This is a genomic window from Fructobacillus apis (genome assembly GCF_023893635.1).
Taxonomy (GTDB): domain Bacteria; phylum Bacillota; class Bacilli; order Lactobacillales; family Lactobacillaceae; genus Fructobacillus; species Fructobacillus apis.
The window spans coordinates 113312-168711 of record NZ_JAMWYK010000002.1 but is presented as its reverse complement, the minus strand read 5'-3'; the positions used below and the strand labels follow the sequence as shown (position 1 = coordinate 168711).

The 55400-nt window shown below is 46.1% G+C and carries 67 protein-coding genes and 4 tRNA genes (2 of these 71 running past the window's edge); 55 read left to right on the top strand and 16 right to left on the bottom strand.

Features of this window, described 5'->3' with window-relative positions:
* The 7 genes from dltD to NFX39_RS02635 all read left to right on the top strand — a co-directional run.
* Positions 1-1217, top strand: the 3' portion of a protein-coding gene (gene dltD / locus NFX39_RS02665; protein ID WP_252442751.1) for a D-alanyl-lipoteichoic acid biosynthesis protein DltD. It extends 79 nt beyond the left edge of the window; only the last 1217 of its 1296 coding nucleotides appear in the window; its start codon lies beyond the left edge, outside the window; its stop codon occupies positions 1215-1217.
* Positions 1218-1285: 68 nt separating this feature from the next.
* A complete protein-coding gene (acpS, locus tag NFX39_RS02660; protein ID WP_252442749.1) occupies positions 1286-1690 on the top strand; it encodes a holo-ACP synthase in 405 nt (134 codons plus the stop codon).
* Entirely contained in the window at positions 1687-2832 is a 1146-nt protein-coding gene (gene alr, locus NFX39_RS02655) for an alanine racemase (RefSeq protein ID WP_252442747.1), read from the top strand. The genes acpS and alr overlap by 4 nt, the downstream gene beginning before the upstream one ends.
* Before the next feature lie 35 nt (positions 2833-2867).
* Positions 2868-3233 carry a type II toxin-antitoxin system PemK/MazF family toxin gene (locus NFX39_RS02650; protein WP_252442745.1) on the top strand — a complete coding sequence of 122 codons (366 nt, stop codon included), beginning with the start codon at positions 2868-2870 and terminating at the stop codon, positions 3231-3233.
* A gap of 98 nt (positions 3234-3331) precedes the next feature.
* Positions 3332-4030 carry a response regulator transcription factor gene (locus NFX39_RS02645; RefSeq protein WP_252442743.1) on the top strand — a complete coding sequence of 233 codons (699 nt, stop codon included), beginning with the start codon at positions 3332-3334 and terminating at the stop codon, positions 4028-4030.
* Positions 4014-5318 carry a sensor histidine kinase gene (locus NFX39_RS02640; protein ID WP_252442742.1) on the top strand — a complete coding sequence of 435 codons (1305 nt, stop codon included), beginning with the start codon at positions 4014-4016 and terminating at the stop codon, positions 5316-5318. The genes NFX39_RS02645 and NFX39_RS02640 overlap by 17 nt, the downstream gene beginning before the upstream one ends.
* A 27-nt stretch (positions 5319-5345) precedes the next feature.
* Complete coding sequence (locus NFX39_RS02635) at positions 5346-6239, top strand: S1C family serine protease (protein ID WP_252442740.1); 894 nt, start codon at positions 5346-5348, stop codon at positions 6237-6239.
* 69 nt (positions 6240-6308) lie between these two features.
* Here NFX39_RS02635 and NFX39_RS02630 read toward each other — a convergent pair whose 3' ends face one another.
* Positions 6309-6638 (bottom strand): thioredoxin family protein, encoded by a 330-nt coding sequence (locus NFX39_RS02630; RefSeq protein ID WP_252443024.1) that lies wholly within the window; start codon positions 6636-6638, stop codon positions 6309-6311.
* Between the two features lie 86 nt (positions 6639-6724).
* Here NFX39_RS02630 and NFX39_RS02625 point away from each other — a divergent pair, with 86 nt between their 5' ends.
* The gene (locus NFX39_RS02625) at positions 6725-7477 is read left to right on the top strand and encodes a methylenetetrahydrofolate reductase (protein ID WP_252442739.1); all 753 of its coding nucleotides are present in this window, start codon (positions 6725-6727) and stop codon (positions 7475-7477) included.
* A gap of 119 nt (positions 7478-7596) precedes the next feature.
* Positions 7597-9447 (top strand): APC family permease, encoded by a 1851-nt coding sequence (locus tag NFX39_RS02620; RefSeq protein ID WP_252442738.1) that lies wholly within the window; start codon positions 7597-7599, stop codon positions 9445-9447.
* Between the two features lie 302 nt (positions 9448-9749).
* Here NFX39_RS02620 and NFX39_RS02615 read toward each other — a convergent pair whose 3' ends face one another.
* Together NFX39_RS02615 and NFX39_RS02610 are read right to left on the bottom strand one after the other, a co-directional pair.
* On the bottom strand, positions 9750-10481 hold the full coding sequence (locus NFX39_RS02615) for a type 1 glutamine amidotransferase (RefSeq protein ID WP_252442737.1): 732 nt from the start codon (positions 10479-10481) through the stop codon (positions 9750-9752).
* The gene (locus tag NFX39_RS02610) at positions 10481-11839 is read right to left on the bottom strand and encodes a Mur ligase family protein (RefSeq protein WP_252442736.1); all 1359 of its coding nucleotides are present in this window, start codon (positions 11837-11839) and stop codon (positions 10481-10483) included. Before NFX39_RS02610 ends, NFX39_RS02615 begins: the two co-directional genes overlap by 1 nt.
* A gap of 136 nt (positions 11840-11975) precedes the next feature.
* Here NFX39_RS02610 and NFX39_RS02605 point away from each other — a divergent pair, with 136 nt between their 5' ends.
* The 14 genes from NFX39_RS02605 to NFX39_RS02540 all read left to right on the top strand — a co-directional run bounded on the left by NFX39_RS02605 (position 11976) and on the right by NFX39_RS02540 (position 23061).
* Positions 11976-12575 carry a thymidine kinase gene (locus tag NFX39_RS02605; protein WP_252443022.1) on the top strand — a complete coding sequence of 200 codons (600 nt, stop codon included), beginning with the start codon at positions 11976-11978 and terminating at the stop codon, positions 12573-12575.
* Between the two features lie 3 nt (positions 12576-12578).
* The gene (prfA, locus tag NFX39_RS02600; RefSeq protein WP_252442734.1) at positions 12579-13658 is read left to right on the top strand and encodes a peptide chain release factor 1; all 1080 of its coding nucleotides are present in this window, start codon (positions 12579-12581) and stop codon (positions 13656-13658) included.
* Between the two features lies 1 nt (position 13659).
* The gene (gene prmC, locus NFX39_RS02595) at positions 13660-14652 is read left to right on the top strand and encodes a peptide chain release factor N(5)-glutamine methyltransferase (RefSeq protein ID WP_252442732.1); all 993 of its coding nucleotides are present in this window, start codon (positions 13660-13662) and stop codon (positions 14650-14652) included.
* Entirely contained in the window at positions 14633-15658 is a 1026-nt protein-coding gene (locus NFX39_RS02590) for an L-threonylcarbamoyladenylate synthase (RefSeq protein WP_252442730.1), read from the top strand. Before prmC ends, NFX39_RS02590 begins: the two co-directional genes overlap by 20 nt.
* A gap of 71 nt (positions 15659-15729) precedes the next feature.
* Entirely contained in the window at positions 15730-15999 is a 270-nt protein-coding gene (locus tag NFX39_RS02585) for a phosphocarrier protein HPr (RefSeq protein ID WP_252442728.1), read from the top strand.
* 110 nt (positions 16000-16109) lie between these two features.
* Positions 16110-16892, top strand: coding sequence for a tRNA (adenosine(37)-N6)-threonylcarbamoyltransferase complex dimerization subunit type 1 TsaB (gene tsaB / locus NFX39_RS02580; protein ID WP_252442726.1), 783 nt, complete (start codon positions 16110-16112; stop codon positions 16890-16892).
* Entirely contained in the window at positions 16876-17445 is a 570-nt protein-coding gene (gene rimI, locus NFX39_RS02575) for a ribosomal protein S18-alanine N-acetyltransferase (protein WP_252442724.1), read from the top strand. Before tsaB ends, rimI begins: the two co-directional genes overlap by 17 nt.
* Complete coding sequence (locus NFX39_RS02570; protein ID WP_252442722.1) at positions 17435-17851, top strand: GNAT family N-acetyltransferase; 417 nt, start codon at positions 17435-17437, stop codon at positions 17849-17851. The genes rimI and NFX39_RS02570 overlap by 11 nt, the downstream gene beginning before the upstream one ends.
* Positions 17848-18867, top strand: coding sequence for a tRNA (adenosine(37)-N6)-threonylcarbamoyltransferase complex transferase subunit TsaD (gene tsaD / locus NFX39_RS02565; RefSeq protein ID WP_252442720.1), 1020 nt, complete (start codon positions 17848-17850; stop codon positions 18865-18867). The genes NFX39_RS02570 and tsaD overlap by 4 nt, the downstream gene beginning before the upstream one ends.
* Before the next feature lie 187 nt (positions 18868-19054).
* Entirely contained in the window at positions 19055-19702 is a 648-nt protein-coding gene (locus tag NFX39_RS02560; RefSeq protein ID WP_252442718.1) for a redox-sensing transcriptional repressor Rex, read from the top strand.
* A 3-nt stretch (positions 19703-19705) separates the two neighbouring features.
* A complete protein-coding gene (locus tag NFX39_RS02555; protein ID WP_252442716.1) occupies positions 19706-20746 on the top strand; it encodes a lipid II:glycine glycyltransferase FemX in 1041 nt (346 codons plus the stop codon).
* Between the two features lie 51 nt (positions 20747-20797).
* A complete protein-coding gene (locus tag NFX39_RS02550; RefSeq protein WP_252442715.1) occupies positions 20798-21622 on the top strand; it encodes a Cof-type HAD-IIB family hydrolase in 825 nt (274 codons plus the stop codon).
* Between the two features lie 101 nt (positions 21623-21723).
* Positions 21724-22212 carry a DUF805 domain-containing protein gene (locus tag NFX39_RS02545; protein WP_252442713.1) on the top strand — a complete coding sequence of 163 codons (489 nt, stop codon included), beginning with the start codon at positions 21724-21726 and terminating at the stop codon, positions 22210-22212.
* 183 nt (positions 22213-22395) lie between these two features.
* Complete coding sequence (locus NFX39_RS02540) at positions 22396-23061, top strand: CPBP family intramembrane glutamic endopeptidase (RefSeq protein ID WP_252442712.1); 666 nt, start codon at positions 22396-22398, stop codon at positions 23059-23061.
* Between the two features lie 38 nt (positions 23062-23099).
* Here NFX39_RS02540 and NFX39_RS02535 read toward each other — a convergent pair whose 3' ends face one another.
* On the bottom strand, positions 23100-23609 hold the full coding sequence (locus NFX39_RS02535) for a TetR/AcrR family transcriptional regulator (protein WP_252442711.1): 510 nt from the start codon (positions 23607-23609) through the stop codon (positions 23100-23102).
* Between the two features lie 124 nt (positions 23610-23733).
* Between NFX39_RS02535 and NFX39_RS02530 the strand changes: the two genes are divergently transcribed.
* From NFX39_RS02530 to NFX39_RS02520, 3 genes are all read left to right on the top strand, one after another.
* Positions 23734-26001 carry an MMPL family transporter gene (locus tag NFX39_RS02530; RefSeq protein WP_252442710.1) on the top strand — a complete coding sequence of 756 codons (2268 nt, stop codon included), beginning with the start codon at positions 23734-23736 and terminating at the stop codon, positions 25999-26001.
* A 133-nt stretch (positions 26002-26134) separates the two neighbouring features.
* A tRNA-Tyr gene (locus NFX39_RS02525) sits at positions 26135-26217 on the top strand.
* Positions 26218-26247: 30 nt separating this feature from the next.
* Positions 26248-26319: transfer RNA gene (locus NFX39_RS02520), tRNA-Gln, on the top strand.
* Positions 26320-26467: 148 nt separating this feature from the next.
* Here the strand turns inward: NFX39_RS02520 and hflX are convergent.
* Positions 26468-27769: a GTPase HflX gene (gene hflX / locus NFX39_RS02515; RefSeq protein WP_252442709.1), complete on the bottom strand. Its 1302-nt coding sequence runs from the start codon at positions 27767-27769 to the stop codon at positions 26468-26470.
* A gap of 64 nt (positions 27770-27833) precedes the next feature.
* Positions 27834-28505 carry a histidine phosphatase family protein gene (locus NFX39_RS02510; RefSeq protein ID WP_252442707.1) on the bottom strand — a complete coding sequence of 224 codons (672 nt, stop codon included), beginning with the start codon at positions 28503-28505 and terminating at the stop codon, positions 27834-27836.
* A gap of 185 nt (positions 28506-28690) precedes the next feature.
* Between NFX39_RS02510 and NFX39_RS02505 the strand changes: the two genes are divergently transcribed.
* Positions 28691-31252, top strand: coding sequence for an ATP-binding cassette domain-containing protein (locus NFX39_RS02505; protein ID WP_252442705.1), 2562 nt, complete (start codon positions 28691-28693; stop codon positions 31250-31252).
* A gap of 53 nt (positions 31253-31305) precedes the next feature.
* Here NFX39_RS02505 and NFX39_RS02500 read toward each other — a convergent pair whose 3' ends face one another.
* Positions 31306-32745: a hemolysin family protein gene (locus NFX39_RS02500; protein ID WP_252442703.1), complete on the bottom strand. Its 1440-nt coding sequence runs from the start codon at positions 32743-32745 to the stop codon at positions 31306-31308.
* A 425-nt stretch (positions 32746-33170) separates the two neighbouring features.
* On the opposite strand from NFX39_RS02500, the gene nrdH reads away from it, so the two are divergent.
* The 4 genes from nrdH (at position 33171) to nrdF (ending at position 37317) form a co-directional block, all read left to right on the top strand.
* Positions 33171-33401 (top strand): glutaredoxin-like protein NrdH, encoded by a 231-nt coding sequence (nrdH, locus tag NFX39_RS02495; protein ID WP_252442701.1) that lies wholly within the window; start codon positions 33171-33173, stop codon positions 33399-33401.
* A gap of 80 nt (positions 33402-33481) precedes the next feature.
* On the top strand, positions 33482-35653 hold the full coding sequence (gene nrdE, locus NFX39_RS02490; protein ID WP_252442699.1) for a class 1b ribonucleoside-diphosphate reductase subunit alpha: 2172 nt from the start codon (positions 33482-33484) through the stop codon (positions 35651-35653).
* Positions 35654-35905: 252 nt separating this feature from the next.
* On the top strand, positions 35906-36349 hold the full coding sequence (locus tag NFX39_RS02485) for a class Ib ribonucleoside-diphosphate reductase assembly flavoprotein NrdI (protein ID WP_252442697.1): 444 nt from the start codon (positions 35906-35908) through the stop codon (positions 36347-36349).
* Positions 36349-37317, top strand: a complete 969-nt coding sequence (gene nrdF / locus NFX39_RS02480; protein ID WP_252442695.1) for a class 1b ribonucleoside-diphosphate reductase subunit beta — start codon at positions 36349-36351, stop codon at positions 37315-37317. The genes NFX39_RS02485 and nrdF overlap by 1 nt, the downstream gene beginning before the upstream one ends.
* Before the next feature lie 97 nt (positions 37318-37414).
* Here nrdF and NFX39_RS02475 read toward each other — a convergent pair whose 3' ends face one another.
* Complete coding sequence (locus NFX39_RS02475) at positions 37415-38083, bottom strand: phosphatase PAP2 family protein (RefSeq protein ID WP_252442693.1); 669 nt, start codon at positions 38081-38083, stop codon at positions 37415-37417.
* 125 nt (positions 38084-38208) lie between these two features.
* Positions 38209-38352 (bottom strand): hypothetical protein, encoded by a 144-nt coding sequence (locus NFX39_RS02470; protein WP_252442691.1) that lies wholly within the window; start codon positions 38350-38352, stop codon positions 38209-38211.
* Between the two features lie 93 nt (positions 38353-38445).
* On the opposite strand from NFX39_RS02470, the gene mutY reads away from it, so the two are divergent.
* The 4 genes from mutY (at position 38446) to NFX39_RS02450 (ending at position 40992) form a co-directional block, all read left to right on the top strand.
* On the top strand, positions 38446-39474 hold the full coding sequence (gene mutY, locus NFX39_RS02465) for an A/G-specific adenine glycosylase (RefSeq protein ID WP_252442690.1): 1029 nt from the start codon (positions 38446-38448) through the stop codon (positions 39472-39474).
* Positions 39475-40629: an AI-2E family transporter gene (locus tag NFX39_RS02460; protein WP_252442688.1), complete on the top strand. Its 1155-nt coding sequence runs from the start codon at positions 39475-39477 to the stop codon at positions 40627-40629. It begins immediately after the preceding gene.
* Between the two features lie 137 nt (positions 40630-40766).
* Positions 40767-40849, top strand: a tRNA-Leu gene (locus NFX39_RS02455).
* A gap of 70 nt (positions 40850-40919) precedes the next feature.
* A tRNA-Thr gene (locus NFX39_RS02450) sits at positions 40920-40992 on the top strand.
* A 149-nt stretch (positions 40993-41141) separates the two neighbouring features.
* Here NFX39_RS02450 and NFX39_RS02445 read toward each other — a convergent pair.
* The 5 genes from NFX39_RS02445 to NFX39_RS02425 all read right to left on the bottom strand — a co-directional run bounded on the left by NFX39_RS02445 (position 41142) and on the right by NFX39_RS02425 (position 45909).
* Positions 41142-42188: a tyrosine-type recombinase/integrase gene (locus NFX39_RS02445; RefSeq protein WP_252442687.1), complete on the bottom strand. Its 1047-nt coding sequence runs from the start codon at positions 42186-42188 to the stop codon at positions 41142-41144.
* A 48-nt stretch (positions 42189-42236) separates the two neighbouring features.
* Positions 42237-43211: an Abi family protein gene (locus NFX39_RS02440; RefSeq protein ID WP_252442685.1), complete on the bottom strand. Its 975-nt coding sequence runs from the start codon at positions 43209-43211 to the stop codon at positions 42237-42239.
* Between the two features lie 188 nt (positions 43212-43399).
* Complete coding sequence (locus tag NFX39_RS02435; protein WP_252442683.1) at positions 43400-43948, bottom strand: OB-fold putative lipoprotein; 549 nt, start codon at positions 43946-43948, stop codon at positions 43400-43402.
* A 53-nt stretch (positions 43949-44001) separates the two neighbouring features.
* Complete coding sequence (locus NFX39_RS02430; RefSeq protein ID WP_252442682.1) at positions 44002-45204, bottom strand: SNIPE associated domain-containing protein; 1203 nt, start codon at positions 45202-45204, stop codon at positions 44002-44004.
* 21 nt (positions 45205-45225) lie between these two features.
* On the bottom strand, positions 45226-45909 hold the full coding sequence (locus NFX39_RS02425; protein WP_248648591.1) for a LexA family protein: 684 nt from the start codon (positions 45907-45909) through the stop codon (positions 45226-45228).
* Positions 45910-46045: 136 nt separating this feature from the next.
* Between NFX39_RS02425 and NFX39_RS02420 the strand changes: the two genes are divergently transcribed.
* The 4 genes from NFX39_RS02420 to NFX39_RS02405 are packed head-to-tail and all read left to right on the top strand — an operon-like array spanning position 46046 to position 47321.
* Positions 46046-46252 (top strand): helix-turn-helix domain-containing protein, encoded by a 207-nt coding sequence (locus NFX39_RS02420; RefSeq protein ID WP_248648592.1) that lies wholly within the window; start codon positions 46046-46048, stop codon positions 46250-46252.
* Positions 46253-46284: 32 nt separating this feature from the next.
* Positions 46285-46980, top strand: a complete 696-nt coding sequence (locus tag NFX39_RS02415; protein ID WP_252442681.1) for an ORF6C domain-containing protein — start codon at positions 46285-46287, stop codon at positions 46978-46980.
* A 10-nt stretch (positions 46981-46990) separates the two neighbouring features.
* Positions 46991-47152, top strand: coding sequence for a hypothetical protein (locus NFX39_RS02410; RefSeq protein WP_252442680.1), 162 nt, complete (start codon positions 46991-46993; stop codon positions 47150-47152).
* A gap of 1 nt (position 47153) precedes the next feature.
* Complete coding sequence (locus tag NFX39_RS02405) at positions 47154-47321, top strand: hypothetical protein (protein ID WP_252442679.1); 168 nt, start codon at positions 47154-47156, stop codon at positions 47319-47321.
* 115 nt (positions 47322-47436) lie between these two features.
* Here the strand turns inward: NFX39_RS02405 and NFX39_RS02400 are convergent, their stop codons facing one another.
* Positions 47437-47916 carry a hypothetical protein gene (locus tag NFX39_RS02400; protein WP_252442677.1) on the bottom strand — a complete coding sequence of 160 codons (480 nt, stop codon included), beginning with the start codon at positions 47914-47916 and terminating at the stop codon, positions 47437-47439.
* A 138-nt stretch (positions 47917-48054) separates the two neighbouring features.
* The gene (locus tag NFX39_RS02395; RefSeq protein WP_252442675.1) at positions 48055-48423 is read right to left on the bottom strand and encodes a hypothetical protein; all 369 of its coding nucleotides are present in this window, start codon (positions 48421-48423) and stop codon (positions 48055-48057) included.
* A gap of 68 nt (positions 48424-48491) precedes the next feature.
* Here NFX39_RS02395 and NFX39_RS02390 point away from each other — a divergent pair, with 68 nt between their 5' ends.
* The 16 genes in view from NFX39_RS02390 to NFX39_RS02315 are tightly spaced (at most 49 nt apart) and all read left to right on the top strand, a layout consistent with a single transcriptional unit that may run on beyond the window.
* Positions 48492-48722 carry a hypothetical protein gene (locus NFX39_RS02390; RefSeq protein ID WP_241587405.1) on the top strand — a complete coding sequence of 77 codons (231 nt, stop codon included), beginning with the start codon at positions 48492-48494 and terminating at the stop codon, positions 48720-48722.
* Positions 48723-48737: 15 nt separating this feature from the next.
* Positions 48738-48962: a hypothetical protein gene (locus NFX39_RS02385; RefSeq protein WP_252442673.1), complete on the top strand. Its 225-nt coding sequence runs from the start codon at positions 48738-48740 to the stop codon at positions 48960-48962.
* 49 nt (positions 48963-49011) lie between these two features.
* Entirely contained in the window at positions 49012-49209 is a 198-nt protein-coding gene (locus NFX39_RS02380) for a hypothetical protein (RefSeq protein ID WP_252442671.1), read from the top strand.
* On the top strand, positions 49206-50093 hold the full coding sequence (locus NFX39_RS02375) for a DUF1351 domain-containing protein (protein ID WP_252442669.1): 888 nt from the start codon (positions 49206-49208) through the stop codon (positions 50091-50093). The genes NFX39_RS02380 and NFX39_RS02375 overlap by 4 nt, the downstream gene beginning before the upstream one ends.
* An 11-nt stretch (positions 50094-50104) precedes the next feature.
* Entirely contained in the window at positions 50105-50728 is a 624-nt protein-coding gene (locus NFX39_RS02370; RefSeq protein WP_252442667.1) for a Sak single strand annealing protein, read from the top strand.
* Positions 50725-51171, top strand: coding sequence for a single-stranded DNA-binding protein (ssb, locus tag NFX39_RS02365; protein ID WP_252442665.1), 447 nt, complete (start codon positions 50725-50727; stop codon positions 51169-51171). Before NFX39_RS02370 ends, ssb begins: the two co-directional genes overlap by 4 nt.
* Positions 51172-51186: 15 nt before the next feature.
* The gene (locus NFX39_RS02360) at positions 51187-51540 is read left to right on the top strand and encodes an HNH endonuclease (protein WP_248648604.1); all 354 of its coding nucleotides are present in this window, start codon (positions 51187-51189) and stop codon (positions 51538-51540) included.
* On the top strand, positions 51541-52473 hold the full coding sequence (locus NFX39_RS02355; RefSeq protein WP_252442664.1) for a hypothetical protein: 933 nt from the start codon (positions 51541-51543) through the stop codon (positions 52471-52473). It begins immediately after the preceding gene.
* 13 nt (positions 52474-52486) lie between these two features.
* Positions 52487-52774, top strand: a complete 288-nt coding sequence (locus NFX39_RS02350) for a hypothetical protein (protein ID WP_252442662.1) — start codon at positions 52487-52489, stop codon at positions 52772-52774.
* The gene (locus NFX39_RS02345) at positions 52771-52929 is read left to right on the top strand and encodes a hypothetical protein (RefSeq protein WP_252442660.1); all 159 of its coding nucleotides are present in this window, start codon (positions 52771-52773) and stop codon (positions 52927-52929) included. The genes NFX39_RS02350 and NFX39_RS02345 overlap by 4 nt, the downstream gene beginning before the upstream one ends.
* Position 52930: 1 nt before the next feature.
* Complete coding sequence (locus tag NFX39_RS02340; RefSeq protein ID WP_252442658.1) at positions 52931-53608, top strand: putative HNHc nuclease; 678 nt, start codon at positions 52931-52933, stop codon at positions 53606-53608.
* Between the two features lie 39 nt (positions 53609-53647).
* Positions 53648-53803: a hypothetical protein gene (locus NFX39_RS02335; RefSeq protein WP_252442656.1), complete on the top strand. Its 156-nt coding sequence runs from the start codon at positions 53648-53650 to the stop codon at positions 53801-53803.
* Between the two features lie 2 nt (positions 53804-53805).
* Positions 53806-54204, top strand: a complete 399-nt coding sequence (locus NFX39_RS02330; protein ID WP_252442655.1) for a hypothetical protein — start codon at positions 53806-53808, stop codon at positions 54202-54204.
* Between the two features lie 3 nt (positions 54205-54207).
* Positions 54208-54354, top strand: a complete 147-nt coding sequence (locus tag NFX39_RS02325; RefSeq protein WP_252442654.1) for a hypothetical protein — start codon at positions 54208-54210, stop codon at positions 54352-54354.
* A gap of 25 nt (positions 54355-54379) precedes the next feature.
* Complete coding sequence (locus NFX39_RS02320; RefSeq protein WP_252442653.1) at positions 54380-55060, top strand: N-6 DNA methylase; 681 nt, start codon at positions 54380-54382, stop codon at positions 55058-55060.
* A 14-nt stretch (positions 55061-55074) separates the two neighbouring features.
* On the top strand, positions 55075-55400 hold the 5' portion of the coding sequence (locus tag NFX39_RS02315; RefSeq protein ID WP_252442652.1) for a RusA family crossover junction endodeoxyribonuclease. The gene runs 145 nt beyond the window's last position; the window shows 326 of its 471 coding nt (coding positions 1-326); it begins with the start codon at positions 55075-55077; the stop codon falls past the right edge of the window.

Genomic DNA, 55400 nt, shown 5'->3' with positions numbered 1-55400 from the left:
TACCACTCTCTTTGACAAATTACAGTCAAAAAGACTTACAAGAAGCTTCGGTTTCTTTCTCAGCAAAACTCGTGAAGGGTGAAGCGGTTAAGAACGCTGCCTTCCGTAATAAGCAAGTGAACTACGTACCGTTCTTTGGTTCTTCCGAACTGTCACGTTTTGATTCCCTCCACCCATCGGTTTTGGCGGAAAAGTACAACCGTAACTACCGCCCATTCATGTTGGGAAAGGCGGGTTCAGAATCAATGGTGCACTTCTTGAACATGCAAGAAATGCCTGATGGTTTGAAGAAAAAGAAGGCCGTCTTCATCGTTTCCCCACAGTGGTTTACGAAGACGGGAACGGACGCCGCCTTTGACCTCTTCTACTCACCACTTCAAGTGGTGGACTGGTTGCTCGGTATGGATGGTAACACGCCATCTCAGACGGATCAGTTCATGGCCCAACAAGTCAAGAAGCAAAACGTGGTTAAAAACAGCGCTTACTACAACCGCTTGTTGACCAAGGTAGCTGAAGGTAAGGCCTTGAACCACACGGACCGCTCAACCTTGAAGGTCAAGCGTCAAGTCTTGGCTCGCCAGGACGCCTTGTTCACGCAATTGGATTCCTCTTCTTCAAACTACAAGAAGCAAGTGAAGAAGGATGACCGTCCGTTGCCAAAGGTTTACTCAAAGAATGCCTTGGACCGTATCGGTTACGATGAAGGTCAAAAGAACACGACTAACAACGATTTCCGTATCAAGAATTCGTTCTACAGTACGCGAATCATGCCTGAAAAGGGTGCGTTGAAGGGTGTTCAAAAGAGCTACGATTACACGCAATCCGTCGAGTATGCTTACTTCCAAGCTGTATTGGAAACCTTTGCGAAGAACAACACGGAAGTGGAATTCGTCATCACGCCTGTTAACAAGCGTTGGATGGATTACACTGGCTTGAATAACGACATGTACCAAGAATCTGTTTCAAAGATTAAGTACCAGTTGCGCAGCCAAGGCTTCAACAACATTGCGGACTTGTCCCGTCGTGGTGGCGAAGACTTCTTCATGCAAGACACCATTCACATCGGATGGCGTGGTTGGTTAGCGTTGGATCAATTCTTGAACCCATTCTTGTCTGGTGACTACCAAGCACCTAACTATCAAATGAACAATCGATTCTTGTCAACTGACTGGCAGAACTTGAAGCCGTCAGAAACAAGCGTCGCTGACTTTCAATAATTAATGAAAAGAGCACTGACGAGGGCATTTATTTCGCCCAGTCAGTGCTTTTTTGTTAAAATAAGAATATGATTATAGGCATTGGAAACGACATGGAGTCCATCAGTCGGATTGAAGCGGTTTTGAACCGACGCCCGAACTTTTTGTCGACAATTTTAACACCAGAAGAAATGGCTGCCGCTAACAAACGTTCCGGAAAACACTACCTCGAATTCGTGGCTGGTCGCTTTTCGGCGAAGGAAGCGTATTCGAAGGCACTGGGAACCGGTATCGGAAAGGCTGTGTCCTGGCACGACATGTGCATCTTAAACGACGACATGGGCCGTCCGGTCATCACGGTTTCGGGTCAGAAGAACGAATTGTCCGTTGCCATTACACATTCGGGGGACTACGTCTCAACGATTGTCACGATTGAGAAGCTGTCGTGCTTTCAGAAATGGTCAAAGAAACGCTGGGAGAAAAGAGAGAAATGACAAGAACAAGTGCAGCCTTTAAGCGCCGTGGGCTGGCATTTTTCCGTTCAAAAAAAGCGCTGGTTCATAATGCGAAGGCGATTATGGAACTGGCTTCTGCGAAGCGTCTGATTGCCGTGGTGAAGGCGAATGCTTACGGGTACGGTGACACTTGGGCCGCAACGGTCCTCCACGACGAACTCGGGGTGAAGGATTTTGCCGTGGCAACCTTGGATGAAGGGGAGACGGTCCGCGCGGCAGTGCCTGCTGAAGATTGCTCCGTGATTTTGCTCGGCGTTCAGCCGGCATTCTTGGCCGATGAGATGGCCGAGAAGCGCCTGGCACCGGTGGCTGGGTCCTTTGACTGGCTGCTGGCCGCAAAGAAGGCAATCGACGAGTCGGATAAGGAGTTGCCGCCACTGGCGATTCACTTGGCCGTGGATACGGGGATGGGTCGTTTAGGTGCAAAAACGCGAGCAGAGCTCGCTTCGATGTACAACTTTGTTTGTGCAGAGGATTGCTTCGAATTAGCAGGCGTTATGACGCACTTTGCCACGGCGGATGAAGATAACCAGCCATACTACGATCAACAGTTGGCCGACTTCATGGCCAGGGTGAAGGGGCTCTCCATTCCAGAAAAGTATTGGCACGTCGCCAACTCTGGTTCAGCCCTCTACCACCACGACGAGGTTCCAACGGATACCATTCGTGTGGGGTCCGTTCTCTACGGCTATAACCCGGCCTTGCCGGACCGGACAACGCCAATCGACATCCAACCCGTTGGGTCTTTGGTTGGTCAAATCTGGGGTGTCCACCGCTTGCTGAAGGGGGAATCCCTTTCGTACGGTGCGACCTACACGGCGGATGAAGACCAGTGGGTGGCAACGATTCCTGTCGGCTACGCCGATGGTTTAAAACGCACCCTGTCCGGGATGACTGTTTTAGTTAACGGGCAAGAAGAAAAGATTCTCGGCCGAATCACGATGGACCAGATTATCATTTCTTTGAACGAGCCGGTTGCGGTTGGTTCGGAAGTGACTTTTATAGGGACTAACGGCGAAAAAGAAATCAAAATCGAAGACGTCGCAGACTACGGCAACACCATTCCGCACGAATTGCTCACGGGCATATCACAGCGGGTGCCGCGAGTTGACGTTGATTAATTAAGGGCTTTGCCCGTACATAAAAAGAGGATAACATGGCTGCAGATTATGAAAACGTGCAAAGAGGCGATGTCTTCTTTGCTGATTTGAAACAGGGCATCGGCTCGGAACAAGGGGGCGTGCGCCCCGTCTTGGTTGTCCAAAACAACCGGGGAAACCAAAACGCACCGACGACCATCGTATTGGCCATCACATCAAAGTTGATGAAGGCGAAGTTGCCCACCCACGTGAAGTTACCGGCTGAAATGGGCATCATGAAGAAGGATTCCATCATTTTAGGTGAACAGGTTCGAACGATCGACAAGCTTCGCCTGCGAGACCGAATTGGTCATTTGGCGGCCGATAGTGCTACTATGAAGGCAGTGGAAAAAGCGCTCAAAATTTCATTGGCCGTTAATTAAAAAACGACGAAAGGTGAGTGCTTTAATTTAGCCTTAATCTAATCCTGCTAATTTTAATAGAATCAAAGAAAAAGACGCTTTAAAAAGGGGTGTTACACATGGCAAAAGCAATTAAAATCTTACTCATTGAAGATGATGTGAACCTGGCGGACAACGTGGTGGATTCACTAAAGGATTTTGCTGACGTTACGTCTGTTCAAGACGGACTAGACGGTGAATTCGAAGCGAAGGAATCACCATTTGACCTCATCATCTGTGACCTCATGCTGCCAGGCCAATCAGGGCTCGACATCATCAAAAAGGTCCGCGATGCGAAGGTGGTAACCCCCGTCTTGATTTTGACGGCCAAGGCTTCCCTCGACGATAAAATCGAAGGGTTCAACGTTGGAGCCGACGACTATTTGACGAAGCCATTCCACCGCGAAGAATTGCTCGTGCGTGTAAAGGCCTTGCTCCGCCGTACCGGTGTCTACTCAGAAGACAACACGATGACGGTTGGTGAACTCAGCATCAACTTGGAAAACCGCGGTGTCTCCGTACATGGTCAGGCCGTCAAGTTAGTTGGAAAAGAATTCGATATTCTGACTTACTTAGGACAAAATAAAAACATCATCGTCACGCGTGATCAAATCTTCGACCGCGTTTGGGGTGTTGATTCCGATACCACGATTAACGTGGTGAACATTTATTTGAACAACTTGCGTCGTAAGCTTGAATCCGTCGGCCAAGGCGGGTTGATTAAAACGCTTCGTAACATCGGCTTTATCTTAGAGGTGCCAGATGAGCAGGCTGATTAATCGAAAACAGCAAATTGATAACTTCGCCACGCTGGCATTGGGATTAATGATTATCTTTACCTTCCTGGCCGGCATTATCTTTTGGATTTATACTTCCACGATTTATGACAACTCGGACCGTGTCATCAATCAGTACGTGTCCTACTACCAGCAGGTAACCGACTCACCAAATAACAGCTACAGCAAGGACAAGGACCTTGGTTTCGGCCACGACCCAGAGGTCTTCCGTGGAAACATGCTCTACTTCGATGCGGCTGGAAAGCAAATCGAAAACCAGGTGAACACGGGAACACGGAACGTTTTGACTCGTAAGTTCTCCTTGAACTTCAACCAAAACGACCTGGGTGATGGGCCACAGACGATTCGTCGAAACAACACCTACCTGCGAATCCAGGCCGTGAAGTTTAAGAAGGGGACCGTCCTGGTACCAGGAAGTAACGGGCTTCAATCCGCTACCTACGGTTACGTCTTTGTCGATGTTACCGATACGGTGGTCAACTTGAAGAAGTTCCAGGACGTGATGATTTGGTCCTTCCTGGCCGCCTTTATTTTCGCCTTGCTCTTTGCCTTTTACATTGCCCGTCAGTCAATGAAACCCATCTTACGGGCCTGGCAGCAACAACAGGACTTCGTTAACAACGCCGCCCACGAACTACGGACGCCCATGTCTGTTATTCAAGGGAAGTTGGAGAACATGTTGACGCGGCCAACGTCGACGATTCGAGAAGAATCCGACTCCGTTATCTTGTCACTGTCTGAAATCAGACGGTTGAACTCATTGACGAATAACATGTTGACCCTGGCGAAGACCGGATCGAACATGACCAAGATTGAAAAGGAAAAGACCAACGTCAAGAACTTCTTGGCAACGGCCTTGTCACCTTACATCGAGATGGGTGAAATTTCCGGTAAGGAAGTAACCGTCGACGTGAACGTGAACCAAAAGATTTCCATCGATAAGAAGCGGATTCACCAGTTGCTCGTTCTGTTGATGGATAACGCTCTCAAGTATTCAGAAGAGGGCGACAAGATTAACGTTTCGGCCAGTGTGAACAAAAAGTGGCTTCAGATTTCCGTGGCCGACACGGGACGTGGTATCTCGGATGAAGCAAAGAAGCACATCTTCGATCGTTTCTACAGGGAAGACAAAACAGGAAATCGAAAGACCGGTGGAACCGGTCTGGGACTGTCCATTGCCGAATGGATAGTTCACGCGCACAATGGTAAAATTACCGTTAGTGATAACCAACCAAAGGGGACGGTCTTCAAAGTAAACCTGCCCCTCTGATTGGAATACGGAAGAAAGGGATGAATCATGAAGGGTGAAGAACTGATTAAGAACGAAATTTCAACGTTGCGCCATCACATTCGCATCGTTTTAGCTGTCTTCTTGGCCTTTCTTGTCGGTGCTGCAGTCGTCATGGCCAGCACGTTGCCAAACTCTTGGTACCAAAACCGTTTGGCGAAAGCGACGCACACGAACGCCGCGGGGATGGCAACCGTTTCGCCGATTGGCTATGTCTCAAACGAGAAGGCCAAGAAGGCCTTTGATGACATGAAAGATTCTGTGGTGACGGTCCAGAACCTGCAGAAGTCCGCTTCTTTGTCTGAAGGGGCCGACGCCTTTGACAACCAGAACAAGAAGTCCGAAGCAAATGATTACGAAACGGCTTCCGAAGGTTCTGGTGTCGTGGTCGACATCAACAAGGACTCCGTTGATATCGTGACAAACGCCCACGTGATTCAAAATTCCGCTTCCATTCAGGTGATTGATGCAAACGGGGACAAGGTAACCGCCAAAGTGATCCGCGCCGATCAAAGCCAGGACTTGGCCTTGATTCGTGTTCAGTCGACGGCCTTTAAGAAAGCGGCGACCTTTGCAAACTCCGATAACGTGAAAACGGGACAGTCCGTCATGGCACTGGGTTCACCACTGGGTGCGGCCTACCAGTCAACGATGACCAAGGGAATCGTTTCATCTGCCAAAAGAAGCCTCACGGCAGCTGAGACCAATAACCGAAAGGTGACGGTCATTCAGACCGATGCCGCTATCAACCAGGGAAACTCTGGTGGTGCTTTGATTAACGAATCCGGCCAAGTGGTTGGAATTGCCTCATCGAAGATCACGGCTTCGGCTCAAAACACAAACGTCGAGGGGATGGGCTTTGCCATTCCATCAAACCAAGTGCTGGCTTTCATCGGTCGGTAACGAATACTAAAAAAGCGGCTGCTTCAATTCGAAGCAACCGCTTTTTAGTATTTGTTAAAATAGATGTTATTAAGAAAGTGTACCTTGGTACCATTCTTCAATTTGCTTTGGTGTGATTCGTTCACCGTGACCGATTTGGTCAACCTTTTTACCGTCTTCGAACAAGACGAAGGTTGGAATACCCTTCAAACCATGATCGGCGGCCCAGTCGAGGTTTTCATCACGATCGGCGTCCATCCAGTTGGATGACTTGGTGATTTCTTCCTTCAATCCTTCAACGAAAGGCTTGATGATCTTGCAATCGCCACACCATTCCGTGGACATGAAGACCAAGTTACGGCCGGGTTGTTTGATGAATTCGGCCAATTGTTCGTTTGTGTGTGATTCCGGTTTGTACATCATAGCACCTCCAATTGACTTCAATTTTAACACAGAAGTGAAAATTGGTCGAGTTGCTTTACGTTTAATAAGAAAGGAAAGTGTCAATGGCTGACTATCGAATAAAAAGTAGTGACATCAAGGATTTAGACGGTTATTCTTTGGAACTGACACTTGCCAAAGTCCAAAACGTCCTTGAAAATGGTCTGGACCATAAGCAAGAAAAGGCGGCCTTTTTGTCCTTGGTGAACCAAGGAGAGTCGCGCGCGGATTTTGATGAACTGTTAGAAGCAGCCTCGAAGCTGCAACTCCATTACCAAAAGCCGGTGCTCGTTCACTTACGGGCGGGAGACGTTGCCCGCGATGCGCTGGATTCTTTTGTAAAACGGGCAAGGCAGCTTGGACTCGTCAATTTCCTTGTTATTAGCGGGGATAAACAACGCTTAGCAAACGGTTTTTCCACCGCCGTGGAACTGATGGCTGCCCTGCGTGAAGAGGCGGGGGATGACTTGGTCTTAGCCTCGACGATCGACGTTAACCCTGGCGCTTCAAAAACAGTTCTGACGAGTATCGAAAAGCTGAACGAAAAGGCCCAGGCGGGTGCTGATTGGTTCATTACTCAGATTTTCTTTGATGACGAACTACTGATGGAAATTGAAAAAGAGTCTGCGGGACGCTTTGTTCTTGTTCCAGGGGTGGTTGATTCCTTGAGTGACAAGACGATGAATTGGATTGAAAAAAGGCTTGCCATCAACGTACCGGAAGAATGTAAAGTCGATCAAAAGGTCTTTCTTGACCAACAGGTAAAGGTTCTAGAAGAAAAAGGTTTCACTTTCTTCCACCACTTTGGAATGAATTAAATAAAAAAGAAAAAGCGACTCCTTTGAGGCTGGTATAAAAGCCTTTCTAGGGTCTTTTTTTATTCAAATAAAAGGCGTACAATAGGGACTTATCAAGATAAAAAAACGGGAGAGAAACCATGTTTCGTAACCTTAAACGTGTCATTATCGGAAAACCATTGAAGAGTTCGGAAGCCGCTGGACAGTCTTTGACTAAGTCAAAGGCCCTTGCCCTGCTTTCTTCCGACGCCCTGTCATCAGTGGCCTATGGAACCGAATCAATCACCTCTGTATTGATTGCGGCTGGGGCTGTCGCCTTGTGGTTGCAGTTACCAATCGCCCTCATCATTATGGTCTTGTTGGCGGCCATCGTTTTGTCGTACCGTCAAATCATCAAAGCTTATCCAAACGGTGGTGGAGCCTACACGGTTGCCAGCCAAAACTGGGGTGCCAAGGCCGGCTTGGTTGCTGGTGGATCGCTGCTCGTCGATTACATGTTGACGGTTGCCGTTTCCGCGTCAGCCGCCGCCGATGCCATCACGGCTGCCATTCCAGCGCTCTACAGCTTTGCGGTACCGTTGTCACTGGTGACCATCCTGGTTTTGACGGCCCTGAACCTCCGCGGTTTGCGTGAATCCGCCAACTTCTTGATGGTGCCGATTTACTTCTTTATCGTGGTCATGTTCATCACGATTGCCTTTGGACTTTTCCAGGCCGCAACGGGTGCCATCCCTGCGCACCAAGCTGCTAAGATTGGAACGGACTTCTCAGGTCTTTCCATCATCTTCTTCCTGCGCGCCCTGTCATCCGGTTCATCTTCATTGACCGGTGTCGAGGCCATCTCAAACGCGGTGCCAAACTTCAAGGAGCCAAAGGAGAAGCATGCGGCTACGACTTTGACGATGATGGCTGGAATCCTGGCCTTCTTCTTCCTGGGTATCACGTTCCTTTCATACTGGTACGGCATCCAACCAAACGCTCACTCAACGGTGCTTTCCCAAGTCGCCGCCGTGACCTTTGGTGGACACAACATCTTCTTCTACCTCGTGCAATTGGCCACGGCCTTGATTTTGGCCGTCGCTGCCAACACGGGATTCTCAGCCTTCCCAGTCTTGGCCGTTAACTTGGCCAAGGACAAGTACCTGCCACACCTTTACTTGGACCGTGGTGACCGCTTGGGTTACTCCAACGGTATTTTGTCTTTGTCTATCGGTGCCATGATTTTGACGGTGGTCTTCCACGGTTCAACGGACAACTTGATTCCGTTGTACGCCGTCGGTGTTTTCGTGCCATTCACACTTTCACAGTCCGGTATGATCATCCACTGGTTCCGCAACCGTCACGATGAACGCGCTTGGTGGTTTAAGTCCATCATCAACTTCATCGGTGCTGCGATGTCAGCCGCCCTCGTGGTCGTCTTGTTCATCACGCGTTTGACGCACGTATGGCCTTACTTGATCATCATGCCTTTGGTTCTGGCGCTCTTCTTCAAGATTCACCGCCACTACGAAGCCATCGCCCGTCAACTGCGCTTGCAGTACGTGAACAACGTCGAATCCGTTCGTCACGAATACGATGGTTCAACGGCGATCGTCTTGGTTTCCAACCTGACTCGTGTGACGTCTGAAGCTGTCGATTACGCTCAATCAATCGCTACCAAAGTCGTCGCCATGCACGTCTCATTCGATGAGAACCCTGGCCGCGAAGCGAAGATCCAGGCGCAGTTCAAGGAAGACTTTGGCGACGTTCGCTACGTGGACGTGCACACGTCTTACCGTTCGATTGTGAAGCCGGTTGTCGGCTTCGTAAAGAAGGTTTCCAAGCAATCTGAGAAGGTCAACCACTCTGTCACGGTCATCATTCCTCAGTTCGTGCCAAAGAAGCCTTGGCAAAACATTTTACACAACCAATCATCCTTCCGTTTGCGCGCCGCGCTTTCCGGAATGGATAACATTTCAATCTCCACTTACTACTACCACTTGTCAGAGTAAGCAAGGAATCAAAAAGACCGCAGCGTTGGCTGCGGTCTTTTTATGTTTTTAAGAAGTTGCTGTCGCTCTGCGACAATAACAAGGAAAACTAAAAAACGGGCAACCATCTCGCTTTAGCAGGCCGATGATGGTTATCCGTTGACATTATCACTTGCCACCGTTAACGCGGCGTTGTCCGATTAGAGATTTTCGCGAATCTCTTTTCGTACATAGTTTAGCACGGCTGGCAATTTTTGCAAAAAATTCTGGTCGTTTAGGACAAGCAAAAAGCCCGCACCCTCGGTGCGGACTTTTTCAGTTGATTAAAATGTTTCGGCTTGAATTGGTTCGAGCTTCTTGAACCAGTCCACTTCCGGATACTTACGTTCCAAAGCCGTGGCGAGCACGCGCTTGGCCAAGTTTCCGTTACGGGTAAAGATTGGGCCGTGGAAGTAAGAACCGTACACGTTGTGGTAGATCACCCCTTCGCTCTGGTCCATTCCGTTGTTACCCTGACCCTGCGTCACCGTTCCGAGGGCCTTTTCGCCCTTTCCTAAGAACGTGCGACCCTGGTGGTTTTCGAAGCCGTGGTAGGTCTCGCCGGTTTCGTTGTTATTGATGACGATGTCACCGGTCAAACGCTTACCCTTTTCGGCCTGCACTTCTTCGTTTGTCATGTTGGTGGTGTAGTGGTCCATGACCCCAATCCCATCAACACGCTGACCGTCGGCCATTTCCATGTAGTGACCGAGCAGCTGGAAGCCACCACAGACGGCCAAGAGGGGACCGTCGTTTTCGATGTACTTCTTCAGGCTGTCCTTCTTTTGAACAAGGTCTTTTGCCACGATGGTTTCTTCGTAATCCTGACCACCACCGAAGAGGACAAAGTCGAACGCGTCCGCGTCGAAGTCGTCATTCAAGGAAATCAACTGATCGTCGATTTCAACGCCGATTTGCTTGGCGTAGTAGCGCAGTGCGATGATGTTACCATAATCGCCGTAGGTGTTCATTAAGTCACCGTAGAGGTGTGCTAAATTCAACTTGTATTCCGTCATTAGAACTCCTCCTTGATGTAACCCTTGTCCATCAAAACGGCACGCACTTGAAGCATGGCCGTGTAGGTAGCGGCAAGGTAAACCTTCTTGGTTGGGGCTTCTTCGATGGCATCGATGATCTGTTCCGTCTTTGGGAAGGTCTCATTGATGTCGTAGCCGGCCATCTTCAAACGCACCGTGATGTCCTTGTAGCGTTCACCACCGGTCATCACCGCTTGCATGTTGGAATCGTGCAGGCGTTCAAACTCGGCGTCCCAGATCCAGGACGTGTCGATTCCGTCGGCGTAGTTGGCGTTTAGCATGGCCAGGAAGGTGAACGGATCCTTTTCCGTTTCCATCATGTCGATGACCGTGTTCGTACCAACCGGGTTTTTGATCAACAGAATCGTGAGTTCCTTGTCGCCAATCTTTAGTGATTCCTGGCGACCGAAGATTTGCTTGTTTTCTTCGAAGGCCGTCTTGATTTGTTCCGGCGTCACCGCGAAGGCCTTACCAACCGTGTAGGCGGCGAGGGCGTTGTAGATGTTGTACAAACCACCGATGGCGATTTCGTACGGGTTGCCGTCGATTGAGAAAGCGGATGACTTTGGCGTGAGTTCGGCCAAATCCGTCACCGCGACGTCCAAAGCTGGGCGGGCGAAGTCGTCCGTCGTTGAGAAGTACTTTCCAAGGTTGGCATAGGTGATGAAGTTATAGTGCAACACGGAGTTGTCCGTTGGGCTCAGGATGCCATCCGTGTTGTTGGGCGCCTTCATGTCCTTGTAGTCGGCTTCCTTCACGTGGTCGAATCCAAAGTAGAGTCGCTTGTTTTTAAAAGTCCCACGCGCGAGAATTGGCGAATCGGCGTTCATAATCACAGTCGCGTCGGGCGCCTCGTTAATACCGTTAATGATTTTGTCGTAGGTCGTGTAGATTTCACCGTAGCGATCCATCTGATCGCGGAACAGGTTGGACAACACGAAGTACTTTGGCTTGATGGCCTTTGTTAGTGACAAGACGTTTGCTTCGTCCACTTCCAAGACGGCGATGGGCTTCTTACCGTTTGGTGACGGTTCGACCTTCGTTGTCAAAAGCGTACCGGCAACTCCCTGCACCATGTTTGAACCGGAAGGGTTCGTGATGACGGAGTAGCCCCCGGCCTTCAAAATACGTGTGATGAGGGCGGTTGTCAGCGTCTTCCCGTTCGTTCCAGTGACGACAACGAGGTCGAAGTCGGCTTGGACGGATGACAAGACGTCGGGGTCAATGGTAACGGCCAGTTTACCTGGCAATGATGTACCGCCTCGCTTCAAAATATCGTGCAAGACGAAGTGAGATGATTGGGCCGTGAACTTGGCCAACTGGCTTTTCAATGACATGAAACGCCCTCCTTTTCTAATCACTTATTTTAACACGACTCTAAGCAATTTTGACAAATTGGTCTGGCCCATCGTAAAGGCCTCTAAAAATTGCTATAATAGATTGGTATATTAAGGAAGAGTGGGGTGGACTTTTTTGGCACAGTTGTACTTTGAATACGGAGCAATGGGCTCCGGTAAATCAATCGAAATTTTAAAAGTCGCCCATAATTATGAATCTCAAGGAAAGCACGTCTTATTGTTGACGCCCTTGATTAACGACCGTGACGGCGAAGGCATGATTGCTTCTCGCATCGGTTTGAAACGTCCGGCCCGTGTCATCGAACCGGACACTGATTTGTTTTCAATGATCAAAAAGGAAGTGGAACACTTCGACTTGGCGGCCGTCTTGGTTGATGAGGCCCAGTTCTTGTCAAAGGACCAGGTGGACCAGTTGGCCTACGTGGTGGATTTTCTCAACAAGCCGGTTATGACTTTTGGCCTGAAACAAGACGCCTTCAACGAATTGTTTGAAGGGTCAAAGCGCCTCTTTGAAATGGCTGACAAGTTGGTCGAAATGAAGACCATCTGTTCATTCTGTGGACGCAAAGCCACGACGCAGTTGCGTTTTGCTGACGGAAAGCCCCAGTACGAAGGGGCACAAATCCAAATTGGTGGGGACGAAGCTTACAAGCCAACCTGTCGCTACCACTGGTTCCACCCTGACATGAACATGGTGGATAACGAGAAGGAGTAAGAAATGGATCCAATTTTTGCACAAATTCAATCCGTTGTAGACCGCTACGACGAATTAAACCAAATGCTTGCGGACCCCGAAGTGATGGGGGATTCCCAAAACTATATGAAGCTCTCAAAGGAAGCCGGTTCCATCCGTGAAACGGTGGAAACGTACCTCCACTACAAGGACGTGGTTTCTGGCATCGAAGACGCCGAAGAAATGCTTTCAGACGACGAAATGGGTGAATTGGCCAAGGAAGACTTGGCCAACTTGAAGCCAGAACGTGAAGAACTGGAAGAAAAGTTGAAGGTCATGATGCTTCCAAAGGATGAAAACGATGATAAGAACATCATCATGGAAATCCGTGGAGCGGCCGGTGGGGATGAATCTTCCCTCTTTGCGGCTGACCTTTTGGGCATGTACCGTCGCTACGCCGAAAACCAGGGCTGGACCCTTCAAATCATCGATGAAACAACGACGGAAGTCGGTGGTTACAAGGAAGTCGCTGCCATGATTACTGGTGACAAGGTCTACTCTAAGTTGAAGTTCGAATCCGGTGCTCACCGTGTGCAACGAGTGCCTGCCACTGAAACGCAGGGCCGTGTTCACACGTCAACGGCGACGGTTGGAATCATGCCTGAATTCGAAGAAGTCGACGAAAACGGTTTGATCGATCCAAAGGACGTTCGTGAAGACGTTTACCGTGCCTCTGGTGCCGGTGGACAGCACGTTAACAAGACGTCATCTGCCATTCGTTTGACCCACGAACCAACGGGGATCACGGTGGCCATGCAGGACGAACGTTCCCAGCAGCAAAACCGTGCGAAGGCATGGAAGGTCTTGAACGCCCGTGTTTACGACCACTTCGCCCAAGAAAACGAAGCGGAATACGCCGAAGCGCGTAAGACGGCTGTCGGTTCCGGTGCCCGTTCCGAACGTATCCGTACCTACAACTACCCACAAAACCGTGTAACGGACCACCGCATCGGGTTGACGTTAAACAAGTTGGACCGCATTATCGGTGGTGACCTTGGTGAAATCATCGACGCCTTGGTTCTTGAAGAACAGACAGCGAAGTTGGCTGCCTTGAACGAGCAATAGCATGGCAGACGAAGACGAAAAGCGTTCGCTTGCCGCCTTAAACGAGAACGGCAAGGGCCGATTCCAACGTCAAGTTGGTCGTTCAAGTCGGGCTTCTGCGAAGAATCCGTCAATTTCACTTTTGGAAGCGCGTAAGTGGGCCTTGGCCGAACTGGTCGCGGCCGGTAAGGATGAAGGCGAAGCCCTCGATAACTTGGATTTCTTGTTAACGGGTGCCTTAAAAGTCAACTACGGCATGCTTCGCGCCAACTTAACGCGTGTAATGCCGGACTGGCTTTCCGCCCGCTGGCCTAGTTGGGTTGCGGCCTTGGTCAAGGACCGACCCGCTCAGTACATCATCGGTGAAGCACCCTTTTATGGGCGCGACTTTCTCGTTGACGAACGCGTGTTGATTCCGCGTCCCGAAACCGAGCTCCTGGTCGACTGGGTCTTAAACGATTTGAAGAAGCAACCGGTCTTGGCTGAAAAACCAACGCTTTTGGACGTTGGGACCGGTTCTGGGGCCATCGCCTTGACTTTGGCTGCTGAACGGCCAGAATTAAAGGTGACGGCGGCTGACATTTCACGTCCGGCCCTCGCCATTGCCTTTGAAAACCGAAAGAAGTTTGGTTTGGCTGAACGCGTGACCTTGGAAGAGTCCGATTTGTTTGCGACTTTTTCAGGGCAACGCTTTGACGTGATTGTCTCCAACCCGCCTTACATCCGCGAGGATGCTCAAGACGAGATGGACGACTCAGTGGTGGCCTACGAACCCGATTTGGCGCTGTATGCCAAAAACGAGGGGCTCGCGCTATACGAAAAGATGGCCGTGCAGCTCGCCGACCACTTGACCGAAAACGGCCGGGCCTACTTTGAGATTGGCTACGACCAGGGCGACAAGCTCAAAAAGATTTTTAAAGAGGCATTACCAACTGCTGAGGTGGATGTGAAACAGGACCTGGCAGGTTTAGATCGAATGATTCGGGTAAAAGTTCATGGAAACGAAACACTTTAACAATCAAAATACGGATATCGAAGCAGCGGCTAAGTTACTTCAGCAAGGCGAAGTTGTCGGCTTTCCAACCGAAACCGTTTACGGTTTAGGGGCGGATGCGACAAACGACGAAGCGGTGAAGAAGGTCTTTGCCGCCAAGGGGCGTCCGGCGGACAACCCGTTGATTATGACGGTCGGCAATATCGTCCAGCTTACGCCCTACGTCGAAATTTCAGACAAGGCCAAGTCCTTGATGACGGCCTTCTGGCCCGGTTCTTTGACCATCATTCTTCCGATTAAGGAAGGCCAAGTCTCAATGCTTGTGACCGGTGGTTTGCAAACCGCAGCCGTTCGAATGCCGGCAAACGAAGTGACGCGGACGCTGATTAAGGAAGCGGGATTCCCAATTGTTGGCCCTTCCGCCAACCTGTCTGGTAAGCCGTCACCGACGACCGCTGCGCACGTGCAACACGATATGGATGGCAAAGTCGCCGGCATCATCGACGACGGGCCGACCCAGGTTGGTGTGGAATCAACCGTCATCGATATGACGGCGAAAACGCCGACGATTCTTCGAACGGGAGCGGTCAGTCAGGAAGACTTGGCTAAGGTTCTCGGCGAAGAAGTGGTGGACGGAACCAGCAAGAAGGCCTTGGCCGCCGATCAAACGCCAAAGGCACCGGGAATGAAGTACCGTCATTACGCACCGGACAAGGACGTCTTCGTCTTTGACCCGTTGGATTGGTTCGATCTCCAAGAAGTTTTGACGGAACATGACGCGGTCATGGCAGACGAAGACTTGTTGAAGAATTTGAAGGATAAAAAGCAGCCTTCCTGGTCGCTGGGACACAACTTGAACCAAGCCTCCGAGAATTTGTTTGCCGGCTTGCGCTACTTTGATGACGAGCAAAAGATTGATAGAATTTACGTGCAATCGATGCCCGACATGGGCTTGGGAAAAGCGTACAATAACAGACTTGCAAAAGCGTCCGGCGGGCGATTGTTTCAAGGGTTAGACCGCGATTAGGTCTTGCTATTTTGTAAGCGCTTTGATAAACTAAAGTCGTTGGTAAGACTTTTCCAAAAAGGAGAAAAAACATGGCAGAAACAAAAGAGTTTAACATCATTTCAGAAACGGGTATTCACGCCCGCCCAGCAACTTTGCTTGTCCAAGCAGCATCAAAGTTTAACGCTGAAGTCACGCTTTCATACCAAGGTAAGGAAGTTAACTTGAAGTCAATCATGGGTGTGATGTCACTCGGTGTTGGTCATGGTGCCGACGTTACGATTAAGGCAGACGGCGACGACGCCAAGGATGCCATCCACGCTGTTTCAACAGTGATGCGTAACGAAGGTTTGGCTAAGTAATCAAAGTGATTCTTAGAACATAAATTAAGCCGCATGCAGCGGCTTTTTTATTTGAATCGGACTTTTCTTTTAGTAAAATAAAGAAAAGTAGACGTTTTGTAGGAGGGTCCATGAAAGTCCTTGCAATTGATACCAGTAACCAACCGCTCTTAGTGGCGTTGGCAAAAGACGGTGACATCTTGTCATCCGTTCAAACGAATCAACCTAAAAACCACTCCGTGGATCTCTTGCCCGCAGTGAAAAACCTGCTTGCAAAAGAAGGCTGGACCCTGCAAGACCTTGACCAAATCGCCATTGCCAAAGGGCCTGGTTCCTTTACCGGTCTGCGAATTGGGGTGACGGTCGGCAAAGTCCTGGCCGACACTTTGGACAAGCCGCTGCTGGCCATTTCGTCTTTGAAGGCCTTGGCCCGCCAAGTTCAGTTGGCGAACTGGGCAGTGAAGAAGGCGGACACGGATTTGGGTATGGACACGCCCTTTGTTCACAAGTCAAAGGACTCCTTGGTGCTCGCCCTCTTTGATGCCCGTAACGACAACGTCTTTGCTGGTGCCTACCTTGGCGATGAAACAGTCCTAGAAGACGGTCACTACCCAATTGACGAAGTGCTTGATCTCGTGGCTCAGGTCGGCGAATCAGTCATCGTGGTGGGGGATGGTAGCCACTTCAAGGAAGCCATCGAAGAAGAACTGTCTCGTCTATCACCAATCATCCTGTCAGAAGACGAATCACTGCCTGACGGAACCGGATTGGTCGATTTGGCCAAGACGGTCAAGCCAGTCGAAGACGTTGCCAACTTAACACCCTCTTATTTGAGAAAGACACAGGCGGAACTGAACTGGGAAAAGAACCAGGCAGGAAAGCCTCTGGACAAGCCTTATGTTTTTGAAGTTTAAAAGTAAAAAGAAGAAAAAGAAGAAAAAGAAGGAAAAGCCGGTTGCGCAAACCTTGATAAACTTCCCCAGTGAGCGCTTCGAAGCGAACGGGGACGTGCTCACACTTCGGTTAGCCACGGTTTCGGATATTCCAGGGTTAGTCGCCATCCAAGAGGCCGTTTACAATGGGTACGCGCCGTGGGTCGCCCGCGACTTTTACCACGAATTGACCCAGGAAGAAGACCGACTTTACTTGGTCGCCGTAAAGCGTGATCAGGTGATTGGCTTCATCGCCTTAGTGCGTCGTGAGCAAGTGCCGGATTTGCACATTGCAAACCTCGCCGTCTTACCCGTTTGGCAGGGGCGTCAGGTCGGTTCTTACATGATTAACACGGCGAAGGCTGTGGCCTGGGAAATCGGACTTCCAATGCTTTCCCTGGAAGCCCGCCGTTCGAACACGGGGGCTTTGGCACTCTATGACCGCCTCGGTTTCCGAGTGCAAGACGTGATTGAGAAGTACTACGTCGATAATAAAGAAGACGCAATTTCAATGGTGCAAGATCTTGAAGCTTAGAAGTGCAACACAATCCGACGCGAATCAGATTTACATGATTGCAAAGACAGCCTTTCAACGGAACCTGCTTCCGATGGAACTGCTCGAACAGCACTTGGCGGCCGACCGTGTTCACTACCTGATTAACGAAGAGCAAACGGCCTTTCTGTCCTACACGAAGTTCTTTGATGAAGCCGAACTCGACCTGATTGCTGTTCAACCCGGCCTTCAGGGGCAGGGGCTGGGCCAAGCGGTTTTGGAAGAATGGCTGAAGAACCTTGGCTCTTGTCGGGTGTTATTGGAAGTGGCCGAAAACAACATTCGCGCACGCAACTTGTATTTGAAGTTTGGCTTTAGTGCCTACCACGAACGAAAGAACTACTACCCCGATGGGCAGACCGCGATTTTAATGGAGAAAAAGCAATGACGACAATAATTGCATTTGAATCTAGTGCTGATGAAACGTCAGTGGCGATTGTAAAGGACGGCAAGACCGTTCTTTCAAACGCCGTCGCAACCCAAATCAACTCCCACCAGCGCTTCGGCGGAATCGTTCCGGAAGTGGCTTCCCGCCACCACCTGGAATGGATCACGAAGACCTTGGACATCGCCTTGGACGAGGCGGGGATTGCTGTTGATGATATTGACGCCGTCGCCGTGACTTATGGGCCGGGCTTAGTTGGCTCTCTTTTGGTTGGTTTGATGGGGGCGAAGACCTTTGCCTTGGCTCACGACCTGCCAATCATTCCAGTGAACCACTTGGCAGGACACATCGCCGCCGCCAACTTCAACGAACCCATCGAGTACCCAGCTTTGGCCTTGATGGTTTCCGGTGGTCACACCGAACTCGTCTTGATGGAAAAGCAGAACTCCTTTGAGATTTTGGGTGAAACCTACGATGACGCCGCGGGTGAGTCCTACGACAAGGTTGGACGCTTGATGAACCTGAACTACCCGGCCGGAAAAGCCATCGACGAACTGGCCGCCAAGGGGGAAGTGACGATCAAGTTCCCACAAGCCATGGCCCGCGAATCTGGCTATGACTTCTCCTTCTCTGGTTTGAAGTCCGCTGTGATTAATCAGGTACACAACGCTGAACAGCGTGGTGAAGACATCGACAAGGCCGACCTTGCCGCTTCCTTCCAAGCAGCGGTTATCAAGGCTTTGATTGACCGGACGGACCGCGCCTTGTGCGACTTCCCGGTGAAGTCCTTTGTGCTGGCTGGTGGGGTCGCCGCCAATTCCGGCTTGCGCGCTGCCTTAACGGACTTGTTGAACAAGTTCCCGGAGACAAACTTTATCCCCGTGCCGAAGCAATACACCGGCGATAACGCCGCGATGATTGGTGCTGCCGGTTACTGGAACTATGAAGACGGCGTTTTCGCCGACCTCGATTTGAATACACGGCCCGGGTTGGACTTTGCCCTCCGTAAAAAAGATTAAACAAAAACAGGGCAAATGCCCTGTTTTTTTATATAATTTAAGACCGTGTATTTTTAAGAGAATGTGATAAAAATAATGTGAAAGTTGAGCAAACGCATTTCACAAAGTCTTATAATATGCTATAATATAAACAATATAGTTCACAAACAACTGTGTTTTCACAAATAAAACGAATGGAGAATAGACGATGAATGAACAAGCAAAAATTCCTCGTGCAACCGCCAAACGGCTGCCAATTTACTACCGCTACTTAACTTTCCTGGAGGATGCCGGGACTAGCCGCATCTCATCTGCGGAATTGGCGGAAGCCACAAAGTTTGATGCCGCGACGATTCGTCGTGACTTTTCATACTTCGGTGCCTTGGGTAAGCGTGGTTATGGATACGACGTGAAGGCGTTGTTGTCATTCTTTGCGAAGGTCTTGGATCAAAGCTCATTGATTAACGTCGCTTTGATTGGAGTTGGTCACTTGGGACAAGCCCTCTTGAACTTTAACTTCCACCAATCATCAAACATGCGTATCGCGGCTGCCTTCGACATTAACGAACACCGCGGTAAGATCTTGTCCGGTGTGCCAATCTACGACATGACTGAATTGGAAGAGCAAATCCGTGCGCAACGCATTAACGTTGCCATCTTGACGGTGCCACAAGAAGAAGCGCAAGGCATCACCGACCAATTGGTTGAAGCGGGCGTTAAGGGAATCATGAACTTTACGCCGCTCCGTGTTTCCGTTCCAGACGGCGTTCGTGTTCAAAACGTTGATTTGACGAACGAATTGCAGACCTTGGTCTACTTTATTCAAAACTACGCAACCATCACGACAGGAAAGTAATTCATGGCAGTTCTTGATTTAAACGATGCAAAGCAGGTCGAAAAGTACCAACGCTTTGTTCGTGAAGCAGCAAACGGTCAGGTGACCCAAGACCCTAAGTGGGGTGAATTAAAAGCCAACTGGGGTCATTTGTACCTCTACCGCGAAAACGAAGCGGGGGACATCGTTGCGGCAATGGCCGTGTTAACCATTGAAGCAGTTCCCGGTAAGTTATTAGCCTATTGTCCAAAGGGACCGGTCGCAAACGTTTCAGACGTGGACCTGATTTCATCATTGGTCAAAGAAGCAGTCGAGAACTTACCTGAAAACGTCTTCTTGGTTCGCATGGATCCAGAAGTCGAATTTGATGAAAAGCTTGATCAAGCTTATCAAGAAGCGGGCTTCAAGACCCGCAACGTGAATGTAAAAAACATGCACGGTAACATCCAACCACGAAAGAACGTCGTGTTGTTCTACGACGGACGTGGGGAAGGCGCTTCGGTTATTGAAAACGAAGAGCAACTCATGTTGCACTTCAAGCGTGACTACCGAAACCAAATCCGTCGTGCCATTAAGGATGGCGTGACCATCACATCTGGTACTTCAAAGGAAGATATTGACGCTTTCTTTGAAACCTACAAGATGATGGCAAAGGCTCAAGGAATCACTCACCGTCCAATCGAATACTTTTACCGAATGCAAGAACTCTGGGATGGCGACGATGCCTTCCGCGTCTTTTTGGCTCACTTCGAAGGGCAAGTGGTCGCAGCTGGTATTGGCTTTGCCTACGGTGACAAGATTTGGTACATGTACGCCGGTTCAAACCGTGCCTTTGCCAAGCATTACCCACCATACCTCATCCAATGGGAGATGTTGAAGTGGGGGCTTTCCCAAAAAAAGGTTCGTTACGACTTCGGTGGTGTTGGCGATTTTGTTTCGGAAGACGGGCTCTACAAGTTCAAGCACGGTTTTGCTTACCATGATCCACACGTTGAATACATTGGTGAATTGGATTATGTTTTGGACGAAGCTTCCTATGAAAAATACTTAGAAGGCTTTGCTTAAGATTAAGCAATGAATCAATAGCCCTCCCGACGTTATCGAGAAAGGCGAAATATGACCATTAAATTAATTGCGTCCGACATGGACGGAACATTCTTAGCGGGTGAAGATCACTACGATCAAGAACAATTCGCTAAGGTTTTGGCACAGTTGAAAGAAAAAAACATTCGTTTTGTGGCGGCCTCTGGTCGTCAACTGGAAAACCTACAGGAACTGTTTTCGCCAATGGAGAAATACGACCTGTACGATCAAATTGATTTTGTCGGTTCCAACGGTTCCGTTGTGGCCACGCACGGTCAGTTGCTTTCGGCCGTTTATTTAACACCAAAGCAGATTGCAACGGTCCTCGATTGGAACACGAACAATCCGCAGTCAAACGATAACTTGATTGTTTTGACTGGAACGCGTGGTACTTACGTGTCCAACCATGCCACAAAGGAAGTGCAAGATATGCTGTCTCGCTTCTATCCAAACGTGATGCAAGTTGAAAAGTTCATGGAAATCGATGACCAGATTCTGGGCGTTGCTTTCATTTGGCCACACGAAGAAGTGCAGAAATACGTGCATGAGATTCGCAACTTGTTCGGAGCAGACATTCACGTGACGGGCTCTGGTTTTGGATCCGTCGACATCTTGCCAAAGGATGTGAATAAGGCAAACGCCTTGGCCATCCTACAAGAACACTACGGTATTAAAGACGACGAAGTCATGGTCTTTGGTGATAACTCCAACGACCTTGAAATGCTAAGTAAATATGAGCACGCCTACTTGATGCCGAACGCATCGGCCTTTATGCACGAAGCCCATGACAAAGAGGCGCTTGCGCCGAATGTCGAAGCGGGTGTGATAAAGACCATCCAAGAAAAAGTACTCAAATAAAAAGAGCCGAAAGGCTCTTTTTTTTGTTACTTTAGAATAAGTATAGTCTGTAACTTTAAAAATGTTATAATAGTAGTACTTAAGAGGTAAGGAGTAGAGAGATGATTGACGCATACTTTAAATTCATCACCCTGACGTTCAATGTAAAAGAAAAGACGTCACGCAAAGATTACTGGTTGGCTACCTTTGCGAACTTAGTCATTTTGGCGCTTTTTGCAGCTGGAGCGGATGGCTTTGTCCGCATCCTGACCGATGTGATGCTGCCTCGTATTTTAGACATCATCTTCGCCTTTGCGGCGCTGATTTGGATGATGTTTGCTGTTCTCTTCATCATTGGAACGCTCTTGCCAAACCTCACGATGTCTTTCCGCCGATACAAAGACACCGGTATCTCTTCCTGGTTCTTCCTGGTGGAGTTGGCGTTATACCTTGCTGCCTTTATTTATCTTTCACAGTATGTCTTGAACGGCTACGCAACGATTTTGACAACACTTTTGACCGTCTTCTTCTTGCTCGCTGACGTATTGATCAAACTACTTCCTTCCGAACGGGATACCGAGGCCGAAAGCGCAGGGGAAGTAAAGCTCTAAAACAGCGCCTATAATTGCAAGGAAGCCTGTTCCTGTGGTATTCTGTGGCAAGTACAGAGGTTAGAAATGAATACAAAAAAACTTGCAACATTCTTTCATCAACATGATAAAACAAAAGCAGTCGCTTCCTTTGTTCTGCACTGCTTTGTTTTTTTGACTTTTTTCGCGCTTGAATTTGTCGCGATGTCGATGACGCAACTGTCGGTTTTCTTCCAAGGACCGTTCCGTTATCTGTGGCTCGCCATCGGATTAGTTCTCGCCGTCGTATTTACCTACAAGGCGGTTGCCTATCTTACTGATGGCGGCCTGCCCGTCATGAAGGGGAAGTGGAAGTCCTCTCTTTCATTGAAGCGGATTTCCCTGCCGGACTTGAACGAGTTAGGTTTCATCGCATCCGTTTACGTGATTGCCTTTGCGGCCTTGTCCGTGTGGTCAATGGTACAGGTGAGCTTCTTTTCACAGTGGTCTCAGGACACAACGGAAAACCAAGCCGCAATCGATCAATTGATGAACATGGGTGGTCGTTACTCAATGGTGGTCTTATCCATCATCATTGTTTTCATTGGTCCGGTCATGGAAGAGTTGCTCTTTCGTGGCGTGTTCTTCAAGGCCTTCAAGAAAAACCAGAAAAGCTACCTGACGATGCTTTTCTCAGGCCTCTTGTTTGGCCTTTACCACCTTGGATCATACACTTGGGTATCCTTGTTGGACTTGCCGCCATACTTGATTTTGGGGATGGCGCTGGCATTCGTTTATCAAAAGACTGACAAACTGTCCTCGTCGATTTTGCTCCACGTCTTCCACAATGGATGGGTACAAATCTTGACGCTTTACATGTTATTGAAATAAGAAAAAAGCCAAGACGGAAAGTCTTGGCTTTTTCATATCTAATCGATTCCAGGGAATTTCTGGGTGCGAATGATTTCATCAAAGAGTTCGTAATCCTTGTGAATTGAGTAGGGCTTTTTTAAGTTCTGGTTCCAAATGTGAACCACTTGAACGCTTCCAAGCAACCAGAGAATTTCGGAAGAGTTGGCAAGGCGGGTCAGTTCTTTAAATACTCCGTTGTAGAATTGCTCTTCGAAAACCTTGTCTTGAAGTTGAAAGTCCAAGACGTTCAGGGCGTCTTTAAACGACAGGTTATGAATGATGGTGAAGGGGGCATCACGAAAAGCTTCCATGTCGATTTCTTCGGTTGCTTTTTCCATCGTGAGGCGGATCATCATTTCAAGGAGTTGGTACTTGTCGTCAAAATGCCGGTAAAAAGTGTTTCGGTTCACTTCGGCTTGTTCGCAAATGTGCTTCACGGAAAGCTTTGAAAAAGGAATTTTCGTCAAAGCTTCGGAAGCTGACTCCAAAAGATGTTGGTGCATGAGGGTGAATGTTTTATTCGCCATAATATCTGGAACACTTTCCTTTTCTTGTCTCGGTGTTGAACAGTATCTCAATTTTAACCCTTTCTGTTTCTTTTTTCCACGTCTAAAATGAATACAGTTAATTAATAGAAATAGGAGAATGCTTATGTTAAAGCGCTTAGGAGAATGGATTTACAAAAATAAATTCAAGACATTCTTTGCCTGGGTAATCGTTGTTGCCGCGTTGGCAGCAGGGGCCCTTGGCTTTGGGTCACACTACACGCAAAACCTGACGATTTCAGGAATTCCTTCGACAAACATCCAATCAACGCTGGAAAAGGAGTTTAACCAAAACCCCAACGCCGGAACGATGAAGGCTGTTATTCAAAAGAAGAACGGGGAAGTCACGGATGATAAGACCAAGGCCGAAGTTGTTGCTGCCATCAAGGATGTGCAAGACAAGTACGGTAAGGACATCAAGATGATTCAAAACCCATACGAAATGGGTAACGTTTCATCTGATAAGACGACTACTTACGTTGACATCACATACAAGGAAAGCTCAACGAATGTTCCTCGTCGTGCCATTGACGGTGTGATGAAGAAGTTTGATACAGACGTGAAGAGCAACGATGTGAAGGTTGCCTACACGGGTTCTGTTCAGGTTCACGCGCTTGACTTTGGTGGGACATCCGAATTAATCGGAATTGCAATCGCCTTCGTCTTGTTGCTCGTTTTGTTCCGATCCTTCGTAACCGCTGGAATGCCAATCATCTCAGCCCTCGTTGGTTTGGGATCAGGAATCATGCTCGTTACTATCGGAACGAACTTCATGACGATGGCTTCCGTCTCACAGACTTTGGCCGTGATGTTGTCACTAGCCGTTGGAATTGATTACGCGCTCTTCATCTTGAACCGCTACAAGACCGACTTGGCCGACACGAACGGCGACCGTCAAAAGGCACTTGGAATGGCTGTTTCAGAAGCTGGTGCTTCTGTTATCTTCGCCGGTGTCACGGTTATCATCGCCGTCCTCGGTTTGGCCTTTGCCGGAATCGAATTCGTGACGACAATGGGTGTTGCAGCAGCCTTCGCCATCGCCTTTGCGGTCTTCTCAGCCTTGACGTTCTTGCCAGCCTTGATTGCTTTGCTTGCTAAGTTCATCAAGCCTGCAACGAAGACGGTCGACGACATGGCCAACAAGCCTTCAAAGTTCACGAAGTTTTTGACGGGTAAGCCATGGGTCATCATTGTTGCCGTTGTGGTTGCTTTGGGTGCCTTGGCTATTCCAACGCAACACATGCGCTTGGGTATGCCATACAACGGTTCATTGCCAGAAAACCGCACGGAACGCCAAGCATACGACATTGTTTCTGATAAGTTCGGAGAAGGTGTGAACGCACCGCTCGTTGCCGTTGTTAAGATGGACGGTAAGACAAGCGATGCCGACAAGCAAGCCAACTTGAAGAAGATGACGGACCACATCGCGAAGTTGGATGGCGCTAAGTCATTGAAGACGCTTTCTGTGGACCAACAAAAGGCTGCTACCTTGCAGCAAGAAATGTCTGCTAAGGCCCAACAAGAATTGATGGCAAAGGCCCGAGCAACGGGCCAGATGCCAACGGACGCCGATAAGGCAGCCGTTCAAGCTCAAATTAAGGGCGCTATCATGCAACAGGCCGGACAGCCATTCATGGTTTCAGAATCCGGTAAGTACGCTTTGATTATGATTACCCCTGAAAAGGGATCTGCTGCAAAGCAGACAACCGACTTGGTTAACAAAATCAAGGACTACTCCAACACGACGGACAAGAAGTACGACGCTTCAATTACGATGACGGGTGTGAACGCGGTTAACTTGGACATCACGGAAAAGTTAAACAACGCGACGCCAATCTTCGTCTTCACGATTATGGTTTTGGCCTTCATCTTGTTGATGGTGGTCTTCCGTTCCTTCATCGTGCCAGCAGTGGCCATGATTGGTTTCGGATTGTCACTCTTGGCATCATTTGGATTCACGACGCTTGTTATCCAAGACGGCTTCCTGAAGTCAATCTTCGCCGTATCAAAGGGTGCACCGCTGATTTCCTTCTTGCCAATCATTGTGACGGCCATCCTCTTCGGTTTGGCCATGGATTACGAAGTCTTCATGGTGTCACGTGCGCGTGAAGAATATAAGAAGACGCAGGATAACGACCGTGCCGTAACGGTGGCCATGCAGGATTCAGGTCCAATCGTGGTGACGGCGGCATTGATCATGATTGCTGTCTTTGGATCCTTTGCCTTGAACCCAGACCCAACGACGAAGTCATTGGGATTGGCTTTGGCCTTTGGTATCTTCTTCGATGCCTTCTTCGTTCGCTTGCTCTTTGTGCCAGCGATGTTGAAGGTCTTCGGAAAGTGGAACTGGGCTTTTCCAGGTAAGAAAAACTAAACGTTAAAGAAAAGGGGCAACCGAAAGGTTGTCCTTTTTTTGTATCTGAAATAGTCATTTCTGTTGTAAAAGTCAAAAAAGCCCTTGCAGCATCGGGCTGACCTTGATATAATATTTAAGTCGTAAGGCATTCGGGGGTGTAGCGAAGTCTGGCTAAACGCGACGGACTGTAACTCCGTTCCTTCGGGTTCGTAGGTTCGAATCCTACCGCCCCCATCGCTGCTTATGCAGCTGGTATCTTACGATTGCCCCTTGGCCAAGTGGTAAGGCAGAGGTTTTTGGTACCTCTATGCGCTGGTTCGATCCCAGCAGGGGCAATAAGGCCGCAAGGCAATCACTTTTGGCAGACAGCAATGTCTGCCTTTTTATTTGCAAAAGTCGTGCTGGGATTGATTTCTCCCGGGACGTCTTTTTTGTTAGAAAAAGGAGCATCAAAAAAGCAGGTTCAATTGAGCCTGCTTTTTCTTTATTTGATGTACTTTTGATAGCGGCTGACTTCACCCGCATCGAGGGCAACGGTTAACACCGTTCCTTCTTCGTTGAAGTCCTGCTTGATCGCTTCGTGTGAACCTAGAATGGTTGACACAACGGCTGAATCTGCGAAAGGAACGTACAACGTTACTTCTTCAAGGTCCGAGAAGAGCTCCTGTTTGATTAAGCCAAGCAGTTCGTCTTGTGACTTCTCGTCCTTTGCTGAAATCGTAATGGCCGATTCGCCGTCCACCTGTGGAAAGGCGATATCGACTTTGTCAGCTTTATTAAAGACAGTAATCATCGCCTTATCCTTAATGCCAAGGCGGCCTAAGGTTTCTTCCGTCGTCTTCATCATGTCCTGGTGGTGTTCGTCTGAAACGTCCACAACTTGTAAGAGAAGGTCGGCGTTTGCGGCTTCTTGCAAGGTCGACTCAAAGGCGGCCACCAAGTGGTGGGGAAGCTTGGAAACGAAACCAACCGTGTCGGACAGCAAGAACTTCTTTTTGTCTGGCAACGTGAGTTGACGAATCGTCGTGTTCAACGTGGCGAAAAGCATGTCCTTTTCAAAGACCTGCTTGGAATCGTCCGTCAAAGCACCCTGGCCGAAGCGGGCGAGTAAGCGGTTCATCAACGTGGACTTACCGGCGTTCGTGTAACCAACGAGGGCGACGGTCTTCGTGTTGGATTCCTGACGCTGCTTGCCCTGAGTCGTTGTGTCCTTTTGAAGGGCCGCGAGTTCCTTTTTGATGGCGACCATCTCACCTGTCAGACGACGACGGGACTGTTCGAGCTTGGTTTCACCGGCACCACGAGACGTGAAGCCACCACCACCGGCACCCGTTTGCTGATCCATGGAAACAGACATTGAGGTACGCAAGCGAGGGAGCTGGTATTCCAAGCGAGCCAGTTGAACTTGAAGCTTGGCAACTTTGGTTTGGGCACGTTGGGCAAAGATGTCCAGGATGAGGCCCGTGCGGTCAACGACGGTCGTGCCGGTCTTTTCTTCAAGGTTTCGAATCTGGGAAGGGGAGAGCTCGTCGTTCATGACAATCATCTCGGCTTCGTAGGTGCGAACTGCCGCTTCGAGCTCCTCGACCTTTCCCTTACCGAAATAGGTGGCGGGGTTTGGACGTTCAAGGGCTTGAATGTAGGTCTCGACAGGCTTCAAATTATTGGCCTTGGCTAAGTTGGCGAGCTCTTCCAATTCATAGTCGAGGTTTTGCTTTTGATCTTGTCGCAGCGCCGCGAGAATAACGGGCCGAACTCTGATTTCAGTGCTAGTGTTTTGTGCCATATCGTATCTTTCTTATTTTTTTCATTTGAAAAAGTCGGCCCCGAGGGCCGACTCCAAAACGTCATCATTCAAAGGTTGTCTGATTATCGTTGAATACTTCAACCTCGCCACGATCTTCTGAAAGGGCGATTTTCGTTACCGCACCGTTATAGATAGAGGAGCCGGCCATTTCCGGGTGACCAAAGTAATCCACGATGGCCCGAATGGTTGTGCCGTGTGCCACGACTAATACATTGTCACCGTCTTCGTGGTGTTCCAAAAGGTAAGAGAAGCCCTTCTTCACGCGCGTGATGAAGGCGTTGTAGTCTTCGGCCAAGTTGTAAGGGTCGGCCTTTGCAATCAAGTCCATTGAACCTGGCATTCCGCGCTTTTGAATCATGTCGGAATAGTCGTTGTACAAACCTTCGTCTGAGAAGGCGTTAATCTGCGTCATGGAAACCTGTGAATCGATTCCTTCAAAGGAACCGAAGTTTTCTTCACGGAAGTCAGGTAACTGTTGTGGCCAGGTTGGTGAACCGGCTTGGTTTTCTGACAGCAGGTACTTGGCCGTGTGGATGGCGCGCGTCAAATCAGACGAGTACGTGCCGGCAAAGTGAATCTTTGCCAAACGACGTCCGGCGTCGTGCCCGTGTTCGATTCCGGCCGCTGTAAGTGGTGCGTCGGAGTGCCCCTGAAGGCGACGGGTCAAGTTGAAATAAGTTTGTCCGTGACGGACAAGGTAAAGTTGAATGGTCATGAGCGCTTCCCTTTCAATTCATTGTTATCTCTATTCTACCATTGATTGGACTGCGTTTTGAAACGATTTGGCGTTGTGAGGCCGACGCTCCGGCGGCCGTTTTTATAAAAGTCAAAAACGACTCCGGCTTTGAAAATTACGCCTCACTGCGGTAGGCTAGTCCTAGAATAATCCGGGAGGAAGCCATGCCAGAAAAAATTGAGCAAATTGAAGTGCGCGGTGGACGCGTTCACAACTTGAAAAACATCGACGTTGACATTCCCCTGAACCAGTTCGTGGCCATTTCTGGTCCGTCTGGTTCCGGAAAGTCTTCCTTAGCCATGGGCATTCTCTACGCCGAGGGATCAAGGCGCTATCTTGAAGCGCTGTCGACCTACACGCGTCGTCGCATTGGTCAGAGCAGCCGGGCGGAAGTGCGCGAAGTGAAGCACATTCCGTCCGCCATTGCCCTGCGTCAGCGTCCAGGGGTGCCATCCGAACGCTCGACGGTCGGTTCGATGTCTGAAATCTTCAACGTTGTGCGCTTGGTTTTCTCACGTCTTGGTTCCCCGGTCTGTCCAAACGGGCACCGCGTCTCGCCATCCATCGCCATTGCGCAGGCCTTCGACAAGGCGTCGTCTAGCGAAGATGGTGATTCCTGGACGATTGATTGCCCAACCTGTGGCGTGGCTTTTCCAGTTCCGACCGCAGCGGACTTCGCCTTTAACGGCGACGGCGCCTGCCTGACCTGTCACGGAACGGGTCAGGTGCGTGAAATCGACGATGACACGATTATTAAGGATGAAAACCTCACGATTGACGCAGGGGCGGTTGCGCCTTGGCGCTTGCCGGGCCGTGCCTTCATGGCGACGATTGCTCGTTCGCGTGGGGTGCGGACAGACGTGCCATACAAGGACTTAACGGACAAAGAGAAAGACTTTGTTTTGTATGGTGAGAAAAAGCGTTACCCGGTCAATTTACATACATCGACGGGCCGTGTGTATAACAACAATAACTCACTCTACGAAAACGCCTACGACGCCATTAAGGACTCGCTTGCGACCGTGAAGTCGGAAGGGGCGATGAAGCGCCTGAACAAGTTCTTCATCTTCAAGACCTGCCCGGTCTGCCACGGCAGCCGCATTAAGCCCGAGTTGCTCAAGCAAACGGTGAACGGCAAGAACATCGCGGAAGTGGCGGACCTCACGCTCGGTTCCCTGCAGGACTGGCGCGACGAAACGCTTGCCAACTTACCTGACAACATGCAAAAGATGGCCGATGTGATTTTCGAGGAGTTGACGAACAACCTGCGGCCATTGCTGCAGCTGGGGCTGGACTACCTGTCTTTGTCCCGCTCTGGAAACACCTTGTCGACGGGTGAGCTCCAGCGGATTCAGTTGGCAAAGACGCTCCGTACCGAGACAACAGGTGTCTTATATGTATTGGATGAGCCCTCAATTGGGCTGCACCCGGACAACGTGAAGGGGCTGATTTCGGTCTTCCGGGAGCTGATTGCCCAGGGGAACTCGCTGGTGGTTGTCGACCACAACGTGGACTTGATTGCAGCGGCCGACTGGATTATCGAGGTCGGGCCGGGGTCCGGTGTGCAGGGTGGAAACATCATCGCGAAGGGCACGCCGGCGGAGCTGACGAAGAATAAGAAGTCGTTGATTGGGCCGTACTTAGACGGTACGGCGGATATTATGCAGAAAAAAACGGCTCCGGTTAATGCAGCTGACAATGGAAAAACGGCGCCCGAGGCGCCTTCTAACGACACACAAACCGTGTTGGAGGTCGCCAACTACTTTAACCTGGATGACGTCACGGTGAGCCTTCCCGAACACCAGATTTCAACCGTAACCGGCTTCTCCGGCGCCGGAAAGTCTTCGTTGATCCTGGACTCCCTAGTGCCTGCCTTAGAAAACCAGCAGAAGCTGCCAACGCAGGTGAAGAAACTGAAAACAACCATGAAGCACGTGGTTTCGGTCGATGCCAAGCCTGTTGGAAAGAACACGCGTAGTTCGGTTGCGACCTACACGACCATCATGGACAACCTGCGTCATCTCTTTGCGGACCTGCCTGAGTCAAAGGAAAAGGGCTATGACTTATCTTCCTTCTCCTATAACAATAAAGCGGGAGCCTGCCCGAACTGTGGTGGTTTGGGTATGGTCGGTCTGGACGTTCAGTACCTAGCGGACGTGGAAGAGGTATGTCCTGTTTGTGAGGGGAACCGATTTAAGCCAGAAATCTCAGCCATCAAGTGGCGGGGCTATTCCATCGTTGATTTACTCAACTTGTCCGTGAAGGAAGCTTTGCCGGTCTTCAAGGACGAAAAGAAGATTGAACGTGAGCTGCAGTTGCTCCAAGAAATCGGTTTGGACTACCTGGCACTCGGTCAGAGCACACCATCCTTATCCGGTGGAGAGGCCCAACGCTTGAAGCTCGTTAAGCACTTGAACAAGTCACAGAAACAGACGCTTTTTGTCTTCGACGAACCAACCATTGGTTTGCACCCAAGAGACGTGGAAACGCTCCTTGAAGTCTTTAACAAGTTGAAGCAAAAGGGCGCCACGATTGTCATCATCACCCATGACTTGGATTTGATGACCAATGCCGACTACTTGATAGACCTTGGACCACGCGGTGGTTCTGCGGGTGGTCAGCTGATGGCACAGGGAACCATCCAGGACCTCTTGAAGAAAAAGACGAACAGTTTGACCCTGGAATACCTGAAGCAGCACTTCGATAAATTCAACTTAGCCTACTAAGGGCAAATAAAAAGCCAACCCGTCTGGGTTGGCTTTTTTAATTAGCTGATTCATTAATCTTTTTGGTGATCAGAATTCTTGTGGTCCTGATCCTTTTCCTTCAAGTGGAACTTTGGCGCTTCCAAACCATCCTTGTTCTGCTTTGAGTCCTCACCATCGGCTTGTTCGTCATGAACGGCTTCTGGATCCAATTCCTTCACCGCAAACTCAGGGATAAAGGCGTTTTCGTAATCCAAGGCCGTTACCTGGTAGTTGGCGATGCGAAGTGAATCACCGGTACGGAAGTCAGGGTCACGCTTCAAGACGTAACCAGTCAACGTAACGGCTTCGTCTTCATCCAATTCCTTGACGTCCGTGTCGAAGTAGCGCTGGAAGTCGTACAAGGTTGTCTTTCCAGACACCTTGTAGCGACGGTCACCCAGCTTTTCGATGTATTCGTCGGCTTCGTCATCCATTTCGTCTCGAACAGAACCGAAGAGTTCTTCGTAGATGTCCTTGTCCGTGATGATTCCGGCGGTTCCACCGTATTCATCAACAACGACGGCGATTGGCGAACGCTTCATAATCATTTCGTCCATGACGTCGTGCAAGTCCATGTTTTCGGGAACGGCGGGGATGTCACGCATCAACTTAGCAATTGGTTGCTGACCGGAAATCCGGTTTTGACGAACCAAGTCGTAGTTGAAGACGTAACCCAAGACCTTATCCTTGTCACCGTCGGCAACAACTGGGAAACGGGAGTGACGCTTTTGCAAGTATTCGTCCAAACCAGCAGAGATGGTTTCGGAAACGTCGATGACATCCATTGACGTACGGTCAATCATGACATCAACGGCAACCTTATCGTTCATCTCGAAGGCACGTTGCATGAAGGTCAAATCTTCCGTGTCCAGCTCACCGGCTTCAGCGGCGTTCTTAGACAAGGAAAGAATTTCGGTTTGAGAATAAATGTCGTCTTCGTTTGTGACCTGGAAACCGAGCAAGTGGGTGACCCAGTTAGACATGTGGTCCAAAATCCAAATCAATGGGAACAACGTGATGTGGAAGAAGCGCACGGGCTTAACGATTAGCAAAAGCACCTTAATTGGTTCTTCGATGGCGATGTTCTTTGGGACCAAGTCGGTGAAGACCGCGTGCAAGACCGTGAAAATCACGATGGCCGCAACGGAAGCCACCGGGCGGGCGTAAACGTCTGGCAGCAAGTGGGATTGAATAATCAAATCCGCAACCGTTTCTTCACCAATCCAACCTAAGATCAAAGAAGTCAACGTGATTCCGACCTGTGCGGTTGAGAGGTATTCCGTTAAGTGGGACACCATGTGGATGGCTGATGCGATGTTGCTTGATGGCTTATCGCGGTCGTCTTGCATGGCCTGCAAAGCAGACAGACGAACCTTAACCAGTGAGTATTCTGTCAGCGTGAACAAAATGGCCAACAAGAGCACAAAGACAATAATAATTGTATTAGTTAAAAACGAAGGACCTGAATCCAAAGTACTTACCTCATTTCGATTTCATCAGTATAGTTTACCTCCTATTATAGCAAAAAATAAAAGGGAGAAAATAAAACATTCGGCGCATAAAGAAAGGTGTGTTCGCACTATCGTTATTCTGAAAGGTACGAGCATGATTCGATTATTCCGGATTATCTTTTGGTAATTCTCATCAACGAGATTTGTTTTTAATCAGGAAGGGGTAAAAGGCGAACATTTCTTTAGAAAGATTCTTTGCACAAAACAGCACAATAAATTTTCTAAATCCCGGTCTGACTGCCTTTGTCCGAACAGGCGTTTGTGAGGACAAATATAGACCTTGAAACCTATATTCAAAACGTTAAACTAGTAATTGTCCCACTGAAAAAGACGAAATTATTTTCGCCTTTTTGGGTGATAAATTTAGATAGAAAGAAGGACCAAAAATGGCTCAAGTAACGGTCTTTACAAAAAATAACTGCGTGCAATGCAAGATGACGAAGAAGTACCTCGATCAAATCGGTGTTGCCTTCGAAGAAATCAACGTTGAAGAACAACCTGAATTCTTGGCACAAATCAAGGAACAAGGGTTCAAGCAAACGCCGGTTGTGCAAATCGAAGGGCAAGAAGCCTTCTCTGGTTTCCAACCAGCTGTTTTGAAGCAACTGACTGCCTAAGTGTTTTTGCCATCCTTTTTGGATGGTGGTCAGTGCATTCTTTTCCTACATAAAAGAATGCGAATTTTGAAAGGAACGTCATGTCACTATTAGACCTCGACCTCTCGGAAGTAACTTACTTCGACTTAAATAATGAAGTCAACATTCCAAAAGACGGCCAGATCCAATTGGATAAGGACAAGGAAGCCCTGGCTGCTTTTATGAAGGAAAACGTTGAACCAAATTTGAAGAAGTTTGGTTCATTGAAAGAACGTTTCGATTGGATGATTGAAAACGACTTTTTGGAAAAGGCATTCGTCGAAATGTACGATATGGCTTTCATTGAAAAGTTATACGCCTTCTTGGAAGGGCAAGATTTCCAATTCGCCTCTTTCATGGCGGCCTTTAAGTTTTACAACCAGTACGCCCAAAAGACAAACGACAAGGCCTACTACGTCGAATCATACTTGGACCGTGTGGCCGTGAACGCGATGTTCTACGCCAACGGTGACGAAGACTTGGCCATGTCATTGGCCAACGAAATGATTCACCAACGCTACCAACCGGCAACGCCTTCATTCTTGAATGCGGGACGTGCCCGTCGTGGTGAATTGGTTTCATGTTTCGTGTTGCAATCAACGGATAACATGAACTCCATCGGTCGTATCATCAACTCCGCTTTGCAACTGTCAAAGATGGGTGGGGGTGTTGGAATCAACTTGTCTAACGTCCGTGAGGCCGGTGCACCAGTTATGGGAATTGAAAATTCAGCTGGTGGTATCGTGCCAATCATGAAGTTGTTGGAAGACTCCTTCACCTTCTCCTCACAAGTTGGTGCCCGTCAGGGTGCCGGTGTGGTTTACTTGAATATCTTCCACCCCGACCTCATGACGTTCATGGCAACCAAGAAGGAAAACGCGGACGAAAAGGTCCGTGTGAAGACTTTGTCACTTGGTTTGGTTGTACCAGACAAGTACTACGAACTCATCAAGAAGAACGAACAAATGGCTTTGTTCTCACCTGATGACGTGGAACGCGAATACGGTACACCATTTAACTACGTGGATATTACGGCCGAATACGACAACATGGTCGCAAACGACAACATCCGCAAGAAGTATGTTTCTGCTCGTAACGTTGAAGAAGAAATCTCAAAGTTGCAGCAGGAATCCGGATACCCATACATCATGAACGTGGATACGGTGAACGCCGCCAACCCTGTTCCTGGTAAGGTTGTTTCTTCTAACTTGTGTTCTGAAATTTTGCAGGCCCAAACGCCTTCTGAATTGAACGACAAGCAGGAATACACGACGCTTGGAGAAGACATCTCATGTAACTTGGGATCCATCAACATCGTGAACATGATGAAGGGGGAAGACTTCGGTGCTTCCGTTGAATCCATGATTCGTGCCCTCTCATTTGTTTCTGACAACTCAAACTTGAACGTCGTGCCATCCGTGCAAAACGGAAACGAAAAGAAGCATGCCGTTGGTTTGGGAGCCATGGGACTCGCTGCCATGTTTGCCCAAAACCAAATGATGTACGGAGACGAAGAAGCCCTCGACTTTACGCAAACCTTCTTCTCAACGTTGAACTACTACTCAATCAAGGCTTCCATGCACATTGCAGAAGACCGTGGTTCATCATTTGAAGGCTTCGAAGAATCAGCTTACGCCGATGGCACTTACTTCGAAAAGTACTTAACGGAAGACTTCGGTCCACAGACTGCTAAGGTGAAGGCGCTCTTTGAGCACATCGCCATCCCATCAAAGGCTGACTGGGAAGAATTGAAGCAACAGGTTAAGGAAAACGGTATGTACAACGCCTACCGTCACGCCATTGCGCCAACTGGTTCAATCTCTTATGTGAACAACACGACCGCTTCATTGCACCCAATCATCAACCGCATTGAGGAACGTCAAGAAGGAATGATTGGTAAGGTTTACTACCCAGCACCAGGACTTTCAAACGACACGTTGCCATACTACCAGTCAGCTTATGACACGGATATGCGCAAGGTTGTGGATGTCTACGCTGCGGCGCAACCACACATCGATCAAGGAATGTCATTGACCTACTTCATGCGTTCAACCTTGCCAGAAGGTTTGTACGAATGGAAGGAAGGCCGTACGAACAAGATGACGACACGTGATTTGTCCATCTTGCGTAACTACGCCTTCAAGAAGGGAATCAAGACAATCTACTATGTTCGTACCTTTACAGATGATAACCAGGAAGCTGGTGTCAACGAATGTGAGTCTTGCTCAATCTAATTGAACATTCGCCATTCGAAAAGAAACAAAAGTAATTTTAGTAGGCAAAAAAGCGAAGACGAACCCCTGAATCGCCCTCGCTTCTGACTTTTAAAAGATTACAAAACGGGAAACATTTCCCGTTGTACATAGCAGGCCTTGACGGTCAAAAATCCGACTGGTAACTTGTTATTTTGTTGGTAGCATGCAAAAGAACAAGTTGATCAGTGACTCATCTTAATCTTTTGAACTACTAAATAGAAAGGGTGGAAGATGTCGACTTTTCGCGTACTCTACACGACGATTGAGGGAAATACCGAATCATTCGTCAAAAAATTACAGGCCATTGCCATGTTTTCAGACGATGATATCGATTTCAAAGAAATCGGTGAAGAAACGGACTACGAAAACGAGACGAAGCCCTTTGTTGCGTTGGTGCCAACCTATCTGACAGGTGGAACTGGTACAGGTCCAGAGGTGATTGAAGAATTTACAACGCCTTTGGGTGAATACATCGACTACGGGAACAACGCCCGTAAGCTTCGGGGAATGATTGGTTCTGGAAATCGGAATTTCAACGACCAATACATTTTGACGGCCAAGCGCTACGCAAAGAAATACAACGTGCCGGTGATTGCCGACTACGAATTGCGTGGAACTTCGCGCGAGGCTGAAAAGATTTTCGACATTATCAAAGAAACGTTAGGAGACGACTAATGCAACACGTTAACCAAGGTTCATATACAGCCGTTAATTGGAACAACATTGAAGATGCTTTGGATAAGGCAACTTGGGAAAAGTTGACGCAGCAATTCTGGCTCGACACCCGTGTGCCAATTTCAAACGACCTCCGTGTGTGGCGTGGGGAATTAGATGCCAAGGAACGCCGCGTGTACAACTTGGTGTTCGGTGGTTTGACGACCTTGGATACCTTGCAATCACAGGACGGGATGGCTTCATTGCGCGCCGATGCGGTCAACCAGAAGGAAGAGGCCGTGTTGAACAACATCCAGTTTATGGAATCCGTTCACGCCAAGTCCTACTCATCCATCTTTGAAACGTTGAACGACAAGTCTGAAATCGACGAGACCTTCGAATGGGCCGACCACGACGAGTTCTTGCAGTACAAGGCAAACAAGATTAACGACATCTACCAGAACGGAACACCTTTGCAAAAGAAGGTTGCCTCTGTGTTCTTGGAAACGTTCTTGTTCTACTCAGGTTTCTATACACCTTTGTACTACTTGGGTCACAACAAGATGGTGAACGCAGCCGAAATCATTAAGTTGATCTTGCGTGACGAATCCGTGCACGGAACGTACATCGGTTACAAGTTCCAGATTGGTTTCAAGAAGTTGTCAGCTGAGGAACAAGAAGAGATGCAGTCATGGATGTATGACTTGCTCTTCGACTTGTACCAAAACGAAGAGAGCTTCACGCACGAAATCTACGATGAAATCGGTTGGACGGAAGACGTGATGTCATTCTTGCGCTACAACGCGAACAAGGCGTTGATGAACTTGGGTCAGGAACCAATGTTCCCGGATTCAGCAGAAGACGTGAACCCGGTCGTGATGAACGGAATTTCAACGTCAACGTCAAACCACGACTTCTTCTCAGCGGTCGGAAATGGTTATTTGCTCGGTGAAGCAGAATCAATGGAAGATGCTGACTACGATCTTTAATCTGTCAAAACAAAAAGCGGCGATTCATTCGAATCAACGCTTTTTTTAATGCATAAAAAAACGACGCCATCACAGGCGCCGTTTTCGAAATTTTGGTTTACGCTTCTTGATCCTTGAAGATCCAGAACTTGTTCTTTAAGAACGTTGCGACCGCTGGGTAAAGGGAGGCACAGAAGACAACCCATACGTAGGCCAAGAGGAAGGCCCCGATTGTATCCGTCAAGAAGTGAGCGGAGAAGTACAAGCGGGAAAGCATCGTCATCAAGGCAACGGTCAACATGAACCACTTCACCAAGATGCGAACAACTGGCTTTGTGATGTTTGGTGTCACCAACAAGAACATCACGAAGATGGTCACCCACATGGCCATCACGTGCTGTGATGGGAAGGATGCACCGTTGTCGGTGAGCATGTGGCCGATTGGACGGTCACGGTGAACAATGATTTTAATGATTTGCGTGAAGACCACCGCACCAAAGACCGTGATGATGGTCCAAAGGGATGGCAACTTCAAGTCTGCCAAGAGCAAGACCAAGGCCAAGAGCACACCGTAGAACAGGTTCATGGCAGGTGAGCCCAAGAAAGTTGAAATGGACATGATCACGTCACCGTATGGCGTTTGAATCCCTGTCATGAAGAAGCGAACGGCTTCGTCCATGTCTGCCGGGAATGAGGCGTTAATGCCAATCAAGACGGCCAAGACAATAAAGAGCAAGGCTGCCAAGAGAGCGTGGCGGCGCTGTTTATTTTGTACGGAAATAATCATAGTAATTCTCCAGAGATGTTTGTACTTATTTTAAGTATAAAGATTTCTAAGGTACAAGACAAGGAAAAGGGCGTAATTAACCCGATTTTTAAGCAAAAAAAAAGTTAGCCAGAGGCTAACGATTTTTACTTCGTGTTAGGAATTTCAGTCGTCTTTCCCTTAGCCCATTGTTGCAATTGGGCGATAGCTGATTGACGCTTCTTCTTCTTTGCGTCGTGTCCCACCTTGCGGGCACGTGCAAATGAATTCAATGGTGTACGTTGTGACATAATGGCACTCCTTATATTTAAACTTTTAAATCTTTCGAACAGATTTGATTATACCCGAATCGAAAGGGGTTTTCAAGTGTTATAATACTTGTTATGGAGAATTGGAATCAACAAACAATTGAAGATTTTCGACACGACCTTTTAACCTGGTACGACCGGGAAGGACGGGCGCATCTCCCTTGGCGACAAAATCAGGATCCCTATCGGATTCTAGTTTCCGAGCTCATGCTCCAACAAACCCGTGTTGATACGGTAATAACTTATTTTAACCGATTCATGGATGCTTTGCCAACGGTTCAAGACCTGGCAGAAGCACCCGAAGAACAGGTTTTGAAATTGTGGGAGGGTCTTGGTTATTACTCCCGCGCCAAGAACTTACAAAAAGCGGCAAAGGTTGTCGCCTTTGATTTGAAGGGGAACTGGCCGGAGTCATACGACGACCTACTATCCCTGCCAGGGGTTGGTCCCTACACGGCAGCCGCTGTTGCTTCCATTGCCTTTGGTGAAGTGGTGCCGGCCATCGACGGAAATTTCTTCCGTGTGTTCTCACGTTTGCTAAAGATTGACGATGACATCGCCAAGCCCAAGACGCGTCGCGTCTTTTACGACATTGTTGAACCAATCGTTGACCCAGAACGTCCGGGCGACTTTAACCAGGCCATCATGGACTTGGGTACTTCTTATATGAAGACAAAGGATCCGGACACCTTACACTCACCCGTAAAAAAGTACAACGCCGCCTACCGCGACGGAGTAGAGGAACAGTACCCGGTAAAGACCAAGAAGAAAAAGCCGGTTTTGCAACGCTACCAAGCGCTCGTTGTGGAAAACGAGGCCGGTGACTTGCTTTATGAACAGCGTCCAGAGACAGGACTGCTCTCCGGATTTTGGACTTTTCCTTTACGAGCGGTTGAATCCGTGGAAGAATTAGAAGGTGAGCAGTTAACCATTAAGCCGGTCGTTCACGTCTTCTCCCACCGCAAGTGGGAAATCTGGCCGGTGCGGGTGAAAGCCCCCGAAACATTGGAAGAAAACCAGGCCTTCCTCTCAACGGATAAACAAAACGAGTTGGCCTTGCCTAAGGTACAACACAAATTACTACAAGCAATCAAGGAGCAATAAATGTTTCCAAACGATAAACTTAAGCACCTCTTTTTCTGGACAATTGAGCTTTTGGCTTTAGCCAGCCTCGCCTTCATCGTCTTCCGCTTTGACTTTTTGATGAAGCCCATCGCGGTCTTTGCCGAAACGGTCTTTTTGCCCCTTTTGATTTCAGGTTTCTTCTACTACTGTTTGAAGCCATTAATGCAATTGATTCAAAAGATCAAAATTGGCTCCTTCCAAATGCCACGAGGGATTGCGGTGATCATCACCTTCGCCCTCTTCTTGTTCGTGGTTATCGGGGGAATAATGATTTTCGTTCCGATTATCCTAAACGAAATCTCAAACCTGTTGAACGCGTTGCCAAACGTGGTCCACAACATTCAAGACTACGTGAAGGACATGATTCAACAACCATGGTTCAAGCGCTTAAACTTGTCTGTATCAGACGATGACATCAAGAATGCGGTTTCTCAGTACTCAACTTCCTTCGTTAAGATTACGGCTGGTACGTTGACGTCTGCCGTTGGTACAATCACGTCCTTCACCATCATGGCGTTGACGGTTCCTATCATCTTGTTCTACATGTTGTCTGACTCAAACCGCTTGCTTCCTGCCGTTCAGAAGTTCTTCCCAAAGAGTCGTGGGGAAGACGTGATGGAATTGGGGATGCAATTGGATAAGACAATCGAGCGTTACATCTCTGGCCAGGCCATTCAGATGTTGTTCGTCGGCTTTGCCATGTCCATCGGGTTCGGTATCATCGGTTTGCCTTACATCTGGTTGCTCGGATTCATTGCCGGAGTGGCCAACATCGTACCTTACGTTGGGCCATTCATCGGAATCGCGCCGGCGGCCATCGTTGCCCTTTCAATGGACTGGAAGATGCTGATTGGAATGGCCATCTTGATGGCCATCGTTCAGCAGGTGAACGGATCGATCATCTACCCAGCCTTGATTGGAAACGCCCTGAAGATTCACCCGCTCACGGTGATGTTGCTCTTGTTGGGCGCAGGTAACCTCTGGGGAATGATGGGAATGATCGTTGTCGTCCCATTCTACGCGATTGCTCGGACGATTTTGCTCTACGGTATCAAGCTGCACGCCACGCGGAAAGAAGACGCGGTGGTCTCAAACATCATTCAAAAAGACATTGACGAAGAGTTAATGAACTAAGAAAAGGCGTTGCGAAAGCAGCGCCTTTTTACTTAAAAAAGAACGATTTTAGACTACTAAAATAAAGCCGGAAAAGTCCGAACCGACCTTGACCAAAGGGGCGAAATCCAGTATTATGTAATAGTTGCTTATGACATGCGGATGTGGCGGAATTGGCAGACGCGCTAGATTTAGGTTCTAGTGGATTATATCCGTGCAGGTTCGATTCCTGTCATCCGTATTCGAAAATTCGTTGAGATTTTCGTTGCGTGAATCCCTGTCATTTGCTACAATTATTGAGTACCAATTTTGCCGACTTAGCTCAGTTGATAGAGCACCTCACTAGTAATGAGGGGGTCAACGGTTTGAGTCCGTTAGTCGGCATTTTCATAAGTTTTTAGCGATATTGATAAAGCCCGGTGTAATCACATTAAACGTGATTGCGCCGGGCTTTTCTTTTTGTTTTTAAATTTAGTTTTTCTTGTTTATTCTGTATTTTTCTGTATTATTATCAAATTTTTATCACACATTTATCACACTTTTCCAAACGTGTGTGACATGATGTCAGTTGACTTTGATTGCTCTTCTTTTTCTTGGACAGATAGAAGGTGTGTGTAAGTTTTTATTGTGGTGGCAATATCACGGTGTCCAAGGCGCTTTGAAACATACTTGATGTCAACACCTTGACTTACTAGAAGAGATCCGTGAGAGTGTCGTAGAGCATGGAATGATACTTCCTTAATACCAGTGTCACTGATTGCTTTATGTAATGTCTTTGTGATTCCGTAGTTGCTTACTTTGGCGATAGGTCCTTCGATTCCTTCAAGTCGTGATAACAGCTTATCATCGATTGAAATCACACGGTTGGATGACACTGTCTTAGTAGTCGTTATCTTTCCATATTGGTTCATGGCCTTATTGATATTGATTGTTTTCTTTTCAAAATCAACATCGTCAGCAGTCAGGGCCTTAATCTCTCCAATTCGCATACCAGTATGGATTGCGATTAGGATAGCCAAGTAAGAAGTGGCGTGCGGATAGTGATCTAGCTTAAACTGAACATAACGATCAAGTTTAGCCAGTTCATCCGCTTCAAGATACTTGTCTTCTTTCTTCTTTCCCTGCTCTCCAGTAAGGCTAACCATGACCGTTGGGTCTTTACTGATAATTCCATCGGCAAAAGCAGACTTGAGCGCCTGGGTTAGGTGGTTCTTACGCTTGGCCACAGTTTCCTTTTTGCGTCCCTTTCCAAACTCATTGATAAAACGCTGAAAGTCGGTTCTAGTGAAGTCAACCAGTCGTGCTTTCGGTATGTACTTGATGAGGTTGTCGAGCGTGTTTTGGTACTGATAACGAGTAGCAGTAGCCAAATCAGACTTATATGTCGAGATGAACTCTTCAAAGTATTCGGACAGAAGCATATTTTCATATTTATTCTTTTTGATAACGCCTGCCTGCATGTCAGCAGCCCATTTTTCTGCCTCACGTTTTGTCTTGAACCCTTGTTTTGTCTGGCGTTTTTTATCCACATAAACAATGGCACGCCATTTTCCAGACTTTGCTTTTTCAAATGAAGCCATGTTTTTCTCCTTTTTGGTCAAATAAAAAGGCTATAAATAGCCTCTTAACTATATATCTAAGTGTGTTTGCTCAGTTGCTAATTCGGTATCAATATAAAATGTTTTTGTATTGATATAGTGACGAATAGTATCCACATTTTGAAGATATTCTTTAAATCCTTTGTTTAATATACTGGATAGTATTAAATATGGAGTAGGATACTTAATTAGTTTTAACAAAGCTAAAACGGTCCACATACTAGTTTGACCGTATCCTTCATCATATTTTTCTCTAGTGATACCAAACTTGTCATGGAAGTAACGATTATATTTAATGCATGGCTTGCCGCCCGGAAGCGTAGGCATATATGAATATACCTTACCTCCATGTGCTGATTTGTTTCTAAATTGCTTAACCAATTTCAACATTTGTGTAAATAGGTCTTTTCCAGAATTATTATTTAGATTATCAAAGGCTTCGTCACTTAATAAGTGTTTCATTACTTTTGTTTTTAGTCTTGGTTTAAGCAATTCATACCATGAGATTATATTACCGAAATCAAGAAACTTGACCATTATCCAAGGAGCAACGTTATTATTTTCAGTTCGTACTTGATTCAAAAGCGGATCATCATCAGCAAAAGCAACTTTCGAAAATTTAGATATTAGATTATTTAATGGACGGGGGCCTGTTCTTGGAAAACGGAAATTTCTCTTGTCTAAATATTTGCTTTGATGACTACCGTATTCTTCACACCAGGTTTTTATCACAGCTTGTCTTAACAATCCCTCAAAAATCGTTGATGATTCTTGTACTTTATTTCGTATATCAGCACCAAAACAGAATAATGAATAAATGTAAAAGAAACTAGTCCCTTCAATATACTTTCCGTCAACCATAAAAGGTTCAGAATTGTCAGAAATGATTTCATAATACCCAAACTCGTTTATTCTATACTTTGCACTTTCTTCATCATCAAACAGCAAATTACGCTGTTTTAAAATTTGTATTTGTTGATCTACATCTTGGTATTTTTTTGACATAAAAAAAGCTCCTATACAATATGTATAGGAGCTCCCCTGAGTGTGCTACACTCGATCTCTATACATATTAAATCATTTGATTTATTAATAGTCAATATATATCTGTTAGAAAGTATCTTTAACAGAACTATATCCCCAAAATATCCTTCTTCTCATAGAATGATATGTACGCCCAAAAGGGCATATTATTATTTAACTAATGAAGACTTTGTGAATGAAACGGAACTAACCCACTTTGGGTCACCATTGTCTCCGCCCATGATCATGGCATTGCTGAACTTACCTTGCACAGTAATAGTGGAACCGGGTTGAATTGAAAGAGCTTCGTCCTTATTCGATTCTTTAAAGTTAAACGAAAGTGATTGCTTTTCAAATTCATTGCCATCAACAGTTCCAGCGTCGATAGTCACATCATGACCACCTAATACGCCATCTTTCACATCAGTAACCTTACCAGTAACTTGGGTTGTTTTTCCCTTGTAAATGGCGTCTGCTTGTGATGAAGTCTTTTGAGTGTAGTTAGCAACAATTTCTTCCGGAGTAGTCTTGATTACGTTTGTTGCTTGTGACTTTTTTGTTCCAGAACGGTTGGAAGACTTATCCGAATCTGAACCTCCGGCGGCACTTCCTGCAACTAAAACAACTAAAATAACAACAATCCAAAACCAAACTCGCTTGTAGAATGGCTTCTTTTGTACATATGTTCGTCCGTTTTCGTCAGTAATCTTCTTGCTCACGATAATTTCTCCTCTCAGCTTTTAACGTGGTTCCGTTCTGCACGTAAGTATGTTTAGTTATTAGTTTTTGACATACTCCTTTGCGATAATTCAAATTCAGAATTTTCTGGGGTATCATGCCACTCTATTGTTATGTTTTTTTTATCTTGGATAAATTTTTTAATATCATCTAGAGATACATTAAAGTATTCTTTCCTATTGTTGATGTGGTTAACCCGATTATCAGTGAATTCTTGGTGTAGTTCGCTTTCAAGTTGAAAAGCATCTTCTGAAAAAATGAGAGCATGTACATCGAATTTAAATGGAACAGATGCACTTCCGAGTTCATCAATTCGGTCCATAGGTGTTAGTCGGCGTGTAACACCTATTTTATAAACATCTTTTCCAAAGGAGCCAACATTACTGATGATATAAACATAGCCAGCTTTTGAGTTAGATATTCTGTAATCTAGTTCTTTAGCATCATCATCAAGTTGTTTTAATTTTGATTTTAAGTTGTTGATTTGTTCTTCGATATCTTCGCTATATTCCTGTTCTTCTAATTTTGATAAAGCATTTTGATATTGAGTGCGTTCTTTTTGAATTATTTTCTGCTGATTTTCGACTTCTTTTTGAAGTTTCTTTTCTTCAATTTCACGCTGCCTTTGCTCTTTTAGAATATCTTTTTCTTCTTGTTTTTTTAAAGCATATTCAACAGATAACGTAAGTTCATCTAGTTTTAGGTTTAAATACGGGACTGATATTTTAACAAATGAAGATTTTTCAAAAAGATTATTTAATTTTTCATAACTCTTTTTTAATGATTCGATCTTTTTGTTGTAATTATTAGCATTGACTTTATTTATTATTCCTGTTGCTTCACCGTTAAAAGCACGTATGATTGCAGAACCGCTTTTATTCTGCATTGCTCTTCCCTTAGATATTGAACCGTTGAATGTGTATGTTTCGGTAATTAAAAAAGCACTTTTTTCCTTAACGAGTTGTTTTTCAGAGTCTGTTATGTTTTTTAACTTTTCTTTTAGCACTAAGCTGTCAATGAATTGGTAAGTTGGTTGATAAAAGCCCAATTCAATATCACTTTGAAGTGAACTTAATTCTTTGGTTGCTTCATCGATCTTTTTGTCCAATTCATTGATTTGATTGCTTTTATCATTAATAATCTTATCGAGCTTTTCTTTTTTTGAAGTAATCTTATTCTCTAAAATTTCAATTTTCTTTTCTAGTTGCTCATCTTTTTTCCTGTTAAATAAACCCATAGTTACTCCTTTGATGATAATTTAGAAAGATGATTGCTGATGGACTAACTTACCAATAATTTGAATTGGGGGTTGTCCATTGTCAACGTCTTCTTTGCTGTACTCGAATGGTTTGAAGTTAGGTAGCCAGCTATTTGGCTCAAAACGAATGCGATCAGGGTACTGGTACACGTGTTTGAGTGTAGCAGTTTCTCCGTCAATAATGACCCCACAGATGTCACCGTTAGTAATTTCACATTTATCGATTTTTGCAAGAATAGCGATAGCACCATTGGGCACAACTTTGTTCATACTTTCTCCGTTAACACGAAGTCCGATTAAATTGTCTTTACCATAACGTTCGACAAGGTCATCGTCTATCTTTACGTGTCCCTCAATATCTTCCTTAGCTCCTTCGGGGTATCCTGCAGATATACGACCATAGATAGGAATAGACACGGTAGATGGGATAGAGCTGATGGGTAACTCGTTGGGAATGTTTTCAACAATTCCAGCCATTTTAAAAACAACACTTTTATCGACTCTTAATCCATGTGCAATTTTTTCAAGAGTACTAGGCTTAGGAATACTCCGACGAGCATTCTCAACTTGAGATAAGTATGGTTGAGATACTCCCGCTTGTAGTGCGGTTTGACTTATGCTGAATCCTTTTTGTTGACGAAGTTCGCGCAGATGATATCCGAACTCTTGATTAGATACTTTCATGTGTTCCCCTTTGTAACTAATAGTATATAGTAGCTTTTGCAAAAGTTAATAATATTGTTATAAAAAAGTTATTGCAAAAATATATAATTAGTTATACAATAAATACATAAGTTAATGAAAGGAGGTAATCATAGCGGTGAGTTGGAAGATTAAAGATACAGAAAACTGGCAACAATTATTGAGTAATCATGGATACAGCGAATCTTCTTTAGCTCGTGAAGTTGGTGTAACATACCAGTCTATGTGGAGATACCGAAAAAGAGGTGATGCCATGAGGCCTGAAAATGCCCGAAAAATTTCCCATTTACTTGGTGGAAATATCAAGGATTTTTTTTATCAATAATCTATTGCAAAAATATATAAAAGGAGGCCAACATGGCAAACGAAGTAAAGGTGTTTGACAACCTAAAAGTCAAAGAAGAAAACGGACAAGTTTTGTTCGATGCAGAAACAGCGGCTGTTGGGATTGGGATTACAACTTTTGCCAAAAGTGGCAAAAAATATGTCCGGTGGTCTCGAGTACGTGAATACCTAGATTCCCCACGAGTGGGGAAAGGCGATTTTATCACCGAACCTCAATTGTATAAGTTAGCCATTAAAGCTAATAGTCAACAGGCCGAAAAGTTTCAAGACTGGGTAACTGATGAAGTCCTGCCAAGCATTCGAAAGACTGGTAGTTATTCGGTACAGAAAGATCCAATGGCAATTCTTGCAACAACTTTTGAAGCGTTGAAACAGCAGGAGGATAAGCAGACTCAGTTGGAACAACGCTTCGACAAGTTTGAAGACGACCAGGAAATTCGTAGTTGGGAGCAACAAGAATTATTAAATCTTCGTCGTAATCGAGTGTTTGCAATCTTAGGTGGTAAGTATAGCCAAGCGTACAAGGAACTTTCTAGTGAAGTATTCCATGCTATTGCCAAGGACTTTAAGCAACAATTCAGTGTTCCACGTTATAACGCACTGCCACGAAAGTATTTTGAAGAAGGTAAGCGTTTCTTGAATCGTTGGGAGCCGAACAACCTGCTTGATTTGGCAATTCGTGGTGCTAACCAAGAACAGCCAGCGTAAAGGAGGAAACATGAAAGATAAATTCGTTGTTGATCGTGTTGTTCAAGATGAAGATGGCTATCAAGTTTTTGCAACATTAACGCTTAGCAGACGAAAACGAAAAAAGCTTTGCCAGTATAGAAAAACACTAACAAAGCTTAAAAAAATCATGAATGAAATTGAGGAACTGTGATTTGAAACAGCAAAAAGAATTCAAAGAAAATACGTTGGAGTCAATCGGTAGATATTTTGAGGATTGGAATTTAGACCAAGTAAAAGTCAAACGAGTTTTTGATGAAAAAAATAAGCCAACCAATGAGGTTGACTACATTATCTCAATGTCACGAACTAGTCGTGAATGATTGAAGTACGTAAGCACGTCCTGAGAGCGACAGACGACCATCAAATGTAAAAGGATTGAAATGGCAAGCAACTTACTTGAACAAATAACAATTTTATTCTGCCTGATTGAATTTGCTATAGGTCGGTTCGTTGAAAATATGTTTTCAAAATTTCTTTTGGGGTTTCTGGGTATTTTAGTTTTCTCGCTAATATGTTGGCTTCTTCTAGGGTAGACGTAATTAATTGGTTAAAGGTGGTATTTAACTCAATTCTTTCACGGCGATCAGCACTATCATAGTGACCTTCGAGGATGATCAATGACAATTCAAACTTTCTATAGGATTCAATCATTACTGGAGAGGCTAAGTGAATATTTGAAGCAATTAAGTCGCTTACTCTTCTATAAGATTTGACAGGCGTTCTTACCATCAACGAATCGATATAAGGTTTTGAAGGTAAAAGCTGAATGACTTCTTTCATAACTGGAGCATAAAAATAAGAATAAATTTGTTTATTTGCTTCCCGTTTAGCACCGATTCGATTTGTAAATAATCCAATTAAAAATGAAGCGATAACAGATACTACTGGAACTAAAAACGATGTAATTGTTTCCAAAATATTTACTCCTTTCAATTTACTAGGCACTGCACTGCCAGTAACTAAAGGATAACAAAAGAAAGGTTAACAACATGAAAAAAGAAGATGAAGAATATCCAGAATGGATGAATCCAATATTATTCGTGACTAGTTTCTTTACTGGAGTTGTGATAGCCATCTTATTATCCTTGCTAACCAACTGAATATATTCGGCAGTGATCCCCCTATGAAACCGAGTAGTGCAGGGACCGCAATATTCCAAACTATTTTGTTTTTCCGAGTTAGTTTTTTCAAATCAAAATAAGTTTTTCCAGAAGTTGTTGCGTAGTAAAGGGCTTTAGCTACTTGTTTCACATACCCATTATTTAATAATTCTGATAACGCAATTTCAGTATTTTCATCATTTTGGAGTGGTGACTTCCTGAATATCTCGCCTTCTGAAATATGAACATTTGATGAATCGAAAGAATCAAACTCATTATTTACGAATTTTTTTAGTAGTAGCTCAGCGTTTTTTGTAAGCATTGTAGTCTCCATTTTTACTGTGACAAATGTTTGTAATTAAAGGATACCAAAAGAAAGGGGGTCAGAGTATGGCTAGCAAAGTAATGAACGTTCCTCCACTTCGTCCAGACGGGTACCGAACGTTCACGATTAGCGGACTTGCTGAAGCAATGCAGGAGTCGCGTACTTATGTTGAGCAGCTTGTTATGCAACCTGGTTTCCCATATTTCCAAATAGATGGGATGAAGAATAAAAAGTACCTGGAATGCGAAGTATGCAAGTGGATGCGTGAAAACGTGCGCTATGTACACCAGGTTTAGAAAGGAAGTGATGGAATGACTAATAGCATGTTTTGGAATGAAGTTATCGGATGGATATTCACAACGGGAGCAGTAGCAAGTTTTATCTACTTGGTTACTCTTTCGCTGGATAAAAAGCCGTTATTTGGCGATAACGATACCGATCGAGACATTGCAAATAATGAGCGCAAGAAAGCGCAACGTTTGTACAAGCAACAGAAAAAAGCTCTCAAGGCTGCAACCAAGAGAGCTAAGGCATAAAGTTTCCCAGAAAGAAATTTATGCCTCTAGTATATCACGGAGGATAAAAATGACAATTGAAAACAGCATGTTGATGTACCCAGAAAACACGCAACGGCGCGAACGGTATGAAGAGTTGCAGGATGCAATTTACGCCAAACGTGATGAAATCAATGATCTGAAAAGCACTAAGGAGGACTTGGAGGCTGTAATCGACGAGAAGTACGAAGAGCTAGGCGATTTGGAACGGGAGGTAACTGAACTATGACGGAAGTAATTACACTGCCGGAAAACAACATTAAAGATGGCAAGATTGAGTTCAAGAACTTGGATCAGTACTTGGCCATGGTTAATAAGTATGTTGAGTATGGCAACAACTTTGTCGTAACAGAAGAAACAATGAAGGTTGCTAAGGACGAAAAAGCGCTGATTAACAAGATGGTTAAGGAGTCCGCTTCAAGGCGTTCTGACATTGAAAAAAATATGCTTGCTCCTTGGCTACCAGTTAAGGAACAGATGATGAATGCCGAGAAGAAGCTTAAGTCAGCCGGTAATAATATCAAGGTTCAACTCGATAAGTACACAGAAGAATTGAAGGAAAAGTGGCGGGCTAATATCAATTTGTACATTGAAAGCCAGTATCAAGATACGCCATATGAACCACGGATCCCTATTGATGAAAAGTGGCTGTACAAGAAAAACTTCAATGGCCTTGAGCCAAAGGATAGCTTTATTGATAATGAGCTAACGCCAGCCATCATGACTGATAAGGCGAACCAGAAGACTGAACAGAATGAAGTCAACATGGTTAAGGAGTTTGCTAGTCAATTGAATGTCAACCCAGCCCCTTACATCAAGCAACTGGATAGTCATTCACTACCTGATGTTATTGAAGGTATGAAGTTCGATGTGCGGATGGCTAACCAACAACGAGAAGCGCAGGAAGCGGCGCAACGTGCTGAGCGTGAACGGGCTATCTCACAAGCGCAGACAAAGCAAGTTGACGAAGAGACAGGCGAAGTGATTAAGCCTGTTGAAGAACGCTATGACCGTTCATTTAAGGTGTTTGCATGTACTCGAGATGAGTTGCAAGAGATTTCCGACTTCTTGAATGGTAAGGGTATCCAATTTCAAGGAACTAGTGAAGGTTAGGAGGATTCGGCATGACTGAAACAAAATCAGTATTTAAGACGCTGAGTGAAATTGATGTCAAAGACCATATCGACAAAAAAGGAAACTTTAGCTACTTGTCTTGGCCTTGGGCAATCTCAGAAGTGATGAAACGCTATCCAGATACGACGTATCGTGTTAAGAAGTCAGAGAATGGCGATTTGTATACCGGTAATAATCAATCTGGATTCATGGTGTCTACTGAAGTGACAATCGACGGCAAGACCCTAGAAATGTGGCTTCCAGTAATGGACATGCGTAACAAATCATTGATGAAGCCAACAACAACTGATGTTAACAAGGCAGTTATGCGCTGCTTGGTCAAAAACTTAGCGATGTTTGGACTGGGTCTTTATATTTACGCCGGAGAGGATTTGCCAGATGTAGAGCCAGAAAAAATAACTAAAGAGCAGGCGAATATTCTCGATATAACCATCCAGAATACGGAAAAGGTGACTGGAAAACCATTACTGAATTGGTTTACTAAGCAACTTGGTGTTGCGAAGATTAGTGACCTTACCGAGGACAATTACAAGGCAGCCGAAAGGTTTGTTAACGAAACCCTAGAAAAGGCAAAGATGAAAGCAGAAGTAAAGAAAGAGGAGCAAGAAGCATGATTAACCGAGTTGTATTAACTGGACGATTAACTAAAGACGTAGAGGTCAGATATACGCAGTCAGGCGTTGCGGTTGGGTCTTTCAACCTAGCAGTCCAACGTACATTTAAAGACGCTAATGGCGAACGAGAGAGCGACTTTATCAACGCAGTTATTTGGCGTAAGGCCGCCGAAAACTTTGCCAACTTTACTGGTAAGGGGGCGCTTGTGGCCATTGAAGGCCGGTTGCAGACACGTAACTATGAAAACAATGCGGGCCAACGTGTCTATGTAACGGAAGTAGCAGTCGATAACTTCTCATTGCTTGAGAGTAAGGCAGAGTCAGAACACCGTCGTCAACAAAATGGAGCAAGCAATAATCAACAACGTCCACAACAGGGTTCTAATAACCCATTCCAGGATCAACAGGGCGTAGACATTTTAGATGACGACATGCCATTTTAAGGAATTGGTATAGCTATGAAACAAAACGAAATAAATGAATTAAAAGTTCTTAGTTCGAAAAATTATTTAAGCCGAGAAGAAGCAAACAGAATGAATTCACTTTCACACGAATATCATGTTGAGTTTGGATATCCAAAAGGGAAACGCCCAAAGATTTCTAAAAGAAAACGAAATCTTGTTTTTGAAAAATATAACGGGATTTGTGTTTATTGTGAGAATTCTGTTAGTAAAGATAAATTTCATGTAGAACACAAGCAACCACTTGCCAAAGGTGGAAATAACGAATTGGCAAACTTGGCTGTTAGTTGCCAGGAGTGCAATTTGAGAAAGGGAACAAAAACTTTTTCAGAGTTTTTCAAGGATTGTTAATTGGGAAGTTCAAAATTATTGATTCAAGAAAGCCCAATGCAGTTCCAACCAGGATTGGCAAAACTGTTAGGAGGCGCAGACAAAGCAATCGTTCTTCAACAAGTTCATTACTGGGTTGAGCGTTCAGGAAAAGAATTCGGTGGACAAAAATGGATTTGGAACTCGATTTCAGAATGGAATAAACAGTTTAACTGGTTGTCAGAAAAAACAGTAAAACGAATTTTCAACTTTTTAGTAGAACAAAATTTTCTGATTACCGGAAATTTCAACAAGCAACGATTTGATCGTACAAAATGGTACACAATCAACTACAAACGCCTAAACGAAGCAATGGGACAATTTGACCCTATCGAAGATACCAAACGGGACAATCGAAAGGGACAATTTGACCCTATCGAAGAAGACAAATTGACCTCATCTGATGGGGACAATTTGACCCTTTCAGAAGGGGACAATTTGACCCGACCAATACCATTAGATTACCAAGAGAATAACCATAAGACTTCTTCAATAAATAAGGCGCAAGAAAATGAGCCCTTAATTGACCCCATGTTGGCTTCAAAAATGTTGGCTGCTTACAACAAGGAAACCGGACGGAATAATGAAAACACAGGTACGTTCTCGTCGTTAGCGATGAAGAATGTATCGCTTGAGGATTTCCAAGACGTGTTGAATTACATGGTCACGAGATACTCTGATATTGAGTACATCACTGTTCAATCGTTGGTCAATAAGTTTGAAAAACATTTAGACAGCGCTAAGGAGCGTGGATTTGTTGGTGGAGTAATGCCTGAGAAGAAAGTCAAGCCTAAACCAGGACAAAAGCAAGAGCCACCAATGTCTAAGAATGTGGCGCCTATTGCTAGCGAAACGGACAAGGCGGACATCAAAGCAGCTCTTGAACTGATGAAGGGGTACAAGACACACGATTAGGAGGGAGAACACGATGAACAAAGGAATATCGCACAGTAAGAAATTTGAAAAATATATCGAAAAAACTTATCTCGATCAGGTTGTTTACAAGTTCAGCAATGGCTATGGTGCAAGCGTTGTTTTCCATTTTGGTAGTTACGGATATGAAAATGGATTGTGCGAAATAGCTGTTTTGAAGTTCGACGATAATGGCCGCTATGATATTTGCTACACCACGCCGATTACTGAAGACGTTATTGGATATGCCGATGACAAAACTCGTGATGAGGTACTTAAACAGATTAAGGAGTTGCCAAAATGATTTGGTGGATTATTTATTTTGTGTTGTGGGCATTTGCATTAGCGATTGTTGGCCTGCTGTTGACTATTTTGTACCCGTTGGTCAAGTTTGCGATGACATACGATCCATACGGTGACCGCAAGCCGGACAAGCGAGACAAAAAGAAGGTGAAGTAATGTGGAGTTGCCAGGTAAGTTACTAAGCAGGCGTGGGTCTGTCGTCACAATAGAGCTAGAAAGCCCAGATAAGCTGTATGAGCTCGATAAAGTGCAGGATAGTGTAATCACACTAAACATACAAGATGGACGTTCTGCGAGCCCTAAACAGCGTAATTTTGCATTTGCTCTTATCGGCGATATTGCCAAAGCTGAAATTGGTGGTAAATGGGCAGGCGAACCTGAACTGATTAAGCGGGCATTCTACTTCGCCATGGATATGTTCTATGGCATCGAGGACTTTAGCTTGTCAAACGGTCGGGGAAATATGTCGGATGCCAACACGTTTATCAACATGCTGCTGGAGTTTTGCTTGCAGCATAACGTGCCACTAAGCAAGAGGCCACTAGACAACTTAGACGACCCTGCCATTGCTCGATATGAGTATGCATGCCTGATGAACAAGCGGTGTGTGATTTGCGGACTGAAAGCAGACCATCACCACATCACAGGTAGCAAGGTGGGTATTGGAAACGACCGCAAAAAGATTAACCACAGAGGCCGGCACTTGATTGCCTTGTGTCGAGAACATCATGACTTGTTCCATCACGAGGAGAAAGAGCGCATGGCTGAATATCATTTGCAGGGCGTTCCTGTGGACGAAAAAATTGCACAGATTTATCACTTGAATTACTGGTGATATTGAAATTGGTATATGTGTAATTTGAAAGGGGAAAACATGATTAACGCAATTATAGTATTAGCTGCTTCTACTTTTTTAGAAGCGATTCCTTGTTTCATTTGGTACAAGATTGGATTTAAAAGCGGCCAAAAAGACATGATCAATAAGATTGTACGAATTGCAGAAAAAACTAAAAAAGAAAAGGGCGTTTGATTATGACTAAAAAATTCACTGAAGAAGAATATCAGAAGATTGTTGATTGCTTCGATAAGGTAAACAAAGAATACAACATGGGATTGATGAACCCTAATTTGTTGATTCAAATCCAAGATGAGTTGTTTTGGGGATTTGATTTTATCAACGATTGGGAAAAGATTTTTGCGATTGCCAATCCCGCAACCCGTAATGAAGCAAAAGAACAGTTCGTTGAGAAAGAGAAAAAGTACTTTTGGAAAAGTAAGAATGCTGATAAAAACGGAAAAGAAATCTTCATCACTGTTGGCCCAGAAGGTTACCCGTCATTAGAAACGGATATTACATGGCATGCACTGACGGAGAGAGAAATTAGGAAATGGGGCTACAACCCAGACATGTTCTACAAGGAAGAGGTGTAGTGAATGCAAAAATGGAAAGTTGAATTTTATGGCGAGGGTACATCTTGGGAATATACAGGGTTATCTTTTGCTGCTGCGGAAAAAAAGGTTGATAGTTGTCCGCAAGAATACATGGCGTTCATGGCACCTTATGACGAAGAGGAGAAGTGATGAACGAAATGGAAGAGGTGGAGTGATGAGCGATGACGTTGGTATCATTCACGACATTTTTGGGGTCGATGAAGCCATCTACTTGCCAACAAAAATGCACGAAGTAATGCTTGATAAAGACAGACGAGAAGAAGCGTTTAGTCGTTATATCAAGGAGTATTCTTGCGATCCATCTGTTGACGGATTTCATGACTATTACATGGCCGAACAAGCAGAAAGGAAGACTAACAAGCAAGACTTTACGCCAAATGCGGTTTCTGACTTGGTAGCCGGATTAACTGGTAGCAATCACGCTAACTTTGTCTTTGAACCAACAGCGGGTACTGGCGGAATGATGATTCGTAACTGGTGGGAAGGTATTCAATCACTTGGACCACTTGGAATGTTGTTTCATAAACCAAGCTCCAAATTCTATTGGTTAGAGGAGCTGTCAGACAGGGCTATTCCGTTCTTATTGTTTAACGCAGCAATCCGGGGAATTAATGCCGTCATTGTTCATGGTGATAGTTTGAGCCGGGAAGTTAAGAACATTTACTTTGTTCAAAACACGGAAGATGAACCATTCGCTCACTCAAGTATTAACGTCATGCCACGGACTGATGAGGTTAGGCGTTATTTCAACGTAGATGATTGGGTAGGTGAACCGCTTGAACACATTGAGGACGAGTTAGAACTAGATGGTATTCGCATATTGGCAAATAGTTAGGAGGAAGCTAAGACGTGGAAACGATAAAGATTGAGTTTGACATCAAGCCACAGCAACAGGCTCGTCCTCGTATTGGCATGAAGAGTGAGTACAACCGGTCGAAGATGTACACGAAGCGGAAGCCATACTTGTACGATCCGAAGAAGGTGGTTGAGTACAAGAAGCGACTGGCTTACCTAGCCAATCTTGAAAAGAGCGTGAACTACTTCGAGCCGTTAAGTGGGGCGCTGGCACTGACCGTGACATTTTACATTCTGCCGCCTAAGTCACTTAGCAAGGTTAAGCACGCAATGGCTCTTATTGGCGAGCTGTTGCCTTTTAAGAAGCCAGACCTTAGCAA

Bases quoted from the DNA above. Each gene is read 5' to 3' on its own strand.
- NFX39_RS02540 (WP_252442712.1), top strand. From the start codon at position 22,396: ATGTCGATGACGCAACTGTCGGTTTTCTTCCAAGGACCGTTCCGTTAT.
- NFX39_RS02335 (WP_252442656.1), top strand. From the start codon at position 53,648: ATGATTAACGCAATTATAGTATTAGCTGCTTCTACTTTTTTAGAAGCG.
- NFX39_RS02535 (WP_252442711.1), bottom strand. From the start codon at position 23,609: ATGGCGAATAAAACATTCACCCTCATGCACCAACATCTTTTGGAGTCA.
- tsaD (WP_252442720.1), top strand. From the start codon at position 17,848: ATGACGACAATAATTGCATTTGAATCTAGTGCTGATGAAACGTCAGTG.
- NFX39_RS02385 (WP_252442673.1), top strand. From the start codon at position 48,738: ATGACTAATAGCATGTTTTGGAATGAAGTTATCGGATGGATATTCACA.
- mutY (WP_252442690.1), top strand. From the start codon at position 38,446: ATGGAGAATTGGAATCAACAAACAATTGAAGATTTTCGACACGACCTT.
- NFX39_RS02475 (WP_252442693.1), bottom strand. From the start codon at position 38,083: ATGATTATTTCCGTACAAAATAAACAGCGCCGCCACGCTCTCTTGGCA.
- NFX39_RS02650 (WP_252442745.1), top strand. From the start codon at position 2,868: ATGGCTGCAGATTATGAAAACGTGCAAAGAGGCGATGTCTTCTTTGCT.
- NFX39_RS02380 (WP_252442671.1), top strand. From the start codon at position 49,012: ATGACAATTGAAAACAGCATGTTGATGTACCCAGAAAACACGCAACGG.
- NFX39_RS02325 (WP_252442654.1), top strand. From the start codon at position 54,208: ATGCAAAAATGGAAAGTTGAATTTTATGGCGAGGGTACATCTTGGGAA.
- NFX39_RS02625 (WP_252442739.1), top strand. From the start codon at position 6,725: ATGGCTGACTATCGAATAAAAAGTAGTGACATCAAGGATTTAGACGGT.
- NFX39_RS02645 (WP_252442743.1), top strand. From the start codon at position 3,332: ATGGCAAAAGCAATTAAAATCTTACTCATTGAAGATGATGTGAACCTG.
- NFX39_RS02485 (WP_252442697.1), top strand. From the start codon at position 35,906: ATGTCGACTTTTCGCGTACTCTACACGACGATTGAGGGAAATACCGAA.
- NFX39_RS02555 (WP_252442716.1), top strand. From the start codon at position 19,706: ATGGCAGTTCTTGATTTAAACGATGCAAAGCAGGTCGAAAAGTACCAA.
- NFX39_RS02390 (WP_241587405.1), top strand. From the start codon at position 48,492: ATGGCTAGCAAAGTAATGAACGTTCCTCCACTTCGTCCAGACGGGTAC.
- NFX39_RS02530 (WP_252442710.1), top strand. From the start codon at position 23,734: ATGTTAAAGCGCTTAGGAGAATGGATTTACAAAAATAAATTCAAGACA.
- NFX39_RS02505 (WP_252442705.1), top strand. From the start codon at position 28,691: ATGCCAGAAAAAATTGAGCAAATTGAAGTGCGCGGTGGACGCGTTCAC.
- NFX39_RS02615 (WP_252442737.1), bottom strand. From the start codon at position 10,481: ATGACGGAATACAAGTTGAATTTAGCACACCTCTACGGTGACTTAATG.
- acpS (WP_252442749.1), top strand. From the start codon at position 1,286: ATGATTATAGGCATTGGAAACGACATGGAGTCCATCAGTCGGATTGAA.
- NFX39_RS02470 (WP_252442691.1), bottom strand. From the start codon at position 38,352: ATGTCACAACGTACACCATTGAATTCATTTGCACGTGCCCGCAAGGTG.
- rimI (WP_252442724.1), top strand. From the start codon at position 16,876: ATGTTTTTGAAGTTTAAAAGTAAAAAGAAGAAAAAGAAGAAAAAGAAG.
- NFX39_RS02585 (WP_252442728.1), top strand. From the start codon at position 15,730: ATGGCAGAAACAAAAGAGTTTAACATCATTTCAGAAACGGGTATTCAC.
- NFX39_RS02425 (WP_248648591.1), bottom strand. From the start codon at position 45,909: ATGAAAGTATCTAATCAAGAGTTCGGATATCATCTGCGCGAACTTCGT.
- NFX39_RS02445 (WP_252442687.1), bottom strand. From the start codon at position 42,188: ATGGCTTCATTTGAAAAAGCAAAGTCTGGAAAATGGCGTGCCATTGTT.
- prfA (WP_252442734.1), top strand. From the start codon at position 12,579: ATGGATCCAATTTTTGCACAAATTCAATCCGTTGTAGACCGCTACGAC.
- NFX39_RS02560 (WP_252442718.1), top strand. From the start codon at position 19,055: ATGAATGAACAAGCAAAAATTCCTCGTGCAACCGCCAAACGGCTGCCA.
- NFX39_RS02410 (WP_252442680.1), top strand. From the start codon at position 46,991: ATGAAAGATAAATTCGTTGTTGATCGTGTTGTTCAAGATGAAGATGGC.
- ssb (WP_252442665.1), top strand. From the start codon at position 50,725: ATGATTAACCGAGTTGTATTAACTGGACGATTAACTAAAGACGTAGAG.
- NFX39_RS02345 (WP_252442660.1), top strand. From the start codon at position 52,771: ATGATTTGGTGGATTATTTATTTTGTGTTGTGGGCATTTGCATTAGCG.
- NFX39_RS02350 (WP_252442662.1), top strand. From the start codon at position 52,487: ATGAACAAAGGAATATCGCACAGTAAGAAATTTGAAAAATATATCGAA.
- NFX39_RS02320 (WP_252442653.1), top strand. From the start codon at position 54,380: ATGAGCGATGACGTTGGTATCATTCACGACATTTTTGGGGTCGATGAA.
- NFX39_RS02415 (WP_252442681.1), top strand. From the start codon at position 46,285: ATGGCAAACGAAGTAAAGGTGTTTGACAACCTAAAAGTCAAAGAAGAA.
- nrdE (WP_252442699.1), top strand. From the start codon at position 33,482: ATGTCACTATTAGACCTCGACCTCTCGGAAGTAACTTACTTCGACTTA.
- NFX39_RS02460 (WP_252442688.1), top strand. From the start codon at position 39,475: ATGTTTCCAAACGATAAACTTAAGCACCTCTTTTTCTGGACAATTGAG.
- NFX39_RS02360 (WP_248648604.1), top strand. From the start codon at position 51,187: ATGAAACAAAACGAAATAAATGAATTAAAAGTTCTTAGTTCGAAAAAT.
- NFX39_RS02620 (WP_252442738.1), top strand. From the start codon at position 7,597: ATGTTTCGTAACCTTAAACGTGTCATTATCGGAAAACCATTGAAGAGT.
- alr (WP_252442747.1), top strand. From the start codon at position 1,687: ATGACAAGAACAAGTGCAGCCTTTAAGCGCCGTGGGCTGGCATTTTTC.
- NFX39_RS02610 (WP_252442736.1), bottom strand. From the start codon at position 11,839: ATGTCATTGAAAAGCCAGTTGGCCAAGTTCACGGCCCAATCATCTCAC.
- prmC (WP_252442732.1), top strand. From the start codon at position 13,660: ATGGCAGACGAAGACGAAAAGCGTTCGCTTGCCGCCTTAAACGAGAAC.
- NFX39_RS02635 (WP_252442740.1), top strand. From the start codon at position 5,346: ATGAAGGGTGAAGAACTGATTAAGAACGAAATTTCAACGTTGCGCCAT.
- hflX (WP_252442709.1), bottom strand. From the start codon at position 27,769: ATGGCACAAAACACTAGCACTGAAATCAGAGTTCGGCCCGTTATTCTC.
- NFX39_RS02395 (WP_252442675.1), bottom strand. From the start codon at position 48,423: ATGCTTACAAAAAACGCTGAGCTACTACTAAAAAAATTCGTAAATAAT.
- NFX39_RS02375 (WP_252442669.1), top strand. From the start codon at position 49,206: ATGACGGAAGTAATTACACTGCCGGAAAACAACATTAAAGATGGCAAG.
- NFX39_RS02330 (WP_252442655.1), top strand. From the start codon at position 53,806: ATGACTAAAAAATTCACTGAAGAAGAATATCAGAAGATTGTTGATTGC.
- tsaB (WP_252442726.1), top strand. From the start codon at position 16,110: ATGAAAGTCCTTGCAATTGATACCAGTAACCAACCGCTCTTAGTGGCG.
- nrdF (WP_252442695.1), top strand. From the start codon at position 36,349: ATGCAACACGTTAACCAAGGTTCATATACAGCCGTTAATTGGAACAAC.
- NFX39_RS02590 (WP_252442730.1), top strand. From the start codon at position 14,633: ATGGAAACGAAACACTTTAACAATCAAAATACGGATATCGAAGCAGCG.
- NFX39_RS02640 (WP_252442742.1), top strand. From the start codon at position 4,014: ATGAGCAGGCTGATTAATCGAAAACAGCAAATTGATAACTTCGCCACG.
- NFX39_RS02510 (WP_252442707.1), bottom strand. From the start codon at position 28,505: ATGACCATTCAACTTTACCTTGTCCGTCACGGACAAACTTATTTCAAC.
- NFX39_RS02430 (WP_252442682.1), bottom strand. From the start codon at position 45,204: ATGGGTTTATTTAACAGGAAAAAAGATGAGCAACTAGAAAAGAAAATT.
- NFX39_RS02550 (WP_252442715.1), top strand. From the start codon at position 20,798: ATGACCATTAAATTAATTGCGTCCGACATGGACGGAACATTCTTAGCG.
- NFX39_RS02545 (WP_252442713.1), top strand. From the start codon at position 21,724: ATGATTGACGCATACTTTAAATTCATCACCCTGACGTTCAATGTAAAA.
- NFX39_RS02630 (WP_252443024.1), bottom strand. From the start codon at position 6,638: ATGTACAAACCGGAATCACACACAAACGAACAATTGGCCGAATTCATC.
- nrdH (WP_252442701.1), top strand. From the start codon at position 33,171: ATGGCTCAAGTAACGGTCTTTACAAAAAATAACTGCGTGCAATGCAAG.
- NFX39_RS02370 (WP_252442667.1), top strand. From the start codon at position 50,105: ATGACTGAAACAAAATCAGTATTTAAGACGCTGAGTGAAATTGATGTC.
- NFX39_RS02440 (WP_252442685.1), bottom strand. From the start codon at position 43,211: ATGTCAAAAAAATACCAAGATGTAGATCAACAAATACAAATTTTAAAA.